Origin of the sequence: Rahnella sp. 2050, assembly GCF_040544515.1 — a bacterium.
GTDB classification, from domain to species: domain Bacteria; phylum Pseudomonadota; class Gammaproteobacteria; order Enterobacterales; family Enterobacteriaceae; genus Rahnella; species Rahnella aceris.
Genome location: NZ_JBEPKE010000003.1, coordinates 402,224 through 457,779, shown reverse-complemented (window position 1 = coordinate 457,779; position 55,556 = coordinate 402,224). Strand labels below are relative to the sequence as shown.

Genomic DNA, 55,556 nt, shown 5'->3' with positions numbered 1-55,556 from the left:
ATACTCCCCGCGGTTTCGGCATGAACGAAAAAGCGCTGGACAGCAGCGACTCTGATTTCCTGGCAGGCGGCAGTCTGAATAACTGGGATGTGCCTTCCCTGCGCGGCGTGGCGCACTGGAACGAGCAGGAAATTGTCGATTATCTGGGCAAAGGGCGTAATGACAAAGCAGCAGTTGGTGGCGAAATGACGTCTGTGGTGGAAAACAGTACCGCACACATGACCGATGACGACCTCAAAGCCATCGCGGCCTACATCAAGTTCCTGGGCGGTAACCCGCCGGTTCCGGCAGAGGACACGCAAAAAGCCAGCGCGACCGAAGCCAGACTGACGGCGGCGAAAAACCTCAGCGAAGGCGAGCGTTTGTATCTGGATAACTGCGGCGCCTGCCACTTTGTCACCGGCAAAGGTGCACCGGGCGTTTTCCCGCAACTGGGTCAGGCAACGATTGTGAACGCGAAAGATCCGACCGGGCTGATCCACACCATTCTGGCGGGCGCGCAGCAACCGTCAACGGCACGGGCGCCGTCAACGCTTGTGATGCCGGGCTTTGCCAGCCGTCTGACGGACGAAGAAGCGGCGCAATTGTCGACCTTTATCCGTCAAGGTTGGGGCAACAACGCACCGGCAGTGACGGCGAAAGACGTCAGCGAAGTCAGAAAAACCCTGACGAAGTAATCACTTTTGCAGGCTCAAACGGCTTTCCTCACGGAAGGCCGTTTTTTTATAGGCGATCAGGCAGCGGGCGTTTCATGCAAATGACGCCACAGAATTTTCCCTTCTGCATCCACCACAAATAACACCGTCGAATAACGCAGTGTTTCCGGCTGGCCGGGCAACTGCTGGCGTTCCTGATACGCGACTACCGCGCCTTTTTCACTTTCAGCAATCACCACCGGCTTTTCGACCTCAATCTTCAGCCCGCTTTTCGCGCCCCGCTGCGCCCTGAAAAAAGCACACAATGCCGGATGATCCAGCCGGTGGCCGGTGATCGTTACCATCGAATAGGCCGGACTAAACCGCGCCAGCAGTTCATCACAAACCTGCCCAGGTGCAGCGGAGTCTGAAAACCAGCGCTGAATTAACCCATGCGCATCAAACACTTCTTTCACAAAACGATTCATAACTTTTCCTGTTGGTGTTCCTGTAGAAGCCGTTCCAGAATAATGGCGTGCCCCGGTAACCGCAGACACAACATGATGGGAATAATGACGCTGGACGCCGCAACGGTGAAACTCAGCGGATAGGCGAATGCCGGAACAGAAAGCTGCCAGGCACTCAGCATCACGCTGACCAGCGTCACGCCAAGACAAAAACTCAGCTGGCGGTTGATGTTCCACAGGGCGCTGGCGTCAGCCAGTTGTTCAGTACGGATATGTAAAAACGCAGCGCTTTGCGCCGTACTGCTGCACAGACTGCTGCCCGCCCCCATTAACGTAAACGCCGCGATTGCCAGCCACGGCGCTGCAGGAAACACACTGAGCAGCGCCAGCAAACCAATACCCGCGCCCTGAATCAGACAGCCCGGAATAAATAACGCCCGCGGCCCGAGCCGGTTAAACATTTTGCCGGTAAAACTGATGGCAGCAAATGACGCCAGTGACCACGGCAACATCAGCCCGCCCGACTGCGCCGCCGAGAAGTGGTGTTCATTCTGCAGATACAGCATGGCAATCAGGCTGACGCCGGTAAACACGCCGGGAATACACTGATAAATCAGCATGCCGGTGCGCAATAACGGATCTTTTATCAGCGTCAGATCCAGCAGCGGCTCAGGGTGTTTTCGCGATGCCCGTACAAACATCGTCATCAGCCCTGCACCGGCCACGAATAATGCACTGCCGCTCAGCCATTCACTGTTTTCGCCCAGAGATGTCAGCCCCCATAGCACCAGCGCCAGCCCGCCATTCAGCAGCGCAAATCCTTTCAGATCGAACCTCCCTGCCGGTTCACGCGGCGTTTGCGGCAGCCAGCACAGTGCCAGAACCCAGGCCAGCGACGACAGCGGCAGGCTGGCAATAAACACCCAGCGCCAGCTAAAACTGTCCACGATAATGCCGCCGAGAGCCGGAGACAGCGCCGGTGCCAGCAGCCCGACCAGCATGATCACCGCAGACAGCCGGGCGCGTTCATGGCTGCGGTACAGTGCATAAGTCAGCGTCTGCCCGAGCGGGATCAGCAATCCGCCGCCAAGCCCCTGCAAAACCCGCCAGCCAATCAGCGTGATCAGGCTTGCGGCGCCCGCTGCAGCGAGTGAGGCAAGCATAAAAATCGTCAGCGAGAGGATAAACACCCGCCGCGCACCGAAACGCCCCGCCAGCCAGCGGCTGAGCGGAATAACCAGTGTCAGCCCCAGAATATATCCGGTACTGACCCACGCCAGCGCGCTGACTGGTGCCTGAAATTCCCGTGCAATGCCGGGATACGCCACATTGGCGATAAACATGTTGATCAGATCAACGAAAAAACCGAGCAAATACACTGCGGCAACCCGCGCCCTGTGACTCATTCTTACGCATCCACAATGGGTAAAGGCGGGCAATGTAACGGAGAAGTTCTTACGGATAAACGGACGCGGTGCAGTTACACTGTCAAAATTATTTTGACAGTAAGGACGCACAGGATGCTGAATTTACAGCGGCTGGAGATTTTCGTCGCGGTGGTTAACGCAGGCAGTTTTACCGGCGGAGCAGTCTCCCTCGGGCTGACCAAAGCGGTAGTGAGTTTTAATGTGAAGCAACTGGAAAGTGAAACTGGCGTCGCACTGCTGACCCGAAGTACCCGGCGGCTGGCACTGACGGAATCAGGCGAACGCTTTTATCAACGCTGTCAGGATTTATTGCAGGAAGCCGAAGCGGTGCTCGACGACGTGCGTCGTGATCACGCTGGCCTGAGCGGTCAGTTGCGGATCACCAGTACACCGGAATACGGCGCGCGCGTGGTGGTTCCGGCGCTGGCGGCGTTTTCTGCACTGCATCCGCAACTGCGCATTCAGCACGTCGCCTCTTCACATCACGACGACCTGATCGCCGGACGTTTTGATCTGGCGATCCGTCTCGGCCAGTTGACTGATTCTAGTCATCACGCCGCCGCACTCGGGCGTTTCGGTATACTGCCGGTGGCATCTCCGGCCTTTTTGCGCGAACACGGAAACATCAGTACGCCGGACCAGTTGGCCGCAAGCCGGTGGATCGCTCACAGCCGTCTGCCGTTACCTATGAGCTGGCCGGTCACTGATGCTCAGGGAAAGCAAAACCCGTTTCGCGTGACGACGCCGCCCGCCATTGTGGCCGACAGCGCCTCGGCGTTGTTAGCCTTTGCACTGGCAGGTGCAGGCGTCGTGCTGTTGCCGGACTGGCTGGTGCAGCCGGAAATCGACGCACAGCGTTTATGCCATGTGCTGCCCGGTCACCGTTTTCCGCCACAGGGCATTTTCGCGCTGTATCCTAACACCCGTCACGTGCCTGAAAAGGTGCGAAGCTTTATTGATTTTCTGCAAAGCCGGCTGGCGGAGTTCCCCGCCCAAGCTAAGATTTAACTCAGCTCACGGGAGGAAACATTCATTATGATCATCGAGACATCACGGTTGCTGCTCCGGCCTGTTACGGCTGAGGATATTCCCACGTTTTTTGCTATTTACGGCGATCCGAAAACCAATCTTTTTAACCCGCGCGGGCCATTGCCGGACATCGCGGCAGCACAGGAAAAACTGAACAACTGGCTGAGGGAATGGCCGGATAATGGTTACGGGCACTGGGCCATTGCGCACAATCATCAACCGGATCAGATTATCGGTTTCGGCGGGCTGGGTATCCGTGAAGGCTACGAAAATCACCGTGTGTTTCTTGGCTATCGCTTTGCGACAACAGCGTGGGGAAAAGGACTGGCAACGGAGTTTGCCAGCACAGCGCTCAGCACCGGTTTTGAGAAACTGGGCATACCGCGGATTTCGGCTACCGTACGTGAAAATCATCTGGCTTCACAGCGCGTTCTGGAAAAAATCGGCATGCAGAAAGTGGGTTTTGAGGGCGATCCGCTCCATGGCACGGGCAGTTACCTTTACCGGCAGACCAACCCGCGCACAGTCAGCGGCCCATCGTTCAGCTGACATAAAACCACCTTGGGCGATCGTCCCCCGCCTGAGATCGGAAAATTCTGAGTCTCAGGCATTGCTAGCTTTTTTTTTCTAAAAATACCTGTACAACTTTCTATATCTTGTATAACTTTATAGTCACACAGGCAATCATTACTCACACATCTATTAACATAAGGGTTAATTATGCGTCAGAACAGACACAACGGAATGGCCCCGGACACGTCTCATTCCTTATACAGTCAGGTCTTTTCTGAAGAGGAAACAATGGGGCGCGTTGTTGTTGAAATTCTTGAGGCAGGAAAGAACCTCAATCGCAAAGCTTTATGTTCAAAACTTTTAAATCGTGTTGAAGCGGCTGGAAGTGAAGAAGAGGAAAAGCATTATATGAAGCTTATCCGTCTGGTACTTGAACGAGATTCATGATCCACCCTGATTAAGATTATAGTGCAAAGATTGGCTTCATAGCATTTCAGTTCGACATATTATGCGGGCTTGATTAATTCACAGCCTACCAAATTTTATGCCCTCAGGCGTAAAGTACCAACTCTGAACCTGAAGCTAATCTGCCCAAGAACTTTGGCCGGCATATATTCAGAGGCTGCTAATATGTACAGAAGTAATGAAGAAAGACTGACTGATAAGCTGATAGGTGAGGCCGTAATTTCCTTGCTTAAATCGAAGAACCCGATATCGACTGACAGACTCATCGCACAATTACAGTTTATGGCTGCAAGTGCTGACAACATAAATCGGAAAAGTGCCTGCGAGCGGATTATTAATGAGATCCGCCATGATCTGGCTGATAAACGTGCGCGAATTACCTACGAAGTGCGGGATGTCGATAATGTACGACACTTTTTCAATGCTGAAGGGCCGTCCGATGACAAGAAAAGACATTGATTCATCAAAGAATCATTCGCTAAATCAGGGTGATGCGATGAATTCAAACCCATCCCAGACGATGACAGATTCTGTTTATCACTCAGATGTTTATAACTATTTCAACAATGCGGGCGAACTGTTTTTGAGTGAAACCGAAGTGTTGGGTGCCGCTATTCGCGTCATTCTGGCCGAACAAGGCAAAGTGACAAATAAAGCCATTATATTGCACCTGATTACACAGCTTGAATGCACATCCGATGTGGTGCAGTTGGATATTCTGCGTAGTGCACTGGAAATGGTTGTGGGTATGACACCCGAAAATTCCGGCGTCTGATCCCGGCTGATTAGATTTATTATATTTAATAATTTCACGTTCATTTTTGAAAACCGAACGTGACTTCACTCATAAACAGCAAGTGCGGAGGGTATCAAAATGCAAGATGTGTCTTATACTCATGTCAAATTAGCTGATTATATTCTGACAGAAGACCCGGAACTTCTGGTCGGAAATGAAACTGTCATCCGTATTTATAATAATTTAAAAAATCGGAAAGAACGGGTAACCCATAAAGATATTATTCTTTACCTGATTCAAAAAATTGAGCAGGAAAGTGATTCGGGTAAACAGGATGTATACTTAGAGGCACTTGAATACGTCGTATACCGCACTCCTGATGATGATGTCGTATAATATATCACCTGCGTAGCGTTAAGACTTTGCGAATCAGCCGGATAAATATTTTATATTTGTCCGGCTGATTCATTTAATCTTACTGAAATCTTTTATCGGACTTTTGATATTTAAAGATTTCGGTTTGTTAACAGATATTCCTGCTTAACTTCCGGCCACGCGACAACCGGTGCTCCATTTAGCCTTGGTGAAGCAAACAGCGAGCCCTGGAAATTACACACCCCTGCCGCATCGAGCCACATCCATTCTTCTGCTTTTTCAACACCCGTCGCGATAACCGATATTTCCAAAGAAGAGCAAAACCTGATAATGGCCTGAACAATGGCCTGTTTGGGTCCGCTGGTATGAATGTCACAAATCATATTGCGGTCAATCATAATCTTTTCCGGCTGGCATTGAGTCAGCAACAACAATCCCGCTGATCCTGCGCCGAAATCATCAATCGCCAGTCGCATTCCTGAGGCTTTAAGCTGTTGCAACGCTGTAACGAAATTATCTTCGCGTGTCACGACGCCGTTCTCGGTGATTGCCACGACAATCTGCTCCGGAACCAGACCATGAGCAGTAATCTCATGAACTAAAAATCCGATAGCATCAGGTACCCGGACTAACGTCATAGGCAAAAGTTTGATTGTCAGCGTTTTGTCGCTGATCCCCATCTTCTGTGCCAGTGCAAAAGCCAGCTTTTTGGTTTTCAGGTCAGCTTCATAAATGGTTGTTCTGGAAAGCGCAGAAAAGTACTCCATCGGAGAACAGCCACCTGGACCGCACAGACGGGCTTCGTAAGAGGTAATCTCGCGACTCAGTGGATCAACAATGGGCTGATACGTAAAGCTGTAATCCTTCATCTCGGGAAAGATAAATCCTGCTTCAGGTTTCAGTGACTCATCGGCGATAAAAGACCAGGAATCCGCCGGAAGAATTTCGAGATAATTTTCCTTTTCACGAGCCTGTACAAAGGTGCACAAAAATTGAAGCGCGCGGTCTTCATAGGTCAGCCGGTATTTGGACGTCCCCTTATCCAGCACGGCCTGAAGGACAACATCTTCGTGATGGTGCCTGAGGTCAAAAAGTTCCATCCCCACATTACCGAAGCGGCGCGACGGCGCGTAATCACGCATGAGAACAACGACATTATTATGCCGCTGATCGCTGCAAATCGTATTATAAATAGCATCGACGGCCTCTTCCGGCCCTTCCAGCAACTGGAAAAAGTGCATTCCGTCAAAAAGCAGAATACCGGTAATACTGTTGCGTTCATTCCCGATGTTGGCTCGCGACACCATCTCTTCCAGAGAAGCAGGCAGGACAGAGTCACTGATGTGGCTGCGGTAGACGAGGGTTAAAAGCATTAAGAAATTCCAGGGCAGGCTTCAGTTATGAACCTCACGATAACAGAAATTTTATTTACGGAAAAATCTCAATTGATTATCTTCGCTAACATATTGTGGTGAAAAAATGCCGTGATGCTCAGGCCTGTGACCATTAAGAGTAATGGCGCGGTTGCCATTTTGGAGGATAATCGCTGACATTCTATTCATTTACAGGAAACAGGGCATGACTCAACAACCCGCACCAGAAGATTTTTACAGCGAAAAATACGGCCTGACCCGTACCCACTCAGAAATCATCAACGCCGCACAGCATGTCCGGCCGGGTAAAGCACTGGATTTAGGCTGTGGCAGCGGGCGTAACTCGCTGTATCTTAACCTGAAAGGGTTTGAGGTGACGGGCTGGGATAACAACGCCATAAGCGTCGCAAAAGTGAATGATATTATCGCGGCGGAATCACTGAATAACATCAATATCAGCGAAGCTGATCTGAACACGCACCGTTTCAGCGGTGAATATGATTTTATCTTTTCCACCGTGGTCATGATGTTTCTGCAACGCGACAGCATCCCGCACATTATTGAAGACATGCATGCGGCCACCAACACGGGCGGTTATAACCTGATTGTGGCCGCCATGGACAGCCCGGATTATCCTTGCCCGCTGCCCTTCCCGTTCACGTTCAAGCCGTCAGAACTGCGTGATTATTATCGCGGCTGGGAAATCGTGAAATACAACGAAGATGTCGGCGAACTGCATAAACGCGACGAAAACGGAGACCGTTACAAGTTGCGGTTTGCGACGCTGCTGGCAAGAAAAATCTGATATCCATCAGTCCTTCGCAGGCAAACCCTGCATAGCCTAGCTTTTCGACTAAACTTAAATTCCACCCAAAAAGGAGCACGATATGTCATCACAAGACTTTGATAAAGATCCTAGCCGTGTGGAAGATAAAGTAGAAAACACGGTTAACCAGTTTGCCGGTGAAGCGCAAAAGCAATTTGGAGATTTTGTTGACTCTCCGAAACATCAGCTTAAAGGTGCTGCACGCAAATACTCCGCGCAGGCGAGTGAAGCAGTTTCTGACGTGGCGGATAAAATCAAAGAAAATCCGCTGTCGGGATTGATTGCTGCCGGTGCGATTGGCGTGGTTCTGGGGCTACTTTTAGGCCGCAAATAACCGTCCGGGAGAAACAGATTTCTCCTACACAAATTATTAACAAAAAGAGGGTATGATCTTGTCTTCTGTAGCAATCTACAGATTATTCAGACATTCCCCTTGTAGCAAATCCAATACCCGTCTCCCCTGACGGGTATTTTTTCGCCAGCTTGCGTGAATCATTGCCCTTTACCGACCAGCTGAGCGGCTTTGACGAAAATTTCATCTTCCACACCGTCCCCTTTTTTACGCCCGAGCCGCCGCAGTTCATCAATGATGCTCTCCCGGTTAATAATCGTTCCGCTGGAAATTAACCCCATAACAGCCGCACCAATGGCCAGCCCGATCAGGCCTGTCTTTTCGCTTTCGTCCTTCATGATGACCCCGGTAAATTATTCGAATTTTTCAGATAACGCTCAGTATCTATAGCTGATGTAATGGCATTTGTCAGAATTCGGGCACAGCCGGGATCGCATTTTTCTATCAGGGTTAAGGGGGCTGGCATAGCCTGAGACGGAGAAATTCCGCCTTGTCAGCAGTCTGTAAAAGACCTATATTTAGACCGAAGCCTCGACAGGAGCAGTAAAACATGCAAATACAGACCATCAGCTTCGTGAAGAAGCATGCCGCTGCGCTTGATTTATCACAACCTATACTGGTCACTCAGAATGGTGAACCGGCTTATGTGATTGAATCCTATGAAGACAGGCAAAAAAGGGATGAAACCATCGCTTTACTCAAGCTGCTGACACTGGCAGAAAATGATAAAGCTGAAGGCCGGACATTGACGAGGGAACAGTTGTTAGCAGATCTCTACTGATGAGTCACTCATCTCATCGGCTCATTATTGGGATCAATTTATGTCTGCCACGAAAAGTAAAATTACGATTGAGTACCTGCAAACTGTAAAGCTATCCATTGATGAAATCGCTTCGTTCCAGACCTTACAGGGAAACGACCCTTTAAAGATCATCAACGCTGTATTAGATGAGTTTGAAACAAAAGTGAAAGTATTTCCTTTGTCCTGCCCGGTTTCACCTGATCTTGCAGCGCTGGGGATTATCAAGTATCGCGAATGCAGTACGTTGAGCGGTTATCGCATCATATATACCTATGATGAACCGGCAAATTTGATCTCTGTCTATGTGCTGCTTTCGCAGCGGCAAAATGTTCAGGCGCTGCTGTTTAAAAAGCTGATCATGGGCTAACAACGCAAAAGCCACGCAAACATCGCGTGGCTTTTTTCAGCGCGTCATCCTCTGTTAAATCATCAGTTTTCCAGCTGGTACGTCAGCGTAATCTCGGCTTTCAGAACCTGTGAAACCGGGCAGCCAGCTTTGGCTTTTTTGATGATTTCATCGAATTTATCTTTATCGATGCCTGGCAACTTCACTTTGCTGTCGAGCGCGATTTTGGTGATCGCAAAGCCGCCATCCACTTTATCGAGTGAAACATCTGCGACAGTATCGATGCTTTCCGGCGTGTGCCCCGCTTCGCCGAGCATCAGCGAGAGCGCCATGGAGAAGCAGGCTGAGTGCGCCGCGCCAATCAGTTCTTCCGGGTTAGTGCCTGGCTTACCTTCAAAGCGGGTGTTGAATCCATAGGGTTGTTCCTTCAGGGCACCGCTTTCAGAAGAGATGTAACCTTTACCGTGTTTAATATCGCCTTCCCAGTGTGCCTGTCCTTTCTTATGAATGGTCATATTTTCCTCCGGTTTGCATTACATTAACGTTAAGTATAGCTTCTGATCGGTGATCCGCGAGGATGGCCGGGCTATGCGGTCTGCGGGTAACTTTTCTATAAATCACAACAAAATAGATAACCGAGGAATAAAGCATGTTTAAACCGCAAGATGTTGTTCAGTCCAAAACCGGCGGCCCGAAAATGATCGTCCGTCGTGTTGAAGGCGACACGCTGTGGTGCTCGCGTACGGACGACTTTTCTGCCACTGAAATTGAAGTAAAAGCCGACACCGTGGATCTGTATCACGAAGACGGCGATTTTGGCGTGTGCTGATCACTCCATCAATTTATCCCTCAAGGCTGCCACGGTGGCCTTTTTGTTTTCGTCAGATTGCCAAAAAGCACAACATGAATTAATATTCGATATTATTAAATAATAATTCACGAGAACAATGATACATGGACGCCAGCATTCCGGTAGAGAAACAGTTTCAGGCCTATAACCACCACGATCTCGATGCCTTTTCCGCCTGCTACAGCGAAGACTTTACCGCCTATCGCATGCCCAATATGCTGCCTTCCTTAGAGGGGAAAGACGCACTCAGAACGTTCTATAAAAACCACCGGTTCAACAACAGCGCATTACGTGCTGAGCTGATCTCACGAACCGTGCTGGGCAATAAAGTATTTGACCATGAAATGATCTACGGAATTTATGAGACCCCCGTCAACAGCATTGCCGTGTTTGAAGTCGAAAACGGGCTGATTAAGACAGCCTGGTTCTATTTTGAATAATCATGCATTTTTTGTGACTGGAAGTATTCATTGGTTGCGGATGGATATCCTCAATCATAATTTCCAATTATGTAAAATTCTGAATATAGTGGTCGGAAATTACTGAGAATAATCTGATCAAGGGACCGGCCATAATGAATAAGCCTTTTGCGTGGATGTCTGTGTTTGTTGCCGCCGCATTTTTAAGCGGATGCGCGCAGCCAACAGTTAAAAACACTGAGCAGGATCAGTCAGCACTGAATACCCGTTGCTACAGTGAGTTCAGGGCACTTCAGACGCTGGATAAACAAGCTTTCAATGTTTATAAGCAACAATTTAGTCAGCTCAACGACGCATATGCAGTTTATAAAACCAATGCTTCGCTGATTAACAAAGACTCCAAAGAAATGTTTGCGCTTGAATTAAAAGATAAGCAGACACTTATCTGTGCCCGAGTTAAAAGCGCCGTGTTCAATAACATGAATCAGCGTTCTCAGATGCTCAACGATATTTAACAGAATCAGACATTGAATCCTGGGATTTTATAATCTCAGGATTCAATGATTGCTCTACCATCCCGCCCGCATTACCAGCCTTTCACCGCATCCCCGTGATAGATAGCGTCCGCCGCTTTCACTGTCGCATCCGTCTGATAAGCCTCAACCAGCTCCTTCACGGCCTGGCTGTCTTTGTTATCTTCACGTGCCACGATGATATTCACGTAAGGTGAATCTTTATCTTCGACAAACAGGCCATTTTTGCCCGGCGTCAGCCCGACCTGTCCTGAATAAGTGGTATTGATGATCGCCAGTTCAATTTTGTCGTCATCAATGGCGCGTGTCAGTTGCGGCGCTTCGATCTCAACAATTTTGAGATGCTTTGGATTTTCAATGATATCCAGAGACGTCGGCAGCAAACCTACGCCCTCTTTCAGTTTGATCAAACCTTCTTTTTGCAGCAATAACAGCGAACGTCCAAGGTTAGTCGGGTCATTAGGCACCGCAACCTGCCCGTTATCACTGAGCTGATCAATGGATTTTATCTTGCGGGAGTATCCTGCAATCGGATAGACGAAGGTTTTCCCCACTTCCACCAGCTTGTAGCCGCGCTCTTTGATCTGCTTATCCAGATAGGGACGGTGCTGGAACGAATTTACATCAATGTCGCCGCTGCTCAGCGCCGAGTTTGGCAACACGAAATCGTTGAAGGTCACGACTTCCACATCAAGGTTATATTTGTCTTTGGCGGTCTTTTTGATGGTTTCCCACATCTGTTGATCGATACCCGCGCTGATACCCACTTTAATGTGGTTTTCCTGCGATTTTTGATCACAGGCACTCAGCGCCAGTGCGCCCACCAGAGATAATGCCAGAACTGAAAATTTTAGTGTTATGCGCATAACGGTTTTACTCTTTCCGTGAATAATTAAAAGGTTGAAACAGCATCGCTGAAGATCTCAGTGTTTCAAAGCCTGTCGGGATGCGCAAATACGAAAAAGAAATAACCTAGAGCGGGAATGCTGCCGGAACCCGCTGTACGCAGGTTCCGGCAGGAGGATTTTCTTATGTGGAAAGATTTCCTGATCTTAAACCGATCATTTGCCCGCTGCGTGTAATACCGCAGGTTGCGGGCGGGACAGGAAAATGGTGATGCCCGCCAGCAATGTCAGCACACCGCCGAGCAGGAAGGCACTGCTTACGCCCGCGCTGTCAGCGAGGATCCCGCCGAACAATGCGCCCAGCGCCAGCGACGTCTGGAAGACACACACCAGCAACGCCGAGCCGGTTTCAAACAACGCAGGCGACGCCTGATACGTCCAGATATTCAGACACACCGGCAGCGCACCAAACGCCAGTCCCCAGAGGATCACCAGGGCACAGGCCAGCGCCAGCGGCACCGGGAACAGCGACAACACCAGCACCGAGGCGCTGAGCAACAGCATATTGAGCATAAACGCTTTCTTTACACCGAGCTCACGGACAGTAATTTCCGTGGTAAGCGTGCCTAATAACCCCGCCACACCGTAGCCCATCAGTAACAAAGAAATATTGCTGGCTGAAAGATGCAGGCTAAACCGCAGCCACGGCTCGAGGTAGGTATACGCCGCGAAATGGCCGCCCGCCATAAATACGCCGATGATCAGCGCGTAGCGGATCCCCGCGACTTTCGTGACGCTGAGCATCGCACGCAGGCCGATAGAGTGTTGTGCCGGCAGCGAAGGCAGCGCCAGCCATTGCAGCACGAAAAACGCCAGCGCCAGCACGGCGTTAAGCATAAATGCCATGCGCCAGCCGAACAGATCCCCGATAAAGGCGCCCGCCGGTACACCTGCGACCGTGCCGACCGCCACGCCCGCAGTGATCAGCGAAATGGCCCGGGCGCCCTGCTCCTCTGACACCAGCCGCCGCCCGGAAGGAATAGCAAATGACCAGAAACCACCGACACCGATGCCCAGAATTATGCGTCCGATCAGCAGAATGTTGAACGACTGAGCCATCACGGCGATACCGTTGGCCACGATCACCGTCGCAGAGAGCAATAATAATAAGGTGCGGCGATCCATTTTTCGGGCAAACAGCATGATCAGCGGCGCAGAAATCGCGGCAACTAAACCGGGCAACATCACTGCCAGACCGGCATGCCCTTCAGTGACACCCAGAGATTGCGCGATGGGCGACAGTAAACCGATCGGCAGAAATTCGGTATTAACCAGCGCGAAGGTGCCGCAGGCCAGTGAGAAAACCGCCAGCCAGCGGCGGAATGCAGAAGTTTCTGGCCGGGTGTCCAGCGATGAGCACTCAGTCATTTTATGATCCTTAGCAAGGTGAATTATTTCGAAGGTGTTGTTTTAGTATTTGAACGTAATAAACGTGATCACCATCACAGGGTCAAGCCCTTTTCATAATGAATGCCAGGGTATTTCTTATGCACCTGCCAGATAAGCCAGTCTCCGCCTGCGATGCAGGCTGCAGAGGCGCGCGGAGGTTCAAACGGAAAAGGCACATACAGATAACGCGGACAGGAAATGACTCCACATATAAGTATGTTGTAACTAAATTGCAGAAAAAGAGATCAACCGCCGGATCCGGCGGCGAATAACGTGACGGGGAAAGGGCGTTTCAGGGTTAATGCGACACAGATTTAGAATAAAGCTGGATGATCATAATGCCGACAGCGATGCAGCCCATGCCAATCAGCGCCGGAGTATCAAGCCGCTGTTTGTAGATGAAGAATGACATGGCCGAAACAAGGAAAATCCCCATGCCTGCCCAGATAGCGTAGGCGATGCCGATATTCATCACTTTAACGACCTGAGAAAGTCCATAAAAGGATATGGCATAACCGACGACCACAATGACGCTCGGCACTAACCGGGTGAATCCATCAGACGCCTTCATCATGGTCGTCGCCAGTGTTTCAGCGCAGATAGAAACAGCAAGGATGAGATATATTTTGAACATAAGACCTTCTCAATATGAGATTTATAAAAATAAAACATTACCCCACAGAGTCTTACATTAAACCGTCTTAACGGCAATCATGCCGGGTTTTACTGTTGTCATAAAAATAACCGGGTACGAATACTCCGCATGGCCGGAAATTATTATGTCAGCGCCCTGTCACAACGCCGGTGTGCTTCTCCCGCTTTATGATTTTCTTCTTTTATTGCAGGCGCAATTTCAAGCAAATCTTTCCTGATACGGCGGATATCATGTCAGTTCGAAGTTTTTAAAGTGGCGAAACCAATGACTATTTCATCGACAACGAAAGAATTTATACTCTCATGCTTAGAGAAAGTGGGTGTTGACAATAGAAAGTTGGCGGCTATTGCACAGGGAGCTGATATCTACGGGCCTGAAGGGTTACTGGACTCAATCCATTTAGTGGGCTTTATCGCAGAGATGGGCGAATGGATGGAAGCCAGAACCGAGGTTTCCGGGAGTTTTTTTGATATCCTCGATGGCGATCTTTTCGAAAACTTCAAAAATATCAATCAGATTGAATCACTGTTATCCCGGAGGTTTAGCGATGTCAGCTTTTCCTCCTGATAGCCAGTTTATCAGTACAGAAAAAATCGACGACATTCCTTATCAGCGTCTGGCTGACAGGGTGCCGACGCCGTTTTATGCCTACAGCGCCTCGCAAATAAAGGCCGACTTTTCAGCATTAAAAAAGTCACTTCCGGATGAGATTCATTATTTTTATTCGCTCAAAGCTAATCCCAATAAAACACTGGTTCAGTTGTTAAACCGGGAAGGAACAGGTTGTGAAGTGTGTTCTCTGGCAGAACTGGAAACAGTGATAAGTCAGGGTGTGCCCCCGGAGGATATTATTTTTGTGGGTCCCGGAAAATACATTGCTGAATTAACCCAATGTTGTCGCATCGGTATTAAAGCTGTCGTCATCGAATCCATTGAAGAAATAAAACTTCTGAATGATATTGCTGCCAGCATGGGCGTTATACAAACCATCGCCTTGCGCATCAACCCTGAGTTTACGGGCGAAAAAGCCAAACTGGTGATGAGCGGCAAACCACGGCAATTTGGCATCGACGAACAACTTTTACCGCAGGCATTTGCCTGTGTCGCACAACAGGAAAATTTACGACTGGCGGGGATCCATATTTATCTCGGTACACGGATCCTCGACTGGCAAGCGCTGGCTAAAAATACCCTGAATATTCTGTCACTGGCGGGATCTTTGCAGGAGATCTACAAGGTCGATTTTGATTTTGTCGATGTCGGCGGGGGTTTTGGCGTCAGGTATTTTGATAAAGAAAAGCCACTGGATATTGTTGCGCTCGGTGGCGCGTTAGCGCCCGTTATCCGCAATTATCATGACAAATTTCCGCGCTGTAAGATCATCGTCGAACTGGGCAGATATCTGATTGCCCGTGCAGGCATTTTCGTCACCCGCGTTAATTATCTTAAACCCTCCCGGGACGAATGGTTCGCGGTGTGTGATGGCGGAGCCAACTGTCACGGCAGCGCCGCTGGCATCAACTCGCTGATCCGGCGTAATTTTCCGATGGCCCGTCTGGGTGAAACCCGTGCCGGGACACAACATCGTTATCAGGTCACCGGCCCGCTTTGTACCCCCACCGATATATTAGGTGAAAACATTATGCTGGCGGAACTGCATCCGGGCGACCTGATCGGCATCGGACATTCAGGCGCATACGGGGCCAGTGCTTCACCCGTCAACTTTTTAAGTTTTGGTCATCCCGCCGAAATTCTGGTGGAGAAAGGTCAGGCTTTCCTTATCCGAACCGCAGATAGCATTGAGACATTACTGGCACCTCAGATATGTCAGCCTTTATCTGTCGGAAATGCCTGAGGAATCTGTATGTCTCTGGAATTTTCAGCCTCCAATATTCTTTGGCATGAGTTTGAAAAAAATAACAATCCTTCTGCTACGGTGGAGAGTGAACAACTGGATAAAGTTAAAAGTTTTGTTAACGCTTTTTTTCAGTCACATTCCCGCACATGCGAAGCCCAGCTTCAGCCCGTCTCCCGTTGGGTTAACTCTCAAAACCTGACATTCACGACGATGCTCAAAAAACTGGTGACCCAGTTGGAAGAGCAGGCGCTGGTCAATGACCTGGATCTGGTGGTACTGACCCACTGGACCCCCGATGCTGAAATTGGCGCTTCAGTGACCAATGCCATTATTTATGAAACCGGTTCTCATAACGCTTTTGGTATTGCCATCAGCGATCATGGTTTAAGCAGTGGATTTGTCGCGTTGCAAATCATTGAAGATTACCTGGAAGATATCAGCGGGGACAAACGTCCGCGTAAAGCCCTGCTGATGATGGCAGATCAGGATGCCATTCTGTATGACAGCCCTTATCTCGCCAATTTCCACCCTGCGGCCAGTTGCTGTTTGCTCCTTTTACAAAGCAACGCGACCCACGAACCCCATAAGGTCGCCGGTAATATTACCTTTAAAAATTATCAGAAAACCTCGCTGCCGGTTTCAACGGCGGACATTTATCCCCTGCTTTCCACGCTGAAGATGTTCAGTGCCGCTGAAAACGCATTGCCGCTGATTATTCTGACCAGCAAATCGTTTTCACAGGTTCTGCAACGGGATGCCAACTTCTCGGGTGTCAGGATAGAAACCTGGGACGATGCTTTACTGTCTTCAGCACCCTGGGTGTTATTAAAAAAGCTCGCTCAGAAAAATACGCGGTTCTTATTAATGATGCCGGAAGGGAAGAATATGATCTTCGCCAGTTTTGTGATGGAGAGCTGAAGGTGTATATCCATGCCATCACAAGCCTGATAGCTCCGGTTCTTACCCCGCTCTCCCTGCTGGAAAAAAAATACCGCTGGGGTGAACGGAATCATAAAATTTTTAGCCGTTTTCATAAGATGCAATCTGCCAGTCTGTTTGCTGATGAAACATTGCCGGATCTGCTCTCCGACCTTCTGCAAAAATTACGCGCTGAATGCGACCCCGGTTTATTTCGCCAAATCCGCTATGTCGCGTGGGCGCATTCTCTGCACGCCACAAGCCCGTTTGACCGGATGGAAGAACTGTCCACGGTATTTCAGACGTTTTTTGGCGACCAGGAGATCGAATTTTTTTCTGCGACACAGGCTTCCTGCGCTTCAGGTCTGGTGAGTTTGAAATATTTGCAGGCGAAAATGCGCGCCGCACAGCAGAACACTCTCTCTGAGAATTGTGGCTCTGAGAACCAGGCCTCTGTCTGCGGGGTGCTGATCACCGGTGAAAAATGTTTTCACCGCACGGTGCAATATGTCGATCAGAATGGTTATTTTGGCGAAGCCTTTTGCGCCACGCTGGTTGGCATGGCCCCTTCTCCTCATTCGCTGCATCTGCGCGCACTGCATTTACAACAACTCGGGGCTTATGGCACGCGGATGCGGGAAACGGATCGCGAAAGTGAAAATGCCTATGACCACGCATTTTTGCCGGTGATGACCGAAACCATTCAAAAAACGCTGGCGGGCGCGGGACGTAAACCGGAAGAACTCAGCGCCGTGCTCCCTTACCACATCAGCCCGGTGACCTTTGACCGCCTTGCCGATCGCAGCGGATTTAGCCGGGACATCGTATTCCGCCATAACCTCTACACGCTCGGTCACTGCTTTTGCAGCGATGCGTTTCTCAATATCAAAAGCCTGCTTGCCTGTGGGGATAATGCCGTCAGAGCGCGGTGCATTCTGGCTCTGGCCTCAGGCGTGGCGGGCACCTTTGGCGCAATGGTTCTCGAATCAGACAATGAGGATATTCCATGAGCACAACCCATTTAACGCAGTGGCTGGCCCGTGCTGCACAGGCTTTTCCCGAGAAAACCGCCCTGGTTGCCGGTGATGAAGAGATAAGCTGGTCAGCACTGTTCCAGCGGGTCATGAAAACGGCCACCTGTTTGCAACAGCATCACATTAAACGGGGCGATCGGGTGGTGGTCTGGCTGCCGAACAGTATCGACTTTGTGGTGTGCTTCTGGGCGGTTCAGCACCTGCAAGCCATTTTTGTCCCTCTTAACCCTGACACGCCCGTCGCGCGCGTGGGCTGGATATGCAACAACGCAGAAGCCAGTTTGCTGATCAGCAGTGCAGATCAGGCGGATGCGCGGGTCACGGCTAGTGCAGATCACGCCCCGTATCCGGTGCTGTTTGACAAGCCGGGCACAGAAAGTCTGAGCCGCCCGGCGTTACTTTCATTACAGCAGATCGCGGCGCAGGCAGACGTCACACCGCTTGTGCCGGAAGACGCGCTGGATATCGATCTGGCCTGCCTGATTTACACATCCGGTTCCACCGGAGATCCGAAAGGCGTCATGCTGACCCAGCGCAATATGTTGAGCGCGGCGACATCCGTCAGCACCTATCTGGATCTGAGGGCAAGCGATCGGATTTTCTGCACGATCCCGATGAGTTTTGACTACGGGCTTTATCAGGCCATAATGGCCACCAGAGTGGGCGCGACGCTGATTATCGAAAAAGATTTCAGCCGTCCGTTGTTTGCCCTCAAACAACTGGTGAAACAGCGGGCATCGGTTTTGCCGATTGTCCCCACCATGCTGGCCCTCATTGCCCCTCTGGCAAAACGTTATGATTTTTCATCCGTGCGTAAAATCACGAATACGGCTGCCGCGTTGCATTCCAATGATATTGATACGCTGATTGCCCTGTTCCCTCAGGCTGAAATTTTCTCTATGTACGGGCTGACGGAATGCCATCGCTGCACCTGGCTTCCGCCAGCGATGTTGTCGACACATAAAGAGAGCGTCGGTTACGCCATCCCGAATACCGAACTTTGGGTGGTGGATGACAACGGTGTCCCGCATCGCAGCAATGCCACGGGCGAGCTGGTTATTCGTGGCGCGACGGTCATGCGCGGTTACTGGCGCAATGAAGAACAGACGCAAAAGAAATTACGTCCCGGCCCGCTGCCCGGCGAATCAGTGCTGTATACCGGAGACATCTGCCGGCTGGATGAACGTGGCCTGCTTTATTTTGTCGCCCGCAAAGATGACATTCTGAAAACCAACGGCGAAAAAGTGGCGCCGCGGGAAGTCGAAGGCGTGCTCAAACGCATCCCCGGGGTCGGACAGGTAGCGGTGATTGGCGTCCCTCATGCCATTTACGGTGATGAGATCGTCGCCTGTATTGAATGTGTGACGGCGCCCGATATTGCCCTGCTCAAAGCCTTCTGTCAGACCCATCTCGAAAGCTACAAGCGCCCTCACCGCTATTATTTCAGTGAGGCGTTACCCAAAAATAATAACGGAAAGATTGATCGTAACCGGCTGCCTGAACTCCTGTTACAGCGCTCCCATGATGTTCAACGCGAATCCGTAAAATCATAAGGAAATCATTATGTTTACTTCAACAATCATTGAGGCCATCGGCTTAGTGCTGGAAAGTTCTCATCTCTCAGAACTGCATGCAGAAACACATCTGGAACGCGATTTAGGCTTTGAAAGCGGGCTGTATATTGAACTGATTATGTATCTGGAAGAGAAAGTCGACGGGCTGATCCTGGATCCGGCCACGCTGGAATTTGAGCATTTTGAAACCGTGGGCAGCTTATCGAGATTCATTCAACTGCAACTCGCGAACCGGGCTGCCTGAATGGAACAATGGGCAGAGGTTATCGCGATTTTCATGCGTTTCCGGCACCGGCCCGAACTTGCCTGGTGCCATGATACACACCGTCGCGATTATGCCACGCTGAGTCAGCGCGCAATGGATCTCGCCGTGCAGATCCGCCAGCATCAGACAGACACTGACCGCCATGTAAAACCGGTGCTGGTATACGGGCATAAGTCGTTCGATTTTATTGCCGCCTGGTGGGCATGCCTGCTCTGCGGCTGCCCGGTGGTGCCCGTTGAATCGGATAACAGCCCGGAACGGGTGGAGAAAATTGCGCTCACCCTCGGCGCAGCTCTGCTGCTGAATACGACGGCGACGCCGGTTCAGATGAACGCGGTCAGGGTACTCAACACGGCGGAAATTAACGGACCTGTCTGTACGGATGCCACACTGCATGCGCTGCTGAGTGAAAGCCGCCAGCGTTTGCAGCATGTCCCCGGCGAACCGCTGGCTTACATCATGTTTTCCTCCGGCACCACCGGCGAGCCGAAAGGGATCCAAATCACCCTGCGCAATATGGTGAATTTCATTCACTGGATCCGCGAAGATTTTCCACTGGACGGTGCCGTCACCGGCAATGTTCGCTACTGCTTTGATGTTTCCTTATTTGAAATCTGGTTAGCCTGGGTTTTCCTGCAACCGCTGTCGGTGCTCGATCACCGCGAACTCATCAGCACCCGCAAAATGATTGCACAGCATGCAGAAACCGGTGTTGTCTGCTGGGTATCCACGCCTTCGATTATCCGCCTTTATCTGCTGGACCCCACGTTCAGTGCCGCACAACTTCCCCTGCTCCGGCGGTTTATTTTTTGCGGTGAAACACTGACAAAAGACATCGTCACACAGCTATGGACACGATTTCCCGATGCCAGCGTGATAAACACCTATGGCCCGACGGAATGCACGGTTGCGGTGACCTCGGTGCTTATTACACCTGAAATGATCAGCGACCCGCTACCCTTGCCGATTGGCGCGGCCAGACCGGGCGCGGTACTCAGCCTGCACGGACAGGAAAGTGACAGCGGCAGGAGCGAGCTGTTAATCAGCGGCCCCTGCGTCGGGCCAGGCTACCTCAATGCACCGCTGAAACAGCAAACACAGTTTATCCGCCATGCCGGGCAAAATGCCTATCTGACCGGTGATATCGGCCAGGCGAAGGGAGATTGTTACTATTTTCTTGGCCGCGAGGACGGGGAAGTCAAGATCCAGGGACACCGCATCGATCTCTATGAAATTGAGCATTTCCTGCGTAGCCAGAATCTCGTGTCGGATGTCGTTGCAGTGCCTTTTCTACGCAAAGGCAATGCCGAGGCTATCCAGGCCTGCGTGATCCTCAATGATTCCTGCACGCTTTCAGCGCTGGGCCACGCGATGCAGGCGCATTTCCCGCCGTGGTCGATCCCCCGTTACTGGTATGCCATTCCTCATACTATTTTGAATCATAACGGAAAACTCGACCGCAGCGCGGCGCGTGATCTGGCACTGGATAAAGGGGAGAAATATGTTTTTATCGCAAATCAGACCGCTGTTTGACCGGCTTCGCAACCGCGATGACGCCATCGCGCTGATTAACCAGCAAGGCACCTACAGTTTTGCTGAACTGGGCGCACGGACGGCCGCCATCGCCCATTTTCTTACCCCTCTGGCGGGTCGCAATGTGCTGATCTACGGTCATAAACAACTCGATGCGGTCGCCGCTATTCTGGCCTGCATCAGTAAAGGCTGTTGTTTTACCTTTGTGGATCAGGCAAATCCGCCGTCCAGAATTGAAAAAATAGCCCGGATGACGCGCACGGAAGTGCTCATCACCACCCTGCCGCACCCCCTCGCCGGGCTGGAGCAATGGCCGCAGTGTGTCAGTGCTTCACTGGCAGACATTTCTCCTGCAACGCTGCCCGCTGAACCATCATTAACCCAATCTCTTTTCTATATCCTTTCCACCTCGGGCAGCACCGGTGAGCCTAAAGGCGTTATGGTCAGTTATGACAATTTTGCCGCTTTCAGCGCGTGGTTCGCACCGCAAGTCACCGGCGGAACGGACAAGGGCTGCCATATTAATCACGCCTGTTTTTCTTTTGATATGGCGATCCTCGATCTCATTCCGGTTCTCAGCCGCGGGCAGACCGTGCTGATGCTGGATCATTGCAATAATGTTTTGCCCCGGCAAAACATCAGGCTGATGACAAGAGAGCCAGATGTGGCCGTCACCAGTTGGTTTTCAACACCCAGTTTTGCTGAACTCATGCTTAAAGACGCGCTGTTCAGCCACGTTAAGTTCCCCGCCCTGAAGCGTTTTTATATCGGCGGTGAACGGGTTGCGCCAGGTTTGATCACACAGTTACAGACGCGTTTTCCGTCGCTTGAAGTGATGCACGCTTATGGCCCGACCGAGACAACCTGCGTGACGCATACGCATCTTTTGTCCCAGCCGCTACACCATCAGGCGGGGTTATTGCCGCTGGGCAAGCCGCAAGGGCTGAACCGCATTCGCATCGTCGATGCGGCCGGTCATCCGGTTTCTGCCACAACGGTAGGTGAAGTCAGGCTTTACGGCCCTCAGGTTTCACAGGGCTATCTGCCGGAGGATCACCCCCGCAATCAGGCTTTTGCTGAGGATGAATGGGGTCGCTATTACGCCACGGGCGATCGCGGTTTTGTCGACGAAAATCAGTCACTGTTTATTTGCGGCAGAGATGACGGACAGTTTAAGTTGCATGGCAATCGCATTGAGCTGGCAGAAGTAGAATCCGCCGTGTGCCGAAATGCCAACGTGATCCAGTGCTGTCTGGTACCGCTCGAAGAACAGGGAAAAGTGACCGACCTGCAACTGTTTGTACAACTGCATGATGACAATGCGCTGCAGCGGCAAGCCTTACGCCATTTCTTGTCCGGGCAGCTACCGGGATACATGATCCCTAAACAACTGGTCTTTTGCCAACACTTCCCCCTGACATTGCATGGCAAAATAGACCGGCAGGAACTCGTCCGGCAATACGCGGTTTCTGACAGTTTTTAATCGACATCCTGCAATCACATATAAAAAATCCAGCGTAATTGCTGAGAAAATACCCGGCATCAATTTATCTTCATGATGATGAAGGCCATATAATTTTATGACGGGTTAACGGGGTTATCATGCGTTTCGATCATACCGGTTATGTCGTATCAGATACCGATGCAACCGTCGCGGCTATTAAACTCTTTTTCCCCGTGACCGTCAGGTATAAAGAACAGATTCATGCTCAGCGGGTGTTAATCACGTTGCTGTCCACGGCAGAGGGAAATAACCAGATCGAGCTGGTTGAACCATTGCCAGATAATATTCATCTGCAAAGCATGCTGGATAAATCAGGCAAGTCATCCCTGCCTTATCATATTTGTTTTGTTGTCGATGATTTTGACCAGCAATATCAAACCATGAAATCCGCAGGCTGGATGGTATTAACGCGCCCGTTTCATGCCTTTAATAATCATCACCGCGCCAGCCACCTTTATCATCCTGATGCCGGAATCATCGAAATCATGTCGGGGTCGCTATGAAATCATTTTACGATCACCCATCAGACGCGGATTTTTTCACGCCGGATGCCCAGGCGCAGGCGATTGCCGATAAGCTCCGCCAGATAACCTCGCCGGACGACACGCGGGCGGTCATCAGCCAGTGGTCGCAGGCTGCGGCGTTTAATCTCCTCGGCGTGCCCGCTGAATACCCGTCACACAAGCCACATCTTCAGGCTTATCAGCACATCCGTTTGACTGAGCGCTACCGGCTCTATGAAAAAGTGGCCTTTATCTCCCCGATACTCATGTTTTCGGCTCCCGGCCCCGGCATGGCGGCTTTTGCCGTCTCCGGGCTGGGGACAGAACAACAACAGGATGCTTTTTTTAGCCGCTTTCAGCAGACCTTAAGCTGGTCTTGTTTTGCGATGACTGAACCGGCGCAGGGAAGCGATGCAGGTGCCATGGAAACCACGGCGTCGCCGGTTGACGGCGGGTATCTGCTCTGCGGGAGAAAAATGTTCATCGGCAACGGCATGATTGCCGATACCGGTGTGATATTTGCCCGCACAGCACCCGGACCTCTGGGTATTAATGCTTTTATTTTTAATCCGCAGTCAGCAGAAATTTCCCGCTACGCACTGGAATTAAACGGGTTGAAAGGCACTAACCTTGCGCACATGCAGTTTGATGATCTGTTTATCCCTGAAGCAGACATGTTGGGCAGGCATCTGAAGCCGACGGAGCGGTTTGCAAAATCCGCCATCGCCACATTCGATGCCCTGCGTCCTTGCGTCGGCGCGCTGGCGCTGGGTGTCGCGCGGCGCGCACTGCACGAATGGCAACATGAGCGGCGACTGACACCTTCGCAGTCTGCCTGGCTGTCGCAGATGGAACGCCGCTGGCTGGTGGTCTATCACCACGGGCTGCGGGTCTGCCAGCAAACCGAAGATAAGCTTGCGCCGGAAAATCATCCCGGAATGGTAAAAACCAGTTGCGTGATCCTGGCGGAAGAGCTGATTTGCGGACTGATTCACCGTACACCGGCCAGAGATATGCGTCTGCTAAACACACTATGGCAGGCCTTCCGGGATGTGAAAGCCTTTGAATACACTGAGGGAACGCGGCAGATCCACCGTTTAAATCAGGGGTTTTCCCGGCCGCAAGAGGTGAACACATGCCTGTAACCGTCACCTTGCTCGGTCAGGGCACGATAACGGTTCTCACCCGCAGCCAGGCCGTCACACCGGACAGCCGGCATTTCATTGCTTCAGAACTTTTGGCGACAGAACACAGGGCGGCGGGCAACTGGTATCATCACTGGCCTGAAGAGGATTGCGGAAACCGTCTGCATGCTAAAGCCCTGATCACGCTTTGCCAGCACCATGTTCTCTCCTCTACGGAGAGTCTGCTGGTCTACGATTCACGGTATCCGGCCGCACGCGGCGCCACCCCTTTACTGCAAAGTTTGCTGTGCCACTGCCCGGAATTTTCCGAAGCCTGGGGGATTTGCAGTGGCCGTTTTGATCCCGGTGAGGCGTACAGGCTGGCTCAGACCCTGATGCAGGAGGAATGCCGCTTACTTTATCTCTACGACCCGATACAAAGGCTGAGTCAGGATCCCACGCCTCAGGAGTCAGAATTGCACTATCTGATTTTCTCGGCACGGATGTTGAGAAAGTAATGGATAATTTGCTGGTTTCGCTGACAGATAAGCTGTCAACCCCGGCTGTTTTTCCGATGCGTCCCTCAGAGGTGCAGCAGCTCGCGCTGATGAGAACGGAAACAGTGCATTGCGGGCCATATCGCAGCCGGGTGCTGATCAGTCAAGGTCCGATGCAGGCGGCAAAAAAAGCGCTTGTGTTACATGGCTGGGGTGGTCATCCCCTGATGCTGGCGCAGGCTAAAGATATTCTGCTGGCGCAGGGATATGAGGTGTATCTGCCGTTTTTACTCGGACATGATCCGCAAACGCCAGCCCCCTGTGATTTTCCCGCACAGTGCCAGTTACTGCTCACCCTGCAAAATACCTTTGGTGCTTTCGACACCGTCGTTGCCCATTCTGCTGGCGGGCTGATCACCGCCTTGTCGGCATCTCTCGGCTTTCGCTTCAGCCGGCTGGTGCTGATGTCAGTTCCGGCCTCGTTTACCAGCCTGCTGCAACACTACCTGCGGCAAAATCATCTGCCTGAATCTTATCTTGCCCCGCTGTGCGCGTGGTATCAGGCCCGCTTCCCGGCACCGGAGATGCCCGCAACGGACTCGCTTTTTGCGCTGGGCGACATCCCTGCACTGATACTTCAGGGTCAGCAGGACACCAGAATCAATCCGGCCGATGCGTGGAAAATTCACCGTCAGTTACCCGGCAGCCAACTGGCATTGATAGAGCATACCGGCCATCTGGGTGTGCTGACTCATCAACGGACACAATACGAATTAAACGCCTTTCTCCGTACGGCAAACGCTGATCCTGAAAAAAGGAGCCACTATGTTGGGTCACATTGAATCCCTGACGGTCTACATTCCTGAACAACGGAAATCACTGGCGGAAGTCGCGCCCGCGCTGCAACTGAGTCCGCTGGATATCAGAATGTTTTCCCGCTTTTACGGGCTGGCAAATTTCCCACGCCAGCCGGGTTCACTTGATGATCTGTTGCGCCCGTTGTTAAAGCAGTTCACCGACCATCACGCTGATTGGCTCCCCCGCATTAAACATGTGGTGCATGCCCATACGCTGCCCGGCATTCGCCCTTTCGACCTGTCGGGCAAAGCCCTGCTCGACGAGGCCGGATTTGCTGACGACACCCATTACACCTCGCTGACGATGGGGCATTGTTCGACGTCATTGTCAGCCGTGGAATATGTTTGCAGCCGGATTAAAACGGGGGAATATGCCTTGTTGCTGGTCGGCGAAAAGGCCTTTCACCCCAAAGTCGAACTGATCGACGATACCACCATTATGGGCGAAGCGGCCTGCGCCGTTCTGCTCAGTCGCGCCGGGGAACGCTGCAAAGTGACCGCCAGATACAGCATGCAGGCGGGAGAATTCAGTCAGCATCGCGGAAATGAATCAGGTAAGGAATCACGCTTCGCCAGCGTTTATTTTTCTTTTATCGCCACCGCGATGCGCAATGCCCTGGAACATTTCGGGCATACTGCCGGTTCGCTTGACTGGATTGCACCGCATAATGTGAATTTATCGTCATGGCAGAAACTTGCTGACGAACTGAATATTCCGCGGCAAACACTATTTCTCGAAAACGTGCCACGTTATGGTCATTGTTTCGGCGCAGATCCTTATCTGAATTTGGCGACATTGATCCGTCAGAAAAGATTATCGCCCGGCAATCATGTGATGCTGGTAAGCGTAGGCATGGGCGCGACCTTCTCTTCATTGCTGCTGGTATTATCAGCCGGTAATGAAATTCCGGTATTTTGCAATTTGGAGCAATTTCCAGATATTAAGCAGGATTAAGTTAATACGCACTTGTTCTTTATGTGATGTGTTAACTCCTCATGGCTGATATTACCCGATACTACCCGCAGCTGAATGAACTCCAGGCACTGCTCACCACGGCTGGCAAAATTTCGGAATATAAACCGGATCAGGCGCTGGCCTGTTTTGATCATCCCGAACTGATGAGCATTGCCTGTATCGGCATTCCCTCCCGTTTTAATCCCTGGGAAACGGCGGCCTTCTCTGACGTTGATTACTCACATCACTTACAGATCATCGAATATTTGAGCCGGGCAGATGCCAGCGCGATGATGATGTTGCCCGGCGCATCCCTTAGCACCCGCGCTATTTTGACGCTCGGCACTGAGCGGCAACAGGCACGGTTTTTCGCCTGCTTTGAACACAGCCCTGCCTGGACATTTTTTGCCGTCACCGAGCCGGGGTTTGGCTCCGACGCCACAGCAATTGCCTGCGAACTCACGCAAAACAGTCAGGGATGGTGGCTGAACGGGCAAAAGATGCTGGTCGGCGGCGCGATGCGCGCCAGCGCGGGCCTGGTATTTGCCCGTTATGAACAGACCCACCGGCTGGTGATGGTGTTTCCCGAAGGGAAAACCGGACCTTTGCAGCGTGAACTGCTCGATACCTTCGGGTTAGCGGGTGCAGCACTGACACGTCTGACGATGACCAATCTGAGTGTCAAAGAAGACGATATTTTAGGGCATGAACGCCGGGGATTGCAGCAGGGGCTTAATGCGCTGAGCAAGGTCTTTGAGCGCCACCGTCCCATGGTGGCGGCCATGGCGCTGGGCACCACTTACGGCCTGCTGAAAGCGCTGGAAACCCGACCATTACCCGCGACTGCGCAACATTGGATCGCCTGCCAGTGGCGTAAATATCATGTTCTCTTTCAGCAGATGCTCGCACTGGCAGAAGGCTATCGTACGGGTCAGCAGCAATATGCCAGCACCAGCCGCCTCAAATTAAGCGCTACCCGTCTGGCCGAAGAGACGGCGAGCCATCTGCCCCACTGGCTCGCCACCGAAGACTGGCTGGAAGAGACTTTCCTGCGCAAGCGCTACCGCGACAGCTTTGCTTTTGAATACATGGAAGGCACCAGCAATATCCACTTACTTAACAGCTTCCGCACACCTGAAATTCAGGGAGATCAACGCCATGCTGTACCTTGATCCCGCCGATATTGTCAGCCAGTCGTTTCATCACACCGACGTCCCTCAACCGGAGTGGGAAACGGATATTCCGCACTGGCGTTCGTATGTTCAGCATTTTTTCGCCGCTAACGGTGAGCCGCTCAGTCAGGAAAACGAGCAGGTTAACACCTGGATCACCAGCAATGAACGGGCGGCCTTCAGCGATATGGTCGCTACATTGCTGCCACATCTTGCCCCGGTCGTTCAGCCGCAGCGGGTGAAAACGGTGCTGATGGCGCACTGGACGCCTGACCTGCACATGGGGAGTTCTGTGGTGAATTTAGCCATACATCAGCTCGGCCTCACCGACTGTCTGGCGCTGGCAATCAGCGATCGCGGGCCGGATGCGGCGTTGTTTGCCCTTGATGGCCTCAGCGACTGCCTGCAAGGGAAAGCGGAAGACGGATTGTTACTGATCGCCGAACAAAAAAGTCTGATGTACTTTTCACCGCTGATGGCGCGCCTGCAACCGGAAAACAATGCCTGCCTCTGTCTGGTCAATACGCAACAGCGCGGATTACGTTATCTGGGGTATCAGCGTCTGAAAACGTCCGCAGATTTTAGCGAGGCCATCTTGCAGTCCGTTGAGCATTTCGGTTTTACCCGCGAACGGTTAACGCTGATCGGCCCTCAAAATTGTCTCGCCAGTTTACCGGAAGGCTTTACGTCACTGGCGGTCAATCCCCGTTTACTTTGCGCGGCGCCTTTTGTCGCCCTGGGTCAAAACTGGCAGCCCGGACGTGATTATCTGCTGATGAGTGAACACAACGGACGGATAAGCCTGTGCGGTCTGGCGGCAGCAGAGAACCTGAGATGAATATTTTTGCGCTGAAAACCTGTATTCCTGTCACACGGATATCGCTTGACGCGATCCTCGCCCATCGCGGCGCGAACCCCAGCGAAGCCCGGACCTTCCGCCATCTTTTCGGTTTTCAGGAAGCATCAACGCTGGCTGAAGACGAAAGTGCCGCCGCGACGTTTGAATCGCTGTTGCAGCAAACCGCCGTACAGTTAACGCAGGCTGAAAAAATCGATGCGATTATTTTGGTTCAGGGATTGCCCGCCCGTTCACGACGGCAACGGGTTGATTTAGCGTTGCTGCGGCAACGTTTTGATTTTATTGCCCCTGACGCACATCTCATCACCCTTAATCAGCAAAACTGCGCCACGTTATTCTGGGGTCTGCTGATGGCTGAGCGCATGCTTGAGCAAGGAAAATATCAGTGTGTGGCTCTGCTGGCAGGCGACACGCTGGCAGATTTCAGCCTGGCAGAGCGCTATGTTCCCGGCTGCACATTAATCGGTGATGCCTTTGTGTGTGCCTTGCTGAGACCGGGCGGCGGTGAGCGCAGGGTGTCCGGCATTCACTGTTTTCATCATCCCGCATTCTGGCAGGGCCTCGACGGCAGCCGGGAAGATATTAAGCGTTTTTATCAGTCTCATGACGCTCTGATCGACATGGCGCTGCGTCAGTATCCGGCTGAACAGCGGAAGGACGCATGGTTACTGCCTCACAACATTAACCGCCTGAGCTGGCAAACCTGGCGGCGGCATCCTGATCGCGCCCATCAGCGGATCGCCACCGATCTCATCGGGCAATGCGGACATTGTTACACCACCGATCCTCTCTTACTGCTCGATACCCACCCGCCAGCCGAAACCGGCCAGCCAGCCATTTTACTTTCTGTCGGGCTCGGCGGTTGGGTGGGCAGCGCCATAATCACTTCAGACACATTTGCGGAGCCTCAGGATGCCTGATAACGCGCAAGCCATCCCTTTTTTCACCCCGCCTTCCTCACAGTTTGCCCGGCTCGGTTTTCTTAAAATCGCCGAAATGGCCTGTCGTCAGCACGGAGATAAAGTCTGGATTGGTGAAAAAGACAATGCAGTGCTGCTGCTTGCCGGCGCCCGCCATGTCCGGTTGCTGATTGAGCAGGAAAGCCAGTTCGTGAAGGAATTTGAACATCTTTCCTCAGCCTCAACTATCGGACGCATCTTGCTGGGTCAGTCACTGACGACATCCAAAGAGGGCGAGGAATGGCGGCTGGCGAGAAAACTCACCACACCGCTGGTGAACCCTAAATCCCCGTTGCTGAAACAAAGCACCGACCTCTCCGCCCGCTGGCTGCTGGATATTCTGCAGGATCCGCAGCAGACCTCATTGCGTGAAATCTGCCTGCACTGGGCGCTGATGTGTGTGGCAGAAGGATTTTTTGGCCGGGAGATCAGTCTGGCCCAGCTGAATACGCTGATTGGCCATTTCCGTGATATCTATCTGCAACTGATTATCGCCGCACCGGACGCGGATTATGAGGCACTGTGCAGGCATCCGGCACTGGTCGCCTTCCGGCTGGAGGCTGAGTCCCTGCTTGGCCCGTTGCTGGATGACGCCAGGGGCGGCAATACCACGATGCTGGAACGTCTTTGTCAGGCGCTCAGTCCCGGCGCGCACCCCGAAGCGCGTGAGAGAGTGATCAGTCTTCTGCTGGGCAATCTTGCCGCCAGCGTCGATAACACGGGTATTGCCTTGCTATGGACGCTGACACATCTTTCGCAGCACCTGAACTATCAGCACTGCGTGCGTGAGGAAGCGGCTCAGGGCAAACGAAACATGGCCTCAGCCATTGTCCGGGAATCGCTCCGTCTGACGCCGGTGACAGCGTTTTTTGAGCGCCGGGTGGCAGAAAATATCGTGGTGGATGACGTGGTGATTACGGCGGGCACGCGGGTTTTATTTTCCCCCTGGCTGATTCACCGTCATGCCGCCTGCTGGGCAGAACCGCTTTGCTTCAGGCCGGAACGGTTTCTGGGTGAAGAGAAAATTGCGCCGGAGCATTTTTTACCCTTTAGCGTCGGAAAACGAAACTGTGTGGGCATGACTCTGGCTCTCGACCAGCTGACCACGGCGGTTGCGACACTGTGCGAACATTTTCAGTTTTCGCTCGCCCCTTCGACGTCACCTGCCGCCCTCACCCCGCTTTTTGCGCTTAATGTCATCCCGCGCGGTGACCTGTCTTTCATTCTCACGTCCACAAACAAGGCTGAACAGCATGACCACATCCCGTGAGATCCCGGCGCTGAGCCTGTTCTGCTTCGCCGATGTGGCCAGAGACAACTTCGCTGATAAATATGAACAATTATTAAGTACCGCACGGCTGGCAGATACGCTGAATTTTCATGCTATCTGGACGCCCGAGCGGCATTTCCATACCTTTGGCGGCATGTTTGCTAATCCTTCGGTGGTCAGCGCGGCGCTGGCGGCCTGCACGCAACGTATCGGTATCCGGGCAGGCAGCGTGGTGCTGCCGTTACATGATCCTCTGCGGGTTGCCGAAGAATGGGCCATCGTCGATAACCTGTCTCATGGCCGCGCTGGCGTGGCGTTTGCCAGCGGCTGGCAGCGTAATGATTTTGTGCTCAGGGCTGAGAATTACCGCCAGAGACAACAGGTTCTTTTTTCCTCACTGGCGCAGGTTCAGGCGCTGTGGCGCGGTGAATCCGTCACACGCCACGAGCTTTCGCTGCCTGCGCAACCCGAACCGGTCAGCCTGAAAACCTGGCCTGCACCTTTTCAGACGGAGATCCCCGTCTGGCTGACCACCGGCAGTAATCCCGATTTATTTACTGAGGCCGGAAAACGCGGGCTGAATGTGCTCACCCATCTGGTTTCGCAGACCCGCGAGCAACTGGTGGAAAACTGCGCGGCGTATCGCCTCGCACGCCGTCAGGCGGGTTTTGATCCCGCAGAAGGCACCATCACATTAATGCTGCACACGCAGGCCGGAGCAGCACGAAAAACGCTGTTGCCACGGCTTAAACCGGCACTTACCGGTTATCTGCAGGCATTTATGGCGCTTTCCGACAATCTCAGTCAACCACGGGTCGCCGATGCGGAGCAAAATGAGAAGAAGCAAGCCTACACACTGAAATGGGGAGTGGAGAAATATCTCAACCACTGCGGTTTATTTGGCTCTGCACAAGAATGCGCAGATCAGCTTGCCCGTCTCAGGCAGGAAGGAATCGATGAAGTTGCGTGCCTGATGGATTTTGGAATGCCTCAATCAAGTGTGGAAGAAACGCTTCGGACACTTGCTACATTGTTATGAAATCAAGGAACTATGATGAAAAAAATCACCCTGGCGCTTACCCTGCTCGCCTGTGTCACCAGCACTTCTGCCCTCGCCGCAGAAAAAACATTCCCCCTGGAAGCCTTTAGCGCAGTAGAAGCCAGACAGGGCATTAATCTCACCATTAAGTGTGCCGCAACGCCGTCTATGGTGGTCTCCGGTTCGCAAGACACGCTGAATAAATTGAAAGTCACCCATGACAATCACGCTTTACTGCTGGTCAATGATGCCGCTGAAAATGATCGCTTTATCTCGCACACGCTGGATATCACCCTGTATACCAGCGGCCCGCTGAACAGTCTGGCCGGAAAAGCGGGTGTTAAAATAGCCGCACCGGCCTGTGCGGTGGATCCGAAAACACTGGCCGTTTCCGGCAGTATGGGCACGGATATCCGCGCTGAAGGCAAAACGGCTGAACTGAATCTGGATCTGGCCATGGGCGGGAGTTTTAACAAGAAGCCTCAGAATTTTACGGCGGAATCGGCTAACGTGCGCATGAGCATGGGCGCGGAATCCTCACTGTGTCATATCCCCAAAATTCAGGGCACGCTTGCGGCAGGCGCTCGTGTTTCCGTCAGCGCCTCTGCTCAGGTGGATACCGGTTCTGCCAGCTCATTTGCCAGCGAGATTTCCACTTCTGGCTGTGCTTAACGCGCCTGATTAACTGTCCGCCTGAAAAATACAGACCTGCCATCTGACCGGCAGGTCTTTCAGCGGAGCACAGGCGCCATACGCCAGACAATACACCCCGTCGTTTTCAATCAGCCGGTGATGTAACAGGCCGATCTCTTCTTTACGCTCATCGAATACGTGCGCGATGCCACTGTGCTGCGGGATGGCACAAAAACCGGCGAGCGACTGCGTAAGGCCGGTTCCCCTGACTTTGAGCCACGCTTCCTTCACACTCCACAGTCGGGTAAAACGCAACAGGTAATGCGCCTCATCTTCTGCCAGCCAGTGCTGTTCATCAGGGTTGAAAAACCGGCGGGCGATGGCTTTTTTCGCCTCAACGTTTCCGCTGACTTTTTCCAAATCCACCCCGACCTCTGCCCCGCGACACAGCACAATCGCCGCCGAAGTTCCGCTGTGGGATAAGTTGAAGCACAATCCCGGGAAATCAGGGAGCCAGGGTTTACCCTGAGGCGTTCTTGCGATACTTAACTGTTCATCGGTCACCGATAAGTAGCCCGACAATACCTGACGCAGCCAGCACTGCGCCTGCTGTCGCAGCAGTTGCCCTGACAGCGACGCCTCAAAGTGACGGAGCAGGCAAAGCCCCTCTCCTGCCTTCAGTTCACGCAGGGGATCACAGTGGGAGATTGAGGGTAACGCGGCAACCGGTTCGATCATGGCGATTCTCCAGAGACAGATACCCGCCATGACTTTCAGCGATTTGCCGGCACAAAATCAGCCCGATGCCACTGCCATTGGGTTTGGTGGTATAGAAAGGAACAAACAGATTTTTGGGATTGGTCAGCCCGACACCCTGGTCAAGAATGGTCACAAACAGACAGCCTTTTTCTTCTGACCATTCAATACACACCGGCGCCGTGGTATCGCTCATCGCCTCATCGGCATTCTTAATCAGGTTGATAAGCAACTGATGGAGTTGCACCCGGTCGACATTTACACTCAGCGGCGCCGGGCCTTTCAGGGTAATTTTACGGTGCGCAAACAACAGCGGCAGCTCCGCAATCAGGGCGGCAAAATCAAGCGGTGCTTTGACGGGGGGGGCGAGTTTACTGAGCTGGCGGTAACTGCTGATAAAAGCGATAAGTTCTTTGGCCCGGCGGTTGATCAGATCGATGCCTTCCGCAAAGCCCTCCGGCAGGTTTTCTGTATGGCGGCGATAATGCTGCTGGAGCATCTGGCTGATGGAGGCAATCGGGCTAAGAGAATTGTTTATTTCATGACTGATCACCCGCAGCAGGTTTTGCCAGGCTTTTTGTTCTTCCTTACGCAGCATGTCGTCAACATCACTGACAAACAGCAATACGTTTTGGATCCCGTCCACCATATAGGTGTCACTGGACACTTTATAACGCCCCGGACGCCCTGCATGACTGGACTCCACCGGATGCTCCCGGTTGGCATTTTGCAACAACGTATCAAGTTGCCAGTGACTGCATTTTTCGCCAATCAGCTTTTCCAGCGATGTGCCCAGCATCCGCGAGGCCGCATCATTACACCACATCAGCCGGTTATTGCCGTCAATCGCGAAAATCGCCACCGTGATATTAGAAATCACTTTTTGCAGCAGAAAATCCATTTCTCTTTGCTGCTGGCGGTGGCGGGATAACTGACCCGAAATGGCGTTGATCTGTTCAATGACCCCTTCAAACACCCCTTCCCCGCTGGTCACACCGCGAAGGCTAAAATCTTCCTGCTCAACGGCTTCTAACAGGTTAGAAATCACATTGATTTTGTAGAGAAGTTGCTGGAAAAAGTGATAGGAAAAATACACTAACGTGACGCACAGAATAAAGAGCGTGAGAAATTTCAGGTAGAGAGACTGCTGTGGGAAAAACCACAGCAGCAGATAGGCAACAACGCCCCCCAGCGGGGACAAACTGCACAGTATTAAATGACGTGACTCAAAGGATCGAAAAAGTTTACTCATGACAGATTTTTAATTTATCCAGTCGTCGGTAAAAAGCGCTGCGACTCAGCCCTAACGATTCTGCCGCTTTCACTGCATTCCCGTCATAGTGACGCAGGCGCTGTAAGAGCACAGTTTCTTCCACTTCTGCCAGCGTGCCCGTCTCAAGTTGCGTCACCGGTTTTTGCTGTGGCTCATGACCGCTGTTTTGCCCCTTCACAGGCAGCGGCAGGCAAAGATCTGCCAGGTCGATCGTATTATTGCGGCAAAGCAATACGCCGCGTTCCAGCAAATGGCTCAGTTCGCGGATATTCCCCGGCCATGAATATTCATGCAGCCCCTGTCGCGCCATCGCCGATAATACCGGTTTAGGTTTACTGTATTTGCGGGCAAAACGTTGCAGGAAACGTTCAGCCAGCGGCTCAATATCTTCCTGCCGTTCACGTAGCGGCGGTAACGGAATTTGAATAACATTCAGCCGGTAGAGCAAATCCTGCCGGAACCGCCCTTCAGTCACGGCTTTTTCAAGATCCGTGTTGGTGGCCGCAATGATGCGGCACTGTGTGGTTTGCGTCCGTGATGAACCCACGCGTTCGAACTGCCGTTCTTCCAGGACACGCAGTAATTTTACCTGCTGGGACAAGGGCAAATTGCCAATTTCATCGAGGAATAATGTGCCTTTATCGGCCAGTTCAAAGCGTCCGATGCGATTTTCCCGCGCATCGGTAAACGCGCCTTTTACGTGCCCGAACATTTCACTTTCAAACAACTGCTCATTGATGCACCCCATGTTAACTTCAACAATGCTGTGCTCACGGCGGGATGAGAGCTGATGGATATAGCGGGCGAGCAGGCTTTTGCCGGTGCCATTTTCACCCAGAATCAGGATGCTGGTATCCGTGGCAGCCACGGTTTCCACCACGTTGATTAACTGCTTCATGGCCTGAGAGCGGACAACCCATTCATTGCCCATGTCATCTTCAAGCGCCATTTTCAGCAGCTTGTTTTCTTCTCGCAGGCAATTCCCGGAGCGTCTCGCCTGGCTCAGTGCAATCTGTTGCTGAACAATGCTTAACAGGCGTTCGTTATCCCAGGGTTTTTGAATAAAATCCGCCGCACCGGCCCGCATGGCGCTGACGATGATGTCAACACTTCCCCATCCCGTCATGGCCACGGCGGGCAGACAGTCATCAAATTTTTTTAACTCATCCAGCAGTTGCAAACCTTCCAGACCCGACGTGGTGTCTTTCTGGAAGTTCATGTCCATCAGTACCAGATCAAAGGGCTTTGCGGACAAATGTGACAATAAACGGTTGGCCTGCGTTTCCAGCGTCACGTCATACCCTTCCATACGGAGCAGCATGTCGAGGCTGGTCAGAATGCCCGCGTCATCATCAATGACAAGAATACGTTTTTTTTCGTTCATTAAAGCATCCGGCTTGTGCCGCCGCACCCGTCAGGCACGGCGACAGATTATTCATAGCGAATGGCGTCCGCAGGCGACATCCGAATGGCGCGTCGGGAAGGCAACCAGACCGCTAACGCCACAATTAAAGAAATCATGACGGCGACACCCCAAAAGAGCAGTGCAAAGGAGGTATGCCCGTTGCCCAATATACGCGTCAACTTGGGTGCGACAAAGAAGGCCAAAGGCAACCCGATAATCAGGCCAATGAATAATTGCTTACTGCCCTGAAGCATCAGCATCCGTAACAGAACGCCTTCCGTTGCCCCCATCGCCATACGCACCCCGATCTCCTGAATACGTTGATTGATCACATTGCGCATCACGGCATAAATACCGGTGGCCGCCAGAATGACCGCGACCAGACCAAACAACATAAAGAGGTTGGCAATGAAATGCAGCCCGGCGGTATTCCTGGCCAGACGTTGATTCAACGTTTGCACCTGATTAACGGAGAGCGTGCTGTCAATCTGGCGCACCGCATTCATGAGCGCAGGCCCTAACGTATCAGGATTCTGAGCCCTGAGCACCAGCGTTAATGACGCCGCGGGTATTTGCGCCAGCGAGCGGTAAACCGTGACCCGCTGGCGGAACGCGCTGAAAGGCCGGCCATGAATGACGTTCGGCACCACACCGATAACCGTGAACCAGCGCTGATCATCCGTATCACGAAAACGCAGGCGTTTTCCGATGACATCCCGCTCACCGGGCCAGAACTGCTCCGCAAACGACTGGCTGACCACCACCACGGGCTGTGAGTCCTGCGTATCACTGCTGGCAAACTCCCTTCCGGCCACCGGCGTGATCCCCATTGCCGTCAGGCTTCCCGGCATCACCTGGACATCATTGACCAGAGGATAAGACCAGCGGTCTTTGCTGTTGTTGGTAGACGAATCGATATCCACCTGACGGGGTACGGTAAATTGTCCGACGGCACTGGTGGTGATGGCCGTTTTTTCAACACCGGGGATCCCGCTGAGGGACGATTGCAGGCGCTGATAGAACAGGATCCGGCTCGCATCATCAGGATACTGGTTGGCATTGAGGTTAATCTGACCGGTGAGATAGCCCTGCGTCGCCACCCCGTAATCGGCACGGGTCGCCTGGTAAACCAGCAGCGCCAGCAGCGCACTGATGCATAAAATGGAACAGGATAATCCGACTTCAAACGTCACCAGAATACGGGACACCCTGCCTGCCCCGCGACTTTGCGCGCCCCGCGTTCCATCACGCAAAACATCGTTGAAATTACCGTGGGTGATTTTCCACGCAGGCAATGCACTGGTAACGACAGCCGTCATGATGACCAGCACTAACGCATTGAGGATCATGACGTTATCGAGTGACAAATGCCACCAGAACGGAATTTTGTTCGGTACGAACGTCGGCAGTAATGTATTGGTGATCTCGAGTCCCCAGGCGGCGAGCAGAACGGCGATGATGCCCGAGAAGGCGCAAATAAATAAGCTTTCCCACATCATTTGCATGACCAGACGACCGGAAGGTGAGCCCAGAGCAACGCGGATAGCGATTTCTTTTGAACGCTCTGTGGTTCTTGCCAGCAATAAGTTGCCGACATTGCAACACGCCAGCACCAGCACAAAAGCCACGGCAAAAAGCATGACGATGAAGATCGGCATGGTCTCCTCACCCATGAAATTTTCCTGGAATGTCAGTACCTGCGCCGACAGCCCTTTATTGCTTTCAGGATACTCAGAGGCCAGCGACTGCATCACCTGAGCGAGGTCACCGTCAGCATCGGCGAGCGGAACACCGGGTTTCAGGCGCGCATAAACGGATACTTCCGGCGCACCTTTGCGGACCAGATACTGTGCAGGATCCAGCTTAGAAGGCAGCCAGAGATCATGAAAGAAAGGAAAGGCAAAATTGGCGGGCATAATGCCCACAATGCGCGTGTGTATCCCATTGATCAGGACATCTCTGCCAATGAGTTGCGCATCGGCAGCAAAGTAGTTTTGCCACATGCCATAGCTGATAACGGCAACCGGTGTCGCGCCAGGCTGGACATCTTCACTGTTCAGCACCCTGCCACGATAAGGCTGGATGCCAGTATAAGAAAACATCTCCGGCGTATTGCGGATCGCCATATAGGAAACCGCTTTGGTGCCGTCACTGATATCGGCACGTTCAGCATAAAAATAACCCACGTCATTGAGCGTGGTATTGCGGGCCTTAATTTCCTGGTAGTCCAGGAAGTTGACCCCGGAGTCACTCAGACTGACGCCATTGACCGTCGGGTTTACTAACACCATGTTTTTCCCGTCCGGATAAGGAAGCGGCGTAAACATGATGGTGTTAATGACTGAAAACATATAAAGCGTCAGTGCCAGACCGCAGGACATGATAAGCACGGTGATAAAGGTAAATGACGGGCTTTTGAGTAACAGGCGTAAGGCATATCGGATATCAAAAAGCATTTTATGCTTCCTTTATCAGGGTCAGTTCCCGTGCCACATGTCCGTCTCCGACGACCTGCCCGTCAGAAAGCACGATGCTGCGCTGCGCCCGCTCGGCTGAACGAGGATCATGGGTGACGATGCAGATCGTGGCGCCCTCCTGATGTAACTTATCGAGAATATTCAGCACCGCCTCGGCATTGTGGGAGTCCAGGTTACCGGTCGGTTCATCCGCCAGAATGATGGAGGGATTGCCCACGATAGCCCGTGCGACGGCCACGCGCTGCTGCTGTCCGCCGGAAAGCTGCGAGGGATAATGGCGTCCCCGGTGGGACATATTGACCTTGTCTAAGGCTTCCGCCACTCTCTGCTGCCGTTCAGTTTTAGAAATATCCTTGCGGTAAGTCAGTGGCAGGGAGACATTTTCCTCAATGGTTAAATCGCTGATGAGATTAAATGACTGAAAGATAAAGCCGATATCACGATTTCTCACCAGGGCACGCTGCTTTTTAGAAATATTTTCCACGTTGTGCCCGGCCAGCTGATAGGTCCCGGTAGAGGCCACATCGAGCAGACCCAAAATCGAAAGCAGCGTTGATTTACCACAGCCTGAAGGCCCGGAAATCGCCACGTATTCCCCTTTGGAAATGCTGAGCGTGATCTTGCTCAGGGCGTGTGTCTCAATTTCATCGGTCAAAAAAATCTTATTCACGTCAGTGAGTTCTACCAGTGATTCCATCATTTTCATCTCCATCGCATTGTCCTGTAAGCTGGCGTCTTTTGCAGGTGAGCCGGCATTATTTAGTAATCTCAATTTGATCTGCCCCTTGCCAGGCGCTGCCGTCACTGAGAATAATTTTATCTCCCGCACGCAGTCCACTGGTCACCTGAATATAATCCGCAGATCCCTGACCAAAGTTGACCTTCATTTTGGTGGCAGAGCGTTCCTTTTCATCGAGCCGGTAAAGCATCGAAGGTAAATTATTCTGGGCAAACGGTGGCCGCTCAACGTACAGGGAATCATTAATTTTTGTCACTGCGATTAAACCATCAACACTCAGGTCAGGACGGGCTTCCTGCGGCAGTGGTTGATTGAATGTCACATCCACTTTAACGGTGCCATTGGTCACCGCAGGATCCACCCGTGACAATACCCCGGTGAACTGGCTGCGTCCGGTGTTAATGGTAACCTGCTGCCCGACGGCAAGATCACGGGACTGTAATTCCGGCACTTTGAGTTCAGCATAAAGTTCCTTTTCTTTCGCCAGACGGGCAATACTGGTGCCGGTGGTGACCCGCTGGCCGACCTGGACTTTCACATCCTGCAAAATGCCTTCAATCGGTGAGGTAACATTCAGCGAATCGACTTCCTGCTGGCTCAGCAGCACCAAAGATTCCAGTTTGTTAAGGCGCATCGCACTGGCTTTGATATCAGCATCAATGCTCAGCTTGAGTGTTTTTAATCGTTTTTCCTCAAGCACAACTTGCTGACGATATTGTTCAGTATTAATACGGGTCGTTTCGTATTCCAGCATCGGCACTGCCGCAATATATTTCTTTTGCGCAGCAAGCCGCATCGTAGAGCTGAGTAACCGGCTTTTCGCATCCAATACCAAGGCTTCCTGACTCAGAATTTTATTTTGTAATTCTGCATTAGTGGCGTCAGTCTCAGCCCGGCGGGCATCCAGCTCGAGCCGGTTTTCCTGTAATTTTTGTTCCAGCGTCGGGTTACTCATTCTGACCAATAACTGGCCTTTATTCACCTTCATGCCAGGTTTGTAAATGACCTCTTCCACGCGGGCATCAACATTGGCCGCAACCCAATTGATATCACGCGGTAGCAGTACCCCGTTACCCCGCACTTCAACCGAGAAACTGCCATATTGAACCTGCCCGACCGCGATACTCCCGCGGGAGATCTGATAAGGCGAAAAACGGTAATTATAGATTGCCGCCAGCGTGGCTAAAAAGAGTGCGCCCGCAACAATAAATTTGCGGTATCGCTTCAGTATGAATTTATTCCCGGGTTGCGGGATTGATATGTCCATAATAATACCTTTTCTGATAACTCCTTACCGATGAGCACAAATCGTGCCAACCTTTAAAATTTAATTAACCAACTGATTTTTATGTGTTTTTTAAAAAGTCGCCAATTACACCTTTTCCCTTAATCATTTTCTATCTCATTAATGGAACGAAAATCGGGACGGCATGCCCTGATTACCCTCTTTTGCCTGCGAAACCCCACGCATATCATGCATTCCCAATATTGGGATATTAAATCTGGCAAGTTAATTAGTGTGTTTCGAAAATGGGATTTTACTATTTACATAACAGGAAAGAATAATAATATCCATTATAAACAATAAGTTGAAAAAAATAAAAACATGGCATAGTAATTGCTTAGAGAATAGCGGGGACGGTATTCCAATTTTAAAAATTTGTTCATCACTCATTAATTACGCAGAAGGGGTGTGTATGTGGGAACGCAAACTATCGAACGCTGAAAAAAGTCTTTTCACACAGAAAATAACCGAGGATCTCGATAATCGTCATTTGACTATCTATGGCAAGCACGCTCATACAGACAAAGCATTATGTATTGTTAAGATTATTAATTATATGCTGGAGAATATTTCTGACGAGATCACACTTGAAGATCTGGAAAAAATATGTGGTAAAACCCGCTTTGATATTTGCCGCATATTCAAACATTTCTATGATGTCACGCCTATAAAGTGGATGTGGAAGGTCCGACTGGCGCTGGCCAGGGAATTTATCCATTTAGCCCCTGAGTGGTCTTTGACAGATATCAGCTATGCTTGTGGATTTTCGTCGCTGCCGCATTTTTCCCGAAGTTTCAGCAAGACCTATAATGAGTCTCCGCTCAAATTCAAACAGAGTGTCATCAGGACAACACGCCCGGAAATAAAAAAAGAATCATCAGATTATGATTTCATTTTCGGCATCCAGAGAAACAACTTTTCAAGAAGTATGTTAATCAGCAACCTGCACTTCTTATAATTATTAATAAGATTTCTTATGCCATTTTTTATTATTCTCTACACGCAATATCAGTTTTGGTTCATGGAAAGATGAAAAATCCTCATGCAAAGTATCCCTCAGAAAGTTTGAAATATAATTGAAAACAACAGGGTCACGTAATGCGCCGTTGTGGCCCTTTCCCTCTGTAACGATTAATTCACTTTTCTTCAATGAATGGCTCAGTATTTCGGCCTCATCCAGTTCAATACTGAGATCATTCTTATCATGCAATATCATGACAGGTTGCGTTATTGAACCGATAAGCTCGGGACCAATAACATCAGGATGTACACCATAGCGGCGCTGATAAAGCTTTTTCATCGATACGGCAATGCGCCTGGGCAGTTTATTATTGCGGACATATCTGTCCATCATTTTCCCGTAACTGCACGGACTGCCGATTAAAATCATCCGTTTAAAAAGCAGTCCCTGTAGCGCGGCCATGCAGCCAATTAATCCGCCGGTCGAATGACCAATGATCACAGAGAAGTGCCCGTAATGCTTTTCCATCTCCATGACGGCCCGCGACAGATCATAGAAAGACACTTTTTTTCCGGGAGAAATACCATGTGCGGGCAGGTCAGGCGCAAAAACCGTATAGCCTTTTTCCTGCAACCGCTGCGCCATCTGCCGTAACATTATACTCCGGCCATCCCACCCGTGAAGAAGCAACACTTTTTCTGCCTGGGGATCCGCTTGCGGATAAATGAAGACCTTAACAAAAGATTTGCGCCAATAAAGCTCCTCCTGCACGCAGCGACTGAGCAGCATGATTTCCCCCTGCTTATAGGGTAAAGGCCGGGTCTTTTCGAAAAGACGCAACGCGTATAACGCAGAAAGATAGGAAGACATGGCATGCAGGGAATATAAGTCGAATAAACTGATTAATTTGCATGCCCGGGTATAATGCGTCGCAGGCCTTATTTTGGCTTTCATCAGTAACGTCGGACGCAATCGCATAATGACCAAAACCCGCAGATAATTTTGGTGAACCAGCGATAAAAACAACAGGACCGGATAAAAGAAGCTATAAAACATTCTCACTTCCTATTTTATTGGCCAGCCGCCAGTATTCTCTGCCGAACGCGATAAAGTACACCACATTAAAGACAATGATCAGATTCATAATACTTTGCAGTTGCGAGAACTTATCCCATCCCACCAGCAAGGTGATGACAGTCAGCAATTCGATGATAACGGTTAATACCAATACACGCCGGGCCTGTTCTAATTGTTCCAGCAATGCCTGAAGCGAGGCAACAAAAGACGTCATGAAAAACGTCGGTAACAGAATCAGTAAAATCTGGCTGCTGACATCCTGAATTATTCGGTCACCGGACAGAATTTTTATCAGACTCACTTCGGTGAAATAGACGCCGGAGGTCAGCAGAAGGTAAATAATGCAAATAAAGGCTAACCCACGGTGCAGCAATCGTTTTAATTCTTCTCCGCTGCTGATGGCCAGCCGCTGGTTAATTAATATCGCCAGCGCGGATCCGCAGGCCACGGCGGGGATGACAATAAACATCCGAATCTTGGTCACAATAAGAAAACCGGCGACATATTGCTCACCCAGGGTGCCGATTAACGGGAATATCAGCAGAGAACTGAAAAACAGTACCACTAACGAGGCAAAAATGGGCATCCCCACCTGAAGCAAAAGCCCGCTGAGACGCGGAATAAATGCGCCGGGGCGGTCATCTTCCGCATGGCGACCGGTACGCCGTACCAGCCAAAGCGCGACAGGGATAAGCAGAGCAGAAGCCAGGGCGTTGGAAATAATAATCGAATTGAAGCCTAATCCATAAACCTGATAGCCGGTGTAGCAGATCAACGCATTCAGCACGATATACGCGATGACTAACAGCATGCTTAGCGCGCTTTTCCCCTGCCCGCGCAATGCGCTGTTACACATCTCAAGCTGAATAAACGGCAGCATGGAAAGGAAATAGAGCGGTAATGCCGAGGAATAAAATGCATTGCCGGCGACCGGCAACAGGGTTTGCAAAAGAGGAGCGCAAAGCGCCGTCACGCCGCTCAGCAGCGCCACAATCACGATGCCCAGTGTCGCCAGCAGGGAGGTCGCCGCCAGTACCTTTTGGCGGGACCACATATTCAGCGAACGGGCACTGAAAACCTGATTGGTGATAGCCAGGCATTCCAGAATAGCCAGGAATAAGAAACTGAACGGCTGGAGCATCGAAAGCAAATAAATTGAACTGGTTTCTTTCCCGTGCCCCAGAATCGCGGTCTGAATGTTTTGCGAAAATGAGACGGCAATGGCCACCACGATCATCGGCCAGGCTAACTTCAGCAGGTCCGCGATATCTTTGCTCAGGCTGTTACGCCGTAGCAACGTCATCTCAGGTGAAGTATTCATACTCTACGCTCCTGACGTGCTGGCAACACGGTTATGGCAGCGTCTGCGGCCTTCCCGTACAGGCTGTAAATCATCATCGACAGGTAAGAAAGGCTGTGCGTCGAGCCTGATAAATAGCCATGCCCGCCCATCAGTTTTTCTGCCCGGTTGGTTAGCTCCGTAATCTGCCAGTGATCCGCTTCCGGGTCAGCATAGTCCTGCGCCGTAATGCGCATCTGCCACTGGAGCAAAAGTAAATCTGTCTGGTTGCTCAGATCGGCAAAATCCGCCTTCACTAACTGATGTCGGGTGGTTTTTATGCCAAAACTTTTTCGCGCGGATAAGTGCTTCCAGCTCACCGCCAGGATCTGGCTCAGGAGCCCCAGGCGCGCCGCAAAAGAAGCCATCAGCGGGATCGGATCATCAGTGATGGTTTCTGTGCCGGTATGCTGCAAAGCAATCCCGAGTGACGCCAGAATACGATCAGACTCAGCGTGCTGCTCCGCGCAGGTTTCACCTTCTGCTGCCAGAATCTGATACCCGCCGCAAAATACGCCGCTGGCCGGGTTGGCCCATTTCTGCCGCATCTGCCGGAAGGCTTCTGCCGGCTCATGGTCCCTGAACAAAAAGTAAAGTCGGGTAAACTCTGCTTCACACATCAGAGCTCTCCAGTTGCAGATGCTGTTCAATCCATTGAATAAGTTTCCCGACAGTGGTGAAGGCATCCTGGTTGATTTGATCAGGTTCAAACATCAGGCCGGGGATCTTTTCTTCCAGCGTTAATAAGAACTGCACAAATAATACTGAATCGAGATCCAAATCTTCATTAAAATCCGTTTCCGGCGTGATGTTGATTTTTGCAGACATGACATCATTTAATGCATCATTAACGGCTGACAGAAGTTGTGACATGGTTTACCTCATTATTTTCGTTTTTTTCAATCAGGATACAGGACATCGTTATCCCCATCCCCATAGCAACACAGAGAATTCTTTTACCTTCGAAGCTCTTTAATAAAGAAGACAAGTTAAATAAAATATCGGAGCAATAAGCGTGTCCATATCCTGATATATGCTCAGTAAAAAGCTCGCCCTTGAAGTTCAGTTTATCGGCAATTCTCCTGAGCATGGGTAAATCTATATTACCCGGAACAATCGCATCTATATGGTCAATCGTAAGGCTAAACTTATCCAGTACGTAAAGATAGAAATCATAATAATCTTGTTCGAGTGAGGAGAAAAGTTCCCGCCGTCGGGCAGCCGGAAATTCTCTGTGATTATTATAAAATGAAGACAGATGCCGCACGGCGGTTTGCTTGATTTGCCACGGTGAATGCCCCGCATTGAGGAGCATGGCAGCAGGAATTTCCGCCATAACACTATTATCAAGCTTATTAATATCACAGTGGAAAGCCTTTTCACCGGTGATGAGGATCATCGGCAACTGGCTTTTTATTACCCGGTTCTTTAATAAATGAATCGCCGACAAAGCCGATGCGCAATGATTGAGACTAATTGTTAATTTTTCCCAATGCCCGATTCCACAACGGGCCGCTATCTCATCAAGCCAGCAGTCATCAAAAAAAGTATTATGCGTTTGCGTTTTTGCATAGACCAAATATCCCCGCCCCTTAGCGACATTCAGATTTTCATTCACCAGAGTTGAAAGGGTTTCATGTAACATTTCTGTATGGCTACCAGAGAACATTCCCACTGTGTGCAGAGAGTAATAACGTTCAAGTACCTTACGCGCGCCTGTTTTTAAATTATGAGATGATTCAAGCGTACTTAATGGCCTTAAAGAGATGCGACCAGGCAACCAGCATAAATCATTAAGTGGCAACATATATTCTCACAGGGAATTATTTTAGAGTTATTATAAACGCAGTCCATAATCCCAGAAAAAAAACGTCTTTTTTGCCTGCAATTGCTTAAAGGGCAGGAATTCCCATTTTTGAATCCCAAAAATGGAATGTTATGAGTGTTCAGGAGGGAAAATCGGAAAGAACAGCGTACAAACGGAGCCGTTATAGCTGTACAAAGTGACCGTTGCTGACTTCGCGGTAATGACGCACCGGCGGCTGATAAGTGGCTGAGCGCAGCGGGCTGGCAAGCTCTTCCGGTACCACGGGACGTGTGCGGTGAACATCCGGGTCGGGCACCGGCACGGCGGCCAGCAGTTTGCGGGTATAGGCGTGTTGCGGGTTTTCGAAGATATCGGCACGCGAACCGATTTCGACGATTTCGCCCAGATACATCACCGCCACACGGTGACTGATGCGCTCGACCACCGCCATATCGTGCGAAATAAACAGATACGCCAGCCCGAGTTCCTGTTGCAGATCGAGCATCAGATTAATCACCTGCGCTTTGACTGACACATCCAGCGCCGACACGGCTTCATCAGCGATGATCATTTTCGGCTCCAGCGCCAGTGCGCGGGCAATACAGATACGCTGCCGCTGACCGCCGGAAAACTGGTGCGGAAAGCGCGTCGCCATATTGCTTTGCAAGCCGACCTGTTCCAGCAGTTGCGCCACGCGAATGCTGGCGCTGGCGGCATCATGCAAGCCGAGGCTTATCATCGGTTCGGCAATCGCCTGACCAATGCGCATTCTCGGGTTCAGGCTTTCATACGGATCCTGAAAAATCATCTGCGCCTGGGTGCGGATATCCGCCAGCCGTGCACTGTCAGCCCGGCGGATATCCTGCCCGCGGATCAGCACATCACCGGAAGTCGCTTCCGTGAGACGTAAAATCGTGCGTCCGGTGGTGGATTTCCCGCAGCCGGATTCCCCCACCAGTGACAGCGTTTCGCCCGGTTGCAGGCTGAATGACAGATCCTCCACCGCATGCACCCGGGCAGAAACACGGCGCAGCAGACCGGATCTCACATCAAAGCGCGTCACCAGATTTTTAACCTCCAGCACCGGCTGACCGGTGCGCAGCGTATCGACAGACTCCGCCACCGGCAGCACTTCGCCGGTTTGGCTGTCGGTCAGCGGGAAGCGTTTCGGCAGCGCCACGCCGTTCATCGCGCCCAGTCGCGGCACCGCCGACAGCAGCGCGCGCGTATAAGGATGTGTGGGATGATGGAAGATTTCCCGCGTGGTTGCCTGTTCCACGGCTTCGCCACGGTGCATCACCAGCGTGCGATCCGCCACTTCCGCCACCACGCCCATATCATGGGTGATGAACAGCACGGACATGCCCTCTTCTTCCTGCAAGGATTTGATCAGCGCCAGAATTTGCGCCTGAATGGTGACATCCAGTGCCGTTGTCGGTTCATCCGCAATCAGCAAACGCGGATTACAGGCCAGCGCGATAGCAATCACCACGCGCTGACGCATGCCGCCGGAAAAACTCAGCGGATATTCATTGAGTCGTGCGGTGGCCGCCGGAATACGTACTTTCTCCAGCAACCGGACGGCTTCGGCGCGCGCGGTTTTATCGTCCATGCCGCGATGGCGTTTGAGCACTTCGGTGATTTGCACGCCGATTTTCAGCACCGGATTCAGGCTGGTCATCGGCTCCTGAAAAATCATGCCGATGCGGTTGCCGCGAATGCTTTGCATCTGCGAACGGTTGAGACTCAGTAAATCCTGACCGTCAAACCGGATGTTGCCGGAATAACGGGTCTGCTTTTCATCCAGCAAACGCATGACGGACATCGCCGTCACACTTTTACCCGAACCGGATTCGCCCACCAGCGCCAGCGTTTCTTTCGGGCCAATCGAGAACGAAAGGTCCCGCACCACATTCAGCCATTCGCCGCCCACGGAAAACGCGGTATTCAGTTTATCGACCTGTAAAACCGGGGGTTGCATCATCAATCTTTATTCCGCGGGTTGAGGATATCGCGCAGGGCGTCACCCACTAAGTTGATGGCGACGATCAGTACCAGCAGCGTGACGCCGGGGAAGAAGCTTATCCAGTAATCGCCGGACATCAGGTAATCAAAACCGTTGGCGATCAGCAGGCCGAGCGAAGGCTCGGTCACCGGCAAACCGATGCCAAGAAACGACAGCGTGGCTTCGAGCATAATGGCGTAAGCAATACGCATGGTCGCCACCACAATCAGCGGAGGCAGGCAGTTGGGCAGAATATGACGGAAAAGAATGCGCGGGTTCGACAGCGCCATGCTGCGCGCAGCGTCCACGTAACTGCGGCGACGTTCCAGCAGCGCCGAGCCGCGAATGGTGCGTGCGTAATACGCCCATTGCGTGACCACCAGCGCCAGTATGATTTTATCGACACCCTGCCCGAGTGCCGCCAGCAAAATCAGCGCAATCAGGATCGGCGGGAAGCTGAGCTGGATATCGACAATACGCATGATCAGCGCGTCCGTTTTGCCACCAACGTAAGCGCTGATCAGCCCCAGTGCTGCGCCAATGGTCAGCGCAATCATCGCGCTGGAGACACCCACCAGCAGACTGGTTCGCGTGCCGTACAAAATCGCGCTCAGCAAATCGCGCCCCTGATCGTCAGTGCCCAGCCAGTAAATCATGCCACTCATACTGGTGGTGCCCGGTTTCAGGCGGCCATCCATGATGTCGAGCTGCGATAAATCATAAGGATTTTGTGGCGAGATCCACGGCGCCAGCACCGCCAGCACAATGGCGATACCTAAAATGATCAGACCGCATAAGGAGAATTTGTTGCGCAGCAGCGCACGCACGGTGTGGTAAAACGCGGAATGCGGTTTGCCCTGAACAGCGCTGCGCGAATGTACGGAATCAGACGCCATCAGTTTTCGCCCCCCAGCCGGACGCGCGGATCCACCAGCACATACAGCACATCCACCAGCAGATTAATCAGGCTGAACATCACCACGGTGATCATCAGATACGCCAGGATCACCGGCCGGTCGAGTACGGCGATAGAATCGATGATCAGCTTGCCCATCCCCGGCCAGGCGTAAATGGTTTCAGTGACCACCGCGAAAGCAATCAGCGAACCCAGCTCAAGGCCGATGACGGTAATCAGCGGGATCAGGGTGTTTTTCAGGACGTGAACCAGCACGATGCGGCTTTCCGATAAACCTTTGGCGCGGGCGAAACGGATGAAGTCCTGTTGCAGGCATTCGAGCACACCGGCGCGGGTCAGACGGATAATCAGCGAGATTTTAAACAGCGCCAGATTCAGGGCGGGCAGGATCAGATGCGCGAGACCGTCGGCGGTAAACAGACTGACGGGGACGCCGAAAATGTCTACCGTGGCACCACGTCCGGAGGCCGGAAGCACGCCGAGTTTGACGCTGAACAGCATGATCATCATCAGGCCAATCCAGAACGTCGGCAGGCTGAAGCCTAAAATTGAGACGGTCATGATCGACTTCGATAACCAGCCGTCAGGGCGCAGACCGGCGTATACGCCGAGCGGAATGCCAATCACCAGCGCCAGCATAAACGCCACCAGCGCCAGTTCAAGCGTGGCGGGCATACGCTGGAAAATCAGGTGCAGCGCGGGCTGATTGTAGATGAAGGAGTTACCCATATCGCCATGCAGGGCATTGACCACGAACAGGCCATACTGCTCCCACACCGGTTTATCGAGGCCAAAAGACTGGATCACACTCAGGCGTTCAGCAGGCGTCGCGGTCGTGCTGAGCAGCAGGTCAACCGGATTGCCGACCAGATACACGCCGCCGAAAACCAGCAACGACATCACCAGCAGCGTCAGCAACGTTTGCCCGAAACGCCCGAGCAGGTAACGGCTCATGCGTTTGCGTCGCCATCGCGGCTGCCGTATCGCGAGAAAACACGGCGCAGCAGACTGAAAAAGCCGTATTCATCCACTTTCTGCATGACCGTGGCGTTAGGCGGCGTCGACAGTTTGTTCCAGAAATCCGCGTAGGTATATCCGGCGGTAGTACCGGAAACCGCTACGCCCACGCGCGCGGGCTGGCCTTCAAACAGGCCTGGCTGCAACAACCACGCGACGGTGGTGGCGTCATGCACCGGCCCGCCTTCGCGGCCAAACCGGTTGAGATCACTGCGGTCAAACGCATTAAGTAAAGCAGAAGTAGATTCGCCCGGCAGGCCGCCGTCCTGTTTTAATGCTTCAATATCATCTGCGCTGATCAGCGCCTGAAAAGTCATATCAAGCGGCATGATGATCAATGGCACGCCGCTGTTAAACACTTTTTCGGCGGCATGCGGATCGGCATAGACGTTAAATTCAGCCCACGGCACGCGATGGCCGAGAGCGGTAAAGGCGCAGCTCATGGTGACGATCTGTTTAATGCCACGCGCGACGTCCGGGTGCATTCCCAGCGCCAGCGCAATATTGGTCATCGGACCGATGACGCACAAGGTGATCGGTGAGTTCTCTCCGGCGGCCTGTCGTAATGTCCGCACCAGAAAATCCACCGCGTGTCCGGCCTGCGGTTGCAGTTCCGTGTCAGGCACCAGTTCATTTTTGAACGCGCCAATGTGTGCGTATTTGCCATAAACCTGTTCACGCACCAGCGGACCGGGTGCGCCGGCATAAACGGGCGTAGCGGTCCTGCCAGACAACGCGACAATTTTGCAGGCATTGCGCACGGTGTCTTGCAGCGCCACGTTGCCAGCGACAACGGTCACACCAAGCACATCCAGTTCCGGCGAGGCCAGCGCCAGCCACAACGCGATGGCGTCATCCACGCCAGGATCGGTATCGATAATGATGCGCTGGCTCATAATTTTATTTCCCGGCATAACGTGAAAGCAGTTCGTAAAACAGCGCGAAGACTTTGTCGGCCTCTGCGTGCGTGACGATATCAACGTTGGGTGTCAGTCCCGACTTGCCATACCAGTCAGCGACGGTTTGCCCCATACACAACTCGCTGTCGTGTTCGACAAACACCCGCGCTTTTTCGGTGCTGAACAGTTCCGGCGCCAGTACGTAAGCAATCACCAGCGGATCGTGTAACGGCCCGCCGCGTGAACCGTAACGGCGCACGTCGTTGCGATCCCAGAACGCCATTAATTCGCCCAACTGAACGGAGATCCGCCCGGAGACTTTGATAAATTTCGCCACATGTTCCGGCGTCAGAATCACCTGATGCGTGGCATCGAGCGGTAAAACCGTGATGTTCAGATCCGAGGAAAACACAATATGCGCGGCATGGGGATCGGCGAGCATATTGAATTCAGAGGTCATGGTGCGGTTACCGGCTTCGCGATACGCACCGCCCATCAGCACCACGCGACCAATACCCTCAGTGATCCCAGGTTTCATGCGCAGCGCCGTTGCCAGATTGGTCAGTGGCCCGAGCACGCACAGCGTCAGTGGCTGATTATGTTCAATCGCCTGCTCACAGCGGCTGATCAGAAAGTTAACGGCATGAACGGCGTCAGCCTGTTTCTGTGGCGCGGGAAAGGTGGTATTACCCAGACCGTTTTCGCCGTGAAACTGGCCGTGGATCGGCGCGCGCAGCAGCGGCTGATGACAACCGGCAAACACCGGGATATCAAGCCGGTAACCCAGCTCGGTAATTTGCAGCGCATTACGTGTGGTATTCGCCAGCGGCTGATTGCCACACACGGTGCAAATGCCGAGAATGTTCAGTTGCGGCGCGACGAACGCGCTGAGCAGTGCAATGGCGTCGTCAATGCCCGGATCGCAGTCAATGATCACCGGCAGGGTTTTCACAGCGCCCCCACGGAACGTAAAACGTCAGCGATTTCCTGACGCGCGGCCTGATTTAATGGCACCTGCGGCGGCAACGGATCGCCGACCTCAAAACCCTGCAATTGCAGCGCGGCTTTAATACAACCGGCGATAGAATATTTGGCGAAGACTTCATTGATGCGCCACAGCGGACGCTGCAACTCCATCGCCTTTTTCCAGTCGCCCTGCTTCGCGGCCTCATACAGCGCCAGACTTTGCTTCGGCACAATACAGGCCGGACCTGCCATCCAGCCCACGCCGCCAATCAGCATCACGCAGGCAGGAATGTGTGCCGATGCGGCAAAAACCTGCATCCGCCCCTGCGTGCGTTCGATAATAGACAACAACCGGCCGGTATTGGTCGAGGCATCTTTAATATAGTTGATATTTTCCACGTGACTGAGCCGCTCGATGACAGGCAGGCTGAGATCAGAACGCTGGAACTGCGGATTGGTATACAGCACAACCGGCAGCTTTCCGGCTGCGGTCGCGATGGCACGAAAATAATCCTCGACGCCCTGTTCGGGCACCGGGAAATAGGCCTCGAGGATCGCCAGAATACCGTCGACACCCAGCGCGACGTAGCGAGCGGTTTGCGCTACGGCGTCCTGAATGGTGGTGGCTGCGACACCGGCAATAACCGGAACGCGGCCTCGAGCGGCTTCAACGACAATTTTCACTATCTCCGTGCGTTGTTCTGCATTGAGATAAGCGAATTCACCTGTACTGCCGAGCGGCGTCAGACCATGCACCCCGCTGTTTATCAGGTGTTCGACCAGCGCTGTTAACACTGGTTTGTCTATCTGGCCGCCATCAGTGACCGGCGAAACCAGATAGGGATACACACCGCTAAAAGAAGTCATAGCTTCTCTCTCTTTTAGTAAACTACTACCTTAGTACAGCCCTGGTGTTGGTGCTGTATTCCCGCCTGGGTTTGGTATGCACTTTGCGTTTACTTACTGTTTCTTATGGACAAAGTACGGCAACGTATAGCCATCTGAGCGACCAACGTAGGTATAAGGTGTTTTCATCGCCCAGGTGTATGAAAGGAACAGCAACGGAATGGTGCCTTCGTCTTTCATCGCAATCTCTGTGGCGTGTTGCAGTAACTTTTCACGCTGGCCATCGTCGAGAGTTTCCCGCGCCTGCAGCAGTGTTTTATCAAATTCAGGGTTCGAGTAACGCCCGCGATTGCCTTGTCCGCCGTTCGGACCGAAGGTTTCGAGCAATGGCCCCAGCACACCGGAGGCTTCACCGGTTTCAATCGCCGCACCGCCCATAATCAGGCTGAAATCGCGTTTGGATGCACGGGAGAAATACACGCTGCCCGGCATGGTCACGACGTCAGTTTTAATGCCAACGCGGCTGAACATCTGGCCGAGCGCCTGCGCAATTTTAGAATCGTTCGGATAACGGTCATTCGACGCATGGAACGTGAGCGTAAAACCATCCGGATAACCGGCCTGCGCCAGCAATTGTTTCGCTTTCACCGGATCGTAAACCGGTGCGGCAATCGACGGCGTATAGCCGAAGTAACCTTTCGGCACCAGCTGCGACGCCGGAACGCCCTGCCCGTCCATGATGCGATCCACAATCGCCTGACGGTTTATCGCCAGCGACATCGCCTCACGCACTTCGCGTTTTTTCAGCGGATTGCTGCCATCCGGCCCTTTGGCGAATGGCGACACATCGCGATCCTGATCCGGATGTAAATACAAAATACGGTTACCGGCGACAGATTCCAGATGCAGACTGGCTTGTTTGCCCAGATCCCGCCCGTCTGCCGTCGGCACGCTTTCAATCATATCAACGTCGCCTGAACGCATTGCCGCCACGCGGGCACTCGGGTTTTTGAACACGCGCAAGGTGACGTTATCCCACTGCGCTTTTCCGCCCCAGTACTGATCGTTACGCGCCAGCACGACGTTATCGTCCGGTGTCCAGCTGACAAATTTGAACGGGCCGGTACCGATGACATCTTTCCCTTCATTAAGGGTTTGCGATCCGACCGTCTCAAGCCGGGCCGGTAAAATAGCAACACGGCTTAAGTTGTTAAGTAATAATGGTGTTGGCGCTTTGGTGACAATTCTCACCGTTAAAGGATTCACTTCGGTGACGTCAGCGATATCGTTGACGTACGGCGTATAGGCGCTCGGGCTGTTTTTTGAGGCCAACGCCACGCGTTTCACGCTGGCAATCACATCTTTGGCAGTGAAATCGCTGCCATCGTGGAATTTCACACCGGGACGCAGGGCAAATTCCCAGGTGGTGTCGTTGATGACTTTCCATGACACTGCAAGCGCTGGCGTTATGTGTTGTTTTTCGTCCTGATTCACCAGGCCGTCGAATATATTGCGCGCCATCGCACTGTTGGCACCGCCGACGTAAAACTGCGGATCCATAGACGTGGTTGATGCGGCAAGGCCGATATTAAGATCAGCAGCCTGTACGGTCTGTAAAGCAAAAAGCGTGGCCAGTGCTGAGGAAAGCACTCCTGCCAAAACGGACTTTCTCATTCATTTAACCCTTAATTATTTTAGATTTTCAGGCAATGTGTATCAGATCGTAAACTGGAGTCTAGGGGGTGGACTTCTGAATTGAAAATTGTATTTTGTGTTACATCCATAAACAAATGTTATGGATCTTGAGGATGCATATGAAAATTAATCCCAGACAGGTAGAAGCTTTTCACAAGGTGATCCTTACCGGTGGCATGACCGCCGCCGCCAATATGATGAACATTACGCAGCCTGCGGTCAGCCGCTTGATCCGCGATTTCGAATATGCGGTTGATCTGAAGCTGTTTGACCGCGACGGACGCGGGTTGATCCCGCGCGACGATGCCATCAAGTTGTATCGTGAAGTCGAGCGTTTGTATCTCGGACTTGAACATATTTCACGTATCGCCGACGAAATACGTCATTCAAAAGGCAGCGTTTTGCGCATTGGCACGGTTGCGGCGCTTTCCGCGCTGTGCGTCGAACACATTTTGCCGCCGCTGATTGAGAGTATTGACGATATCTCGCTGTTTCTGGATATCGAAAGCACGACGCACATCACCGATGTGGTGACCAGCAATCAGTACGACGTCGGGTTCATTTTCGGTAAGCCGGATGTGAAGGGGCTGGAAGCGGAAATGCTGGCGCGGGCCAATGCCGTTGCCGTGATGTCACCACGTCACCCGCTGGCCAAACAGAATGTCGTCACCGCGATGGATCTGACGCGTTACCGCCCTATTATACCCGGGCGCAAAACGCCGCTGCGTGAACAGCTCGATCAGGTGATGAGCCGCCTCGACTTATATATGAATAACCCGATTGAAACGTCGCTGAACAATTGTTGTGTGATGGCGGGGAATAATCTGGGTATCGGTGTGGTGGATTTCATCACGGCTCGCAGCCACAAAAGCGATATCGTGCTTAAGCCGTTTACGCCAGATATCAGCATCGCCTATCTCGCCGTTTTCCCGCCGCAGATCCCGAAAAGCCGTCTGGTGGAACATATCACCAAAGAAATGAAGACATTAATTGAAGGCTATTTGTAAAACTCCCCGTCAGGTTCGCCAAAATCGTACCAGTGAGTCCAACGTGTTCCCCTTCTCCCCTTTATGGTGAGAAGTCTGCGGACGGCTGGTACGTTTAATTAGATGAAAAACGTATATCAAACACTTCAGTTATCAAAATAACGAATAAAACACTTTATTTTATTCTTTAAAATCAATGAATAAAATTTACCTGCATAAATAATAATCTAATCTATAATAATTTACCTAATTTCAAACTCTTCGTTACACATTCACAACCTCGATGAGAAGTATTACTCTTTGCGCGAAATTGTTCTATTTGGTTCATTTAATAACGGGTGGTCATTAAGTGGTACCAGCTTTTCATCAACAGTTCTCTACAACCTATTTTCTACAAACCAATGCAGTGAGATAAATCATGCCAACAACAAATAACAAGTGGACGTGGCTCCTCTG

General features: G+C 51.9%; 62 protein-coding genes (2 of these 62 running past the window's edge). 36 read left to right on the top strand and 26 right to left on the bottom strand.

Annotated features, from left to right (window positions below; genetic code table 11):
• Positions 1-677: the 3' portion of a c-type cytochrome gene (locus ABIC79_RS15690; protein WP_502947775.1), read on the top strand. It extends 595 nt beyond the left edge of the window; only the last 677 of its 1,272 coding nucleotides appear in the window; its start codon lies beyond the left edge, outside the window; the stop codon is at positions 675-677.
• Positions 678-733: 56 nt separating this feature from the next.
• On the opposite strand, the gene ABIC79_RS15685 is transcribed toward ABIC79_RS15690, so the two are convergent.
• On the bottom strand, positions 734-1,123 hold the full coding sequence (locus ABIC79_RS15685) for a hypothetical protein (protein WP_013577919.1): 390 nt from the start codon (positions 1,121-1,123) through the stop codon (positions 734-736).
• Complete coding sequence (locus ABIC79_RS15680) at positions 1,120-2,508, bottom strand: MFS transporter (RefSeq protein ID WP_119262395.1); 1,389 nt, start codon at positions 2,506-2,508, stop codon at positions 1,120-1,122. The genes ABIC79_RS15685 and ABIC79_RS15680 overlap by 4 nt, the downstream gene beginning before the upstream one ends.
• Positions 2,509-2,622: 114 nt before the next feature.
• On the opposite strand from ABIC79_RS15680, the gene ABIC79_RS15675 reads away from it, so the two are divergent.
• The 6 genes from ABIC79_RS15675 to ABIC79_RS15650 all read left to right on the top strand — a co-directional run bounded on the left by ABIC79_RS15675 (position 2,623) and on the right by ABIC79_RS15650 (position 5,668).
• On the top strand, positions 2,623-3,537 hold the full coding sequence (locus tag ABIC79_RS15675) for a LysR family transcriptional regulator (RefSeq protein WP_037033142.1): 915 nt from the start codon (positions 2,623-2,625) through the stop codon (positions 3,535-3,537).
• A 27-nt stretch (positions 3,538-3,564) separates the two neighbouring features.
• Positions 3,565-4,107: a GNAT family N-acetyltransferase gene (locus tag ABIC79_RS15670; RefSeq protein ID WP_112151505.1), complete on the top strand. Its 543-nt coding sequence runs from the start codon at positions 3,565-3,567 to the stop codon at positions 4,105-4,107.
• A gap of 171 nt (positions 4,108-4,278) precedes the next feature.
• Complete coding sequence (ycgZ, locus tag ABIC79_RS15665) at positions 4,279-4,518, top strand: regulatory protein YcgZ (protein ID WP_013577923.1); 240 nt, start codon at positions 4,279-4,281, stop codon at positions 4,516-4,518.
• Positions 4,519-4,701: 183 nt separating this feature from the next.
• Complete coding sequence (locus ABIC79_RS15660) at positions 4,702-4,995, top strand: hypothetical protein (RefSeq protein WP_013577924.1); 294 nt, start codon at positions 4,702-4,704, stop codon at positions 4,993-4,995.
• A complete protein-coding gene (locus tag ABIC79_RS15655; protein ID WP_223510022.1) occupies positions 4,976-5,311 on the top strand; it encodes a biofilm/acid-resistance regulator YmgB/AriR in 336 nt (111 codons plus the stop codon). Before ABIC79_RS15660 ends, ABIC79_RS15655 begins: the two co-directional genes overlap by 20 nt.
• A gap of 99 nt (positions 5,312-5,410) precedes the next feature.
• Complete coding sequence (locus ABIC79_RS15650; RefSeq protein WP_014416580.1) at positions 5,411-5,668, top strand: biofilm development regulator YmgB/AriR family protein; 258 nt, start codon at positions 5,411-5,413, stop codon at positions 5,666-5,668.
• 110 nt (positions 5,669-5,778) lie between these two features.
• On the opposite strand, the gene ABIC79_RS15645 is transcribed toward ABIC79_RS15650, so the two are convergent.
• Positions 5,779-7,020, bottom strand: coding sequence for a diguanylate phosphodiesterase (locus ABIC79_RS15645; protein WP_112151504.1), 1,242 nt, complete (start codon positions 7,018-7,020; stop codon positions 5,779-5,781).
• 205 nt (positions 7,021-7,225) lie between these two features.
• On the opposite strand from ABIC79_RS15645, the gene tehB reads away from it, so the two are divergent.
• Together tehB and ABIC79_RS15635 are read left to right on the top strand one after the other, a co-directional pair.
• Positions 7,226-7,825 (top strand): tellurite resistance methyltransferase TehB, encoded by a 600-nt coding sequence (tehB, locus tag ABIC79_RS15640; protein WP_014416582.1) that lies wholly within the window; start codon positions 7,226-7,228, stop codon positions 7,823-7,825.
• Positions 7,826-7,907: 82 nt separating this feature from the next.
• Positions 7,908-8,180 carry an ElaB/YgaM/YqjD family protein gene (locus ABIC79_RS15635; RefSeq protein ID WP_013577929.1) on the top strand — a complete coding sequence of 91 codons (273 nt, stop codon included), beginning with the start codon at positions 7,908-7,910 and terminating at the stop codon, positions 8,178-8,180.
• Between the two features lie 158 nt (positions 8,181-8,338).
• On the opposite strand, the gene ABIC79_RS15630 is transcribed toward ABIC79_RS15635, so the two are convergent.
• Complete coding sequence (locus tag ABIC79_RS15630) at positions 8,339-8,536, bottom strand: hypothetical protein (RefSeq protein WP_013577930.1); 198 nt, start codon at positions 8,534-8,536, stop codon at positions 8,339-8,341.
• 212 nt (positions 8,537-8,748) lie between these two features.
• On the opposite strand from ABIC79_RS15630, the gene ABIC79_RS15625 reads away from it, so the two are divergent.
• Together ABIC79_RS15625 and ABIC79_RS15620 are read left to right on the top strand one after the other, a co-directional pair.
• On the top strand, positions 8,749-8,979 hold the full coding sequence (locus tag ABIC79_RS15625; protein WP_013577931.1) for a type II toxin-antitoxin system prevent-host-death family antitoxin: 231 nt from the start codon (positions 8,749-8,751) through the stop codon (positions 8,977-8,979).
• 40 nt (positions 8,980-9,019) lie between these two features.
• Positions 9,020-9,367, top strand: coding sequence for a type II toxin-antitoxin system RelE/ParE family toxin (locus tag ABIC79_RS15620; protein ID WP_014416584.1), 348 nt, complete (start codon positions 9,020-9,022; stop codon positions 9,365-9,367).
• A gap of 62 nt (positions 9,368-9,429) precedes the next feature.
• On the opposite strand, the gene ABIC79_RS15615 is transcribed toward ABIC79_RS15620, so the two are convergent.
• The gene (locus tag ABIC79_RS15615; protein WP_013577933.1) at positions 9,430-9,861 is read right to left on the bottom strand and encodes an OsmC family protein; all 432 of its coding nucleotides are present in this window, start codon (positions 9,859-9,861) and stop codon (positions 9,430-9,432) included.
• A gap of 134 nt (positions 9,862-9,995) precedes the next feature.
• Here ABIC79_RS15615 and ABIC79_RS15610 point away from each other — a divergent pair, with 134 nt between their 5' ends.
• The 3 genes from ABIC79_RS15610 to ABIC79_RS15600 all read left to right on the top strand — a co-directional run bounded on the left by ABIC79_RS15610 (position 9,996) and on the right by ABIC79_RS15600 (position 11,130).
• The gene (locus ABIC79_RS15610; RefSeq protein ID WP_013577934.1) at positions 9,996-10,175 is read left to right on the top strand and encodes a GDFGVC terminal motif YodC-like protein; all 180 of its coding nucleotides are present in this window, start codon (positions 9,996-9,998) and stop codon (positions 10,173-10,175) included.
• Positions 10,176-10,300: 125 nt separating this feature from the next.
• Positions 10,301-10,636, top strand: coding sequence for a nuclear transport factor 2 family protein (locus ABIC79_RS15605; protein WP_014416585.1), 336 nt, complete (start codon positions 10,301-10,303; stop codon positions 10,634-10,636).
• A 155-nt stretch (positions 10,637-10,791) separates the two neighbouring features.
• Positions 10,792-11,130, top strand: coding sequence for a YuaE family lipoprotein (locus ABIC79_RS15600; RefSeq protein ID WP_225444951.1), 339 nt, complete (start codon positions 10,792-10,794; stop codon positions 11,128-11,130).
• 71 nt (positions 11,131-11,201) lie between these two features.
• Here ABIC79_RS15600 and metQ read toward each other — a convergent pair whose 3' ends face one another.
• The 3 genes from metQ to ABIC79_RS15585 form a co-directional block, all read right to left on the bottom strand.
• A complete protein-coding gene (gene metQ / locus ABIC79_RS15595) occupies positions 11,202-12,014 on the bottom strand; it encodes a methionine ABC transporter substrate-binding lipoprotein MetQ (RefSeq protein WP_121019838.1) in 813 nt (270 codons plus the stop codon).
• Positions 12,015-12,209: 195 nt separating this feature from the next.
• On the bottom strand, positions 12,210-13,421 hold the full coding sequence (locus tag ABIC79_RS15590; RefSeq protein WP_013577938.1) for an MFS transporter: 1,212 nt from the start codon (positions 13,419-13,421) through the stop codon (positions 12,210-12,212).
• A 319-nt stretch (positions 13,422-13,740) separates the two neighbouring features.
• Positions 13,741-14,076: a DMT family transporter gene (locus ABIC79_RS15585; protein WP_013577939.1), complete on the bottom strand. Its 336-nt coding sequence runs from the start codon at positions 14,074-14,076 to the stop codon at positions 13,741-13,743.
• Between the two features lie 285 nt (positions 14,077-14,361).
• Here ABIC79_RS15585 and ABIC79_RS15580 point away from each other — a divergent pair, with 285 nt between their 5' ends.
• From ABIC79_RS15580 to ABIC79_RS15490, 19 genes are all read left to right on the top strand, one after another.
• Positions 14,362-14,664: a hypothetical protein gene (locus ABIC79_RS15580; RefSeq protein WP_013577940.1), complete on the top strand. Its 303-nt coding sequence runs from the start codon at positions 14,362-14,364 to the stop codon at positions 14,662-14,664.
• On the top strand, positions 14,645-15,952 hold the full coding sequence (locus ABIC79_RS15575; protein WP_014416587.1) for a type III PLP-dependent enzyme: 1,308 nt from the start codon (positions 14,645-14,647) through the stop codon (positions 15,950-15,952). Before ABIC79_RS15580 ends, ABIC79_RS15575 begins: the two co-directional genes overlap by 20 nt.
• Before the next feature lie 9 nt (positions 15,953-15,961).
• Positions 15,962-16,873, top strand: coding sequence for a hypothetical protein (locus ABIC79_RS15570; RefSeq protein WP_014416588.1), 912 nt, complete (start codon positions 15,962-15,964; stop codon positions 16,871-16,873).
• 119 nt (positions 16,874-16,992) lie between these two features.
• Entirely contained in the window at positions 16,993-17,883 is an 891-nt protein-coding gene (locus ABIC79_RS15565) for a beta-ketoacyl-[acyl-carrier-protein] synthase family protein (RefSeq protein ID WP_223510018.1), read from the top strand.
• Entirely contained in the window at positions 17,880-19,460 is a 1,581-nt protein-coding gene (locus tag ABIC79_RS15560; protein WP_354567701.1) for a class I adenylate-forming enzyme family protein, read from the top strand. Before ABIC79_RS15565 ends, ABIC79_RS15560 begins: the two co-directional genes overlap by 4 nt.
• A 10-nt stretch (positions 19,461-19,470) precedes the next feature.
• Positions 19,471-19,725, top strand: coding sequence for a phosphopantetheine-binding protein (locus ABIC79_RS15555; RefSeq protein WP_013577945.1), 255 nt, complete (start codon positions 19,471-19,473; stop codon positions 19,723-19,725).
• Positions 19,726-21,279 carry an AMP-binding protein gene (locus ABIC79_RS15550; protein WP_354567699.1) on the top strand — a complete coding sequence of 518 codons (1,554 nt, stop codon included), beginning with the start codon at positions 19,726-19,728 and terminating at the stop codon, positions 21,277-21,279.
• Positions 21,248-22,762 carry an AMP-binding protein gene (locus ABIC79_RS15545; RefSeq protein ID WP_354567697.1) on the top strand — a complete coding sequence of 505 codons (1,515 nt, stop codon included), beginning with the start codon at positions 21,248-21,250 and terminating at the stop codon, positions 22,760-22,762. Before ABIC79_RS15550 ends, ABIC79_RS15545 begins: the two co-directional genes overlap by 32 nt.
• Positions 22,763-22,881: 119 nt before the next feature.
• Complete coding sequence (locus ABIC79_RS15540) at positions 22,882-23,286, top strand: VOC family protein (protein WP_013577948.1); 405 nt, start codon at positions 22,882-22,884, stop codon at positions 23,284-23,286.
• A complete protein-coding gene (locus ABIC79_RS15535; RefSeq protein WP_112151497.1) occupies positions 23,283-24,431 on the top strand; it encodes an acyl-CoA dehydrogenase family protein in 1,149 nt (382 codons plus the stop codon). The genes ABIC79_RS15540 and ABIC79_RS15535 overlap by 4 nt, the downstream gene beginning before the upstream one ends.
• Positions 24,422-24,928, top strand: coding sequence for a hypothetical protein (locus ABIC79_RS15530; RefSeq protein ID WP_119262390.1), 507 nt, complete (start codon positions 24,422-24,424; stop codon positions 24,926-24,928). The genes ABIC79_RS15535 and ABIC79_RS15530 overlap by 10 nt, the downstream gene beginning before the upstream one ends.
• 89 nt (positions 24,929-25,017) lie before the next feature.
• Positions 25,018-25,749 carry an alpha/beta fold hydrolase gene (locus ABIC79_RS15525; protein WP_232829624.1) on the top strand — a complete coding sequence of 244 codons (732 nt, stop codon included), beginning with the start codon at positions 25,018-25,020 and terminating at the stop codon, positions 25,747-25,749.
• Positions 25,733-26,719, top strand: coding sequence for a 3-oxoacyl-[acyl-carrier-protein] synthase III C-terminal domain-containing protein (locus ABIC79_RS15520; RefSeq protein ID WP_013577952.1), 987 nt, complete (start codon positions 25,733-25,735; stop codon positions 26,717-26,719). The genes ABIC79_RS15525 and ABIC79_RS15520 overlap by 17 nt, the downstream gene beginning before the upstream one ends.
• 41 nt (positions 26,720-26,760) lie before the next feature.
• The gene (locus ABIC79_RS15515; protein ID WP_217192415.1) at positions 26,761-27,891 is read left to right on the top strand and encodes an acyl-CoA dehydrogenase family protein; all 1,131 of its coding nucleotides are present in this window, start codon (positions 26,761-26,763) and stop codon (positions 27,889-27,891) included.
• On the top strand, positions 27,878-28,729 hold the full coding sequence (locus ABIC79_RS15510) for a hypothetical protein (protein ID WP_153376329.1): 852 nt from the start codon (positions 27,878-27,880) through the stop codon (positions 28,727-28,729). The genes ABIC79_RS15515 and ABIC79_RS15510 overlap by 14 nt, the downstream gene beginning before the upstream one ends.
• On the top strand, positions 28,726-29,670 hold the full coding sequence (locus ABIC79_RS15505) for a beta-ketoacyl-[acyl-carrier-protein] synthase family protein (protein ID WP_168444316.1): 945 nt from the start codon (positions 28,726-28,728) through the stop codon (positions 29,668-29,670). The genes ABIC79_RS15510 and ABIC79_RS15505 overlap by 4 nt, the downstream gene beginning before the upstream one ends.
• A complete protein-coding gene (locus ABIC79_RS15500; RefSeq protein ID WP_168444317.1) occupies positions 29,663-30,979 on the top strand; it encodes a cytochrome P450 in 1,317 nt (438 codons plus the stop codon). Before ABIC79_RS15505 ends, ABIC79_RS15500 begins: the two co-directional genes overlap by 8 nt.
• Positions 30,963-32,018, top strand: a complete 1,056-nt coding sequence (locus tag ABIC79_RS15495) for a MupA/Atu3671 family FMN-dependent luciferase-like monooxygenase (RefSeq protein WP_112151491.1) — start codon at positions 30,963-30,965, stop codon at positions 32,016-32,018. The genes ABIC79_RS15500 and ABIC79_RS15495 overlap by 17 nt, the downstream gene beginning before the upstream one ends.
• A 15-nt stretch (positions 32,019-32,033) precedes the next feature.
• The gene (locus tag ABIC79_RS15490; RefSeq protein WP_013577958.1) at positions 32,034-32,690 is read left to right on the top strand and encodes a GIN domain-containing protein; all 657 of its coding nucleotides are present in this window, start codon (positions 32,034-32,036) and stop codon (positions 32,688-32,690) included.
• A 9-nt stretch (positions 32,691-32,699) separates the two neighbouring features.
• On the opposite strand, the gene ABIC79_RS15485 is transcribed toward ABIC79_RS15490, so the two are convergent.
• Genes ABIC79_RS15485 through ABIC79_RS15460 form a run of 6 tightly spaced genes read right to left on the bottom strand, consistent with a single transcriptional unit; the run spans position 32,700 to position 40,568 of the window.
• Positions 32,700-33,389: a 4'-phosphopantetheinyl transferase family protein gene (locus ABIC79_RS15485; protein ID WP_121019844.1), complete on the bottom strand. Its 690-nt coding sequence runs from the start codon at positions 33,387-33,389 to the stop codon at positions 32,700-32,702.
• The gene (locus ABIC79_RS15480; RefSeq protein WP_119262382.1) at positions 33,346-34,659 is read right to left on the bottom strand and encodes a sensor histidine kinase; all 1,314 of its coding nucleotides are present in this window, start codon (positions 34,657-34,659) and stop codon (positions 33,346-33,348) included. Before ABIC79_RS15480 ends, ABIC79_RS15485 begins: the two co-directional genes overlap by 44 nt.
• The gene (locus tag ABIC79_RS15475; RefSeq protein WP_013577961.1) at positions 34,652-36,064 is read right to left on the bottom strand and encodes a sigma-54-dependent transcriptional regulator; all 1,413 of its coding nucleotides are present in this window, start codon (positions 36,062-36,064) and stop codon (positions 34,652-34,654) included. The genes ABIC79_RS15480 and ABIC79_RS15475 overlap by 8 nt, the downstream gene beginning before the upstream one ends.
• Before the next feature lie 47 nt (positions 36,065-36,111).
• Positions 36,112-38,541, bottom strand: coding sequence for an ABC transporter permease (locus tag ABIC79_RS15470; protein ID WP_013577962.1), 2,430 nt, complete (start codon positions 38,539-38,541; stop codon positions 36,112-36,114).
• Position 38,542: 1 nt separating this feature from the next.
• Positions 38,543-39,259, bottom strand: coding sequence for an ABC transporter ATP-binding protein (locus tag ABIC79_RS15465; RefSeq protein WP_037033254.1), 717 nt, complete (start codon positions 39,257-39,259; stop codon positions 38,543-38,545).
• 58 nt (positions 39,260-39,317) lie between these two features.
• On the bottom strand, positions 39,318-40,568 hold the full coding sequence (locus tag ABIC79_RS15460) for an efflux RND transporter periplasmic adaptor subunit (protein ID WP_013577964.1): 1,251 nt from the start codon (positions 40,566-40,568) through the stop codon (positions 39,318-39,320).
• Positions 40,569-40,998: 430 nt separating this feature from the next.
• Here ABIC79_RS15460 and ABIC79_RS15455 point away from each other — a divergent pair, with 430 nt between their 5' ends.
• Entirely contained in the window at positions 40,999-41,544 is a 546-nt protein-coding gene (locus ABIC79_RS15455) for a helix-turn-helix transcriptional regulator (RefSeq protein WP_354567688.1), read from the top strand.
• Positions 41,545-41,547: 3 nt separating this feature from the next.
• Here ABIC79_RS15455 and ABIC79_RS15450 read toward each other — a convergent pair whose 3' ends face one another.
• The 12 genes from ABIC79_RS15450 to ABIC79_RS15395 all read right to left on the bottom strand — a co-directional run bounded on the left by ABIC79_RS15450 (position 41,548) and on the right by ABIC79_RS15395 (position 54,093).
• On the bottom strand, positions 41,548-42,603 hold the full coding sequence (locus ABIC79_RS15450; RefSeq protein WP_013577966.1) for an alpha/beta fold hydrolase: 1,056 nt from the start codon (positions 42,601-42,603) through the stop codon (positions 41,548-41,550).
• Positions 42,593-43,945, bottom strand: a complete 1,353-nt coding sequence (locus ABIC79_RS15445; RefSeq protein ID WP_112197103.1) for an MATE family efflux transporter — start codon at positions 43,943-43,945, stop codon at positions 42,593-42,595. Before ABIC79_RS15445 ends, ABIC79_RS15450 begins: the two co-directional genes overlap by 11 nt.
• Positions 43,942-44,511, bottom strand: coding sequence for a hypothetical protein (locus tag ABIC79_RS15440; RefSeq protein WP_228389021.1), 570 nt, complete (start codon positions 44,509-44,511; stop codon positions 43,942-43,944). The genes ABIC79_RS15445 and ABIC79_RS15440 overlap by 4 nt, the downstream gene beginning before the upstream one ends.
• Positions 44,512-44,575: 64 nt before the next feature.
• Positions 44,576-44,836, bottom strand: a complete 261-nt coding sequence (locus ABIC79_RS15435) for an acyl carrier protein (protein ID WP_013577969.1) — start codon at positions 44,834-44,836, stop codon at positions 44,576-44,578.
• Complete coding sequence (locus ABIC79_RS15430; protein ID WP_121019847.1) at positions 44,811-45,770, bottom strand: 3-oxoacyl-[acyl-carrier-protein] synthase III C-terminal domain-containing protein; 960 nt, start codon at positions 45,768-45,770, stop codon at positions 44,811-44,813. Before ABIC79_RS15430 ends, ABIC79_RS15435 begins: the two co-directional genes overlap by 26 nt.
• Positions 45,771-45,951: 181 nt before the next feature.
• Entirely contained in the window at positions 45,952-47,751 is a 1,800-nt protein-coding gene (locus tag ABIC79_RS15425) for an ABC transporter ATP-binding protein (protein ID WP_041689189.1), read from the bottom strand.
• Between the two features lie 2 nt (positions 47,752-47,753).
• On the bottom strand, positions 47,754-48,671 hold the full coding sequence (locus tag ABIC79_RS15420; RefSeq protein ID WP_013577972.1) for an ABC transporter permease: 918 nt from the start codon (positions 48,669-48,671) through the stop codon (positions 47,754-47,756).
• A complete protein-coding gene (locus ABIC79_RS15415; protein ID WP_013577973.1) occupies positions 48,671-49,645 on the bottom strand; it encodes an ABC transporter permease in 975 nt (324 codons plus the stop codon). The genes ABIC79_RS15420 and ABIC79_RS15415 overlap by 1 nt, the downstream gene beginning before the upstream one ends.
• A complete protein-coding gene (locus tag ABIC79_RS15410; RefSeq protein ID WP_112197107.1) occupies positions 49,642-50,604 on the bottom strand; it encodes a nucleoside hydrolase in 963 nt (320 codons plus the stop codon). Before ABIC79_RS15410 ends, ABIC79_RS15415 begins: the two co-directional genes overlap by 4 nt.
• 4 nt (positions 50,605-50,608) lie before the next feature.
• Positions 50,609-51,559: a nucleoside hydrolase gene (locus ABIC79_RS15405; protein ID WP_013577975.1), complete on the bottom strand. Its 951-nt coding sequence runs from the start codon at positions 51,557-51,559 to the stop codon at positions 50,609-50,611.
• Entirely contained in the window at positions 51,556-52,440 is an 885-nt protein-coding gene (locus ABIC79_RS15400) for a dihydrodipicolinate synthase family protein (RefSeq protein ID WP_014416608.1), read from the bottom strand. The genes ABIC79_RS15405 and ABIC79_RS15400 overlap by 4 nt, the downstream gene beginning before the upstream one ends.
• A 93-nt stretch (positions 52,441-52,533) precedes the next feature.
• On the bottom strand, positions 52,534-54,093 hold the full coding sequence (locus tag ABIC79_RS15395; protein WP_013577977.1) for an ABC transporter substrate-binding protein: 1,560 nt from the start codon (positions 54,091-54,093) through the stop codon (positions 52,534-52,536).
• Between the two features lie 140 nt (positions 54,094-54,233).
• Here ABIC79_RS15395 and ABIC79_RS15390 point away from each other — a divergent pair, with 140 nt between their 5' ends.
• Positions 54,234-55,121, top strand: a complete 888-nt coding sequence (locus ABIC79_RS15390) for a LysR family transcriptional regulator (RefSeq protein WP_013577978.1) — start codon at positions 54,234-54,236, stop codon at positions 55,119-55,121.
• A gap of 397 nt (positions 55,122-55,518) precedes the next feature.
• Positions 55,519-55,556, top strand: the beginning of a protein-coding gene (locus tag ABIC79_RS15385) for a membrane-bound PQQ-dependent dehydrogenase, glucose/quinate/shikimate family (RefSeq protein ID WP_121019850.1). Its footprint extends 2,440 nt past the window's final position; 38 of the gene's 2,478 nt are visible here — the first part of the coding sequence; it begins with the start codon at positions 55,519-55,521; its stop codon lies beyond the right edge, outside the window.

Excerpts from the sequence above, each read along its gene's own strand:
- ABIC79_RS15685 (WP_013577919.1), bottom strand. The coding sequence starts at position 1,123 with ATGAATCGTTTTGTGAAAGAAGTGTTTGATGCGCATGGGTTAATTCAG.
- ABIC79_RS15680 (WP_119262395.1), bottom strand. The coding sequence starts at position 2,508 with ATGAGTCACAGGGCGCGGGTTGCCGCAGTGTATTTGCTCGGTTTTTTC.
- ABIC79_RS15675 (WP_037033142.1), top strand. The coding sequence starts at position 2,623 with ATGCTGAATTTACAGCGGCTGGAGATTTTCGTCGCGGTGGTTAACGCA.
- ABIC79_RS15670 (WP_112151505.1), top strand. The coding sequence starts at position 3,565 with ATGATCATCGAGACATCACGGTTGCTGCTCCGGCCTGTTACGGCTGAG.
- ycgZ (WP_013577923.1), top strand. The coding sequence starts at position 4,279 with ATGCGTCAGAACAGACACAACGGAATGGCCCCGGACACGTCTCATTCC.
- ABIC79_RS15660 (WP_013577924.1), top strand. The coding sequence starts at position 4,702 with ATGTACAGAAGTAATGAAGAAAGACTGACTGATAAGCTGATAGGTGAG.
- ABIC79_RS15655 (WP_223510022.1), top strand. The coding sequence starts at position 4,976 with ATGACAAGAAAAGACATTGATTCATCAAAGAATCATTCGCTAAATCAG.
- ABIC79_RS15650 (WP_014416580.1), top strand. The coding sequence starts at position 5,411 with ATGCAAGATGTGTCTTATACTCATGTCAAATTAGCTGATTATATTCTG.
- ABIC79_RS15645 (WP_112151504.1), bottom strand. The coding sequence starts at position 7,020 with ATGCTTTTAACCCTCGTCTACCGCAGCCACATCAGTGACTCTGTCCTG.
- tehB (WP_014416582.1), top strand. The coding sequence starts at position 7,226 with ATGACTCAACAACCCGCACCAGAAGATTTTTACAGCGAAAAATACGGC.
- ABIC79_RS15635 (WP_013577929.1), top strand. The coding sequence starts at position 7,908 with ATGTCATCACAAGACTTTGATAAAGATCCTAGCCGTGTGGAAGATAAA.
- ABIC79_RS15630 (WP_013577930.1), bottom strand. The coding sequence starts at position 8,536 with ATGAAGGACGAAAGCGAAAAGACAGGCCTGATCGGGCTGGCCATTGGT.
- ABIC79_RS15625 (WP_013577931.1), top strand. The coding sequence starts at position 8,749 with ATGCAAATACAGACCATCAGCTTCGTGAAGAAGCATGCCGCTGCGCTT.
- ABIC79_RS15620 (WP_014416584.1), top strand. The coding sequence starts at position 9,020 with ATGTCTGCCACGAAAAGTAAAATTACGATTGAGTACCTGCAAACTGTA.
- ABIC79_RS15615 (WP_013577933.1), bottom strand. The coding sequence starts at position 9,861 with ATGACCATTCATAAGAAAGGACAGGCACACTGGGAAGGCGATATTAAA.
- ABIC79_RS15610 (WP_013577934.1), top strand. The coding sequence starts at position 9,996 with ATGTTTAAACCGCAAGATGTTGTTCAGTCCAAAACCGGCGGCCCGAAA.
- ABIC79_RS15605 (WP_014416585.1), top strand. The coding sequence starts at position 10,301 with ATGGACGCCAGCATTCCGGTAGAGAAACAGTTTCAGGCCTATAACCAC.
- ABIC79_RS15600 (WP_225444951.1), top strand. The coding sequence starts at position 10,792 with ATGTCTGTGTTTGTTGCCGCCGCATTTTTAAGCGGATGCGCGCAGCCA.
- metQ (WP_121019838.1), bottom strand. The coding sequence starts at position 12,014 with ATGCGCATAACACTAAAATTTTCAGTTCTGGCATTATCTCTGGTGGGC.
- ABIC79_RS15590 (WP_013577938.1), bottom strand. The coding sequence starts at position 13,421 with ATGACTGAGTGCTCATCGCTGGACACCCGGCCAGAAACTTCTGCATTC.
- ABIC79_RS15585 (WP_013577939.1), bottom strand. The coding sequence starts at position 14,076 with ATGTTCAAAATATATCTCATCCTTGCTGTTTCTATCTGCGCTGAAACA.
- ABIC79_RS15580 (WP_013577940.1), top strand. The coding sequence starts at position 14,362 with ATGACTATTTCATCGACAACGAAAGAATTTATACTCTCATGCTTAGAG.
- ABIC79_RS15575 (WP_014416587.1), top strand. The coding sequence starts at position 14,645 with ATGTCAGCTTTTCCTCCTGATAGCCAGTTTATCAGTACAGAAAAAATC.
- ABIC79_RS15570 (WP_014416588.1), top strand. The coding sequence starts at position 15,962 with ATGTCTCTGGAATTTTCAGCCTCCAATATTCTTTGGCATGAGTTTGAA.
- ABIC79_RS15565 (WP_223510018.1), top strand. The coding sequence starts at position 16,993 with ATGCAATCTGCCAGTCTGTTTGCTGATGAAACATTGCCGGATCTGCTC.
- ABIC79_RS15560 (WP_354567701.1), top strand. The coding sequence starts at position 17,880 with ATGAGCACAACCCATTTAACGCAGTGGCTGGCCCGTGCTGCACAGGCT.
- ABIC79_RS15555 (WP_013577945.1), top strand. The coding sequence starts at position 19,471 with ATGTTTACTTCAACAATCATTGAGGCCATCGGCTTAGTGCTGGAAAGT.
- ABIC79_RS15550 (WP_354567699.1), top strand. The coding sequence starts at position 19,726 with ATGGAACAATGGGCAGAGGTTATCGCGATTTTCATGCGTTTCCGGCAC.
- ABIC79_RS15545 (WP_354567697.1), top strand. The coding sequence starts at position 21,248 with ATGTTTTTATCGCAAATCAGACCGCTGTTTGACCGGCTTCGCAACCGC.
- ABIC79_RS15540 (WP_013577948.1), top strand. The coding sequence starts at position 22,882 with ATGCGTTTCGATCATACCGGTTATGTCGTATCAGATACCGATGCAACC.
- ABIC79_RS15535 (WP_112151497.1), top strand. The coding sequence starts at position 23,283 with ATGAAATCATTTTACGATCACCCATCAGACGCGGATTTTTTCACGCCG.
- ABIC79_RS15530 (WP_119262390.1), top strand. The coding sequence starts at position 24,422 with ATGCCTGTAACCGTCACCTTGCTCGGTCAGGGCACGATAACGGTTCTC.
- ABIC79_RS15525 (WP_232829624.1), top strand. The coding sequence starts at position 25,018 with ATGAGAACGGAAACAGTGCATTGCGGGCCATATCGCAGCCGGGTGCTG.
- ABIC79_RS15520 (WP_013577952.1), top strand. The coding sequence starts at position 25,733 with ATGTTGGGTCACATTGAATCCCTGACGGTCTACATTCCTGAACAACGG.
- ABIC79_RS15515 (WP_217192415.1), top strand. The coding sequence starts at position 26,761 with ATGGCTGATATTACCCGATACTACCCGCAGCTGAATGAACTCCAGGCA.
- ABIC79_RS15510 (WP_153376329.1), top strand. The coding sequence starts at position 27,878 with ATGCTGTACCTTGATCCCGCCGATATTGTCAGCCAGTCGTTTCATCAC.
- ABIC79_RS15505 (WP_168444316.1), top strand. The coding sequence starts at position 28,726 with ATGAATATTTTTGCGCTGAAAACCTGTATTCCTGTCACACGGATATCG.
- ABIC79_RS15500 (WP_168444317.1), top strand. The coding sequence starts at position 29,663 with ATGCCTGATAACGCGCAAGCCATCCCTTTTTTCACCCCGCCTTCCTCA.
- ABIC79_RS15495 (WP_112151491.1), top strand. The coding sequence starts at position 30,963 with ATGACCACATCCCGTGAGATCCCGGCGCTGAGCCTGTTCTGCTTCGCC.
- ABIC79_RS15490 (WP_013577958.1), top strand. The coding sequence starts at position 32,034 with ATGAAAAAAATCACCCTGGCGCTTACCCTGCTCGCCTGTGTCACCAGC.
- ABIC79_RS15485 (WP_121019844.1), bottom strand. The coding sequence starts at position 33,389 with ATGATCGAACCGGTTGCCGCGTTACCCTCAATCTCCCACTGTGATCCC.
- ABIC79_RS15480 (WP_119262382.1), bottom strand. The coding sequence starts at position 34,659 with ATGAGTAAACTTTTTCGATCCTTTGAGTCACGTCATTTAATACTGTGC.
- ABIC79_RS15475 (WP_013577961.1), bottom strand. The coding sequence starts at position 36,064 with ATGAACGAAAAAAAACGTATTCTTGTCATTGATGATGACGCGGGCATT.
- ABIC79_RS15470 (WP_013577962.1), bottom strand. The coding sequence starts at position 38,541 with ATGCTTTTTGATATCCGATATGCCTTACGCCTGTTACTCAAAAGCCCG.
- ABIC79_RS15465 (WP_037033254.1), bottom strand. The coding sequence starts at position 39,259 with ATGGAATCACTGGTAGAACTCACTGACGTGAATAAGATTTTTTTGACC.
- ABIC79_RS15460 (WP_013577964.1), bottom strand. The coding sequence starts at position 40,568 with ATGGACATATCAATCCCGCAACCCGGGAATAAATTCATACTGAAGCGA.
- ABIC79_RS15455 (WP_354567688.1), top strand. The coding sequence starts at position 40,999 with ATGTGGGAACGCAAACTATCGAACGCTGAAAAAAGTCTTTTCACACAG.
- ABIC79_RS15450 (WP_013577966.1), bottom strand. The coding sequence starts at position 42,603 with ATGTTTTATAGCTTCTTTTATCCGGTCCTGTTGTTTTTATCGCTGGTT.
- ABIC79_RS15445 (WP_112197103.1), bottom strand. The coding sequence starts at position 43,945 with ATGAATACTTCACCTGAGATGACGTTGCTACGGCGTAACAGCCTGAGC.
- ABIC79_RS15440 (WP_228389021.1), bottom strand. The coding sequence starts at position 44,511 with ATGCGGCAGAAATGGGCCAACCCGGCCAGCGGCGTATTTTGCGGCGGG.
- ABIC79_RS15435 (WP_013577969.1), bottom strand. The coding sequence starts at position 44,836 with ATGTCACAACTTCTGTCAGCCGTTAATGATGCATTAAATGATGTCATG.
- ABIC79_RS15430 (WP_121019847.1), bottom strand. The coding sequence starts at position 45,770 with ATGTTGCCACTTAATGATTTATGCTGGTTGCCTGGTCGCATCTCTTTA.
- ABIC79_RS15425 (WP_041689189.1), bottom strand. The coding sequence starts at position 47,751 with ATGCAACCCCCGGTTTTACAGGTCGATAAACTGAATACCGCGTTTTCC.
- ABIC79_RS15420 (WP_013577972.1), bottom strand. The coding sequence starts at position 48,671 with ATGGCGTCTGATTCCGTACATTCGCGCAGCGCTGTTCAGGGCAAACCG.
- ABIC79_RS15415 (WP_013577973.1), bottom strand. The coding sequence starts at position 49,645 with ATGAGCCGTTACCTGCTCGGGCGTTTCGGGCAAACGTTGCTGACGCTG.
- ABIC79_RS15410 (WP_112197107.1), bottom strand. The coding sequence starts at position 50,604 with ATGAGCCAGCGCATCATTATCGATACCGATCCTGGCGTGGATGACGCC.
- ABIC79_RS15400 (WP_014416608.1), bottom strand. The coding sequence starts at position 52,440 with ATGACTTCTTTTAGCGGTGTGTATCCCTATCTGGTTTCGCCGGTCACT.
- ABIC79_RS15395 (WP_013577977.1), bottom strand. The coding sequence starts at position 54,093 with ATGAGAAAGTCCGTTTTGGCAGGAGTGCTTTCCTCAGCACTGGCCACG.
- ABIC79_RS15390 (WP_013577978.1), top strand. The coding sequence starts at position 54,234 with ATGAAAATTAATCCCAGACAGGTAGAAGCTTTTCACAAGGTGATCCTT.